The organism is Streptomyces sp. a15, from assembly GCF_059026085.1.
This window is the reverse complement of sequence record NZ_JBWLKM010000045.1, coordinates 1-57671: the sequence shown is the minus strand read 5'-3', so window position 1 is coordinate 57671 and position 57671 is coordinate 1. Positions and strand designations below refer to the sequence as shown.

Here is a 57671-nt window from a genome sequence, read left to right as displayed (position 1 = left end):
GCGGCCCCACCGATCCGCCGGACCCGACCGGCCCGAAGGTCGACAACCCGTACTCCGGCGCCAAGGTGTACGTGAACCCGGAGTGGTCCGCGAAGGCCGCCGCCGAGCCGGGCGGCAGCCGTATCTCCAACCAGCCGACCGGCGTCTGGCTCGACCGCATCGCCGCGATCAACGGCGTCAACGGCGGCATGGGTCTGCGCGACCACCTTGACACGGCGCTTACACAGAAGGGCTCCGGCGAACTCGTCGTCCAGCTCGTCATCTACAACCTGCCCGGACGCGACTGCGCCGCCCTCGCCTCCAACGGTGAACTCGGCCCGACGGAGATCGACAAGTACAAGACGCAGTACATCGACCCGATCGCCGCGATCCTCGCCGACCCCAAGTACGCCGGGCTGCGGATCGTCAACACCATCGAGATCGACTCGCTGCCCAACCTCGTCACCAACACCGGCAGCCGGCCCACGGCCACCCCGCAGTGCGACGTGATGAAGGCCAACGGCAACTACCAGAAGGGCGTCGGCTACGCCCTGAACAAGCTCGGTGACGCGCCCAACGTCTACAACTACATCGACGCCGGACACCACGGCTGGATCGGCTGGGACGACAACTTCGCCCCCAGCGCCGCCCTGTTCAAGGAGGCGGCGACCACGGAGGGCGCCACCGTCAACGACGTCCACGGCTTCATCACCAACACGGCCAACTACAGCGCCCTGAAGGAGAACAACTTCACCATCAACGACTCGGTGGCCGGCAAGTCGGTCCGTGAGTCCGCGTGGGTGGACTGGAACCGCTACGTCGACGAGCTGTCGTTCGCCCAGGCCTTCCGCAACCAGCTGGTCACCACCGGCTTCAACTCCGGTATCGGCATGCTGATCGACACCTCCCGCAACGGCTGGGGCGGCACCGCACGGCCCACCGGACCGGGCGCGATGACGGACGTCAACACGTATGTCAACGGCGGCCGCTACGACCGTCGCATCCACGTCGGCAACTGGTGCAACCAGTCCGGCGCCGGCCTCGGCGAGCGCCCGCAGGCCAACCCGGCCGCCGGGATCGACGCCTACGTGTGGATGAAGCCCCCGGGGGAGTCCGACGGTTCGAGCCAGTTCATCGAGAACCCGGAGGGCAAGGGCTTCGACCGGATGTGCGACCCCACCTACGAGGGCAACGCCCGCAACGGCTTCAACATGTCGGGCGCGCTGCCGAACTCTCCGCTGTCGGGGCACTGGTTCTCGGCACAGTTCCAGGAGCTCATGAAGAACGCCTACCCGGCGCTGTAGCACCCCGGCGCTGTAGCACCCTGAAGTGATCCGCCGGGGTCAGCCTTCGCGGGCCAGACCCCGGCGGATCGCGAACTCCACCGCCGAGTAGTTCCCGTCCGCCCGCTCCAGCTCGTAGGGCACCGCCGGACACAGCGGCGGCTGCGCCATGAAGCGGGGGCGGGTGCCGTGGTGCGGCTGGGCGGCGTGTACCAGGAAGGGATGGCACAGGTAGACGTCGCCTGGGCGGCCGGTGGCGTACGCGAGGGGGCGGTGCGCGGAGGCCGCCGCCACCTTCGGGCCCAGCTCCATGAAGGAGGCGCCCTCTTCGCCGTACGGCTCCAGCACCGGCGGTACGTCGAGATGCGAGCCAATCCTGATGCGGGTCGGGGCGTCGGCCTCGGTGACCTCGCTGAACAGGAACAGCATCAGCAGCGCGCGGTCCCTCGATCGTAGGTTCGTGTGGTAGTTCGCGGCGCCCTCGGGGAGGTAGCTTCCCTCGATGTGCCAGCCCGCGTCGTCGGGTTCCTCCGCGTGCGGGAACCTCAGCGGGAAGCTGCCCAGCGAATAGCGGGGCTCCCAACGGCCCTCGCCGACCAGCAGATCGAACGCCTCATGCAATACGGGGGTGTTGGCGGCCGCCGCGAACGGCCCCTGGACCATGCCCGCCACCCAGTGCACCGGGTCCTTCCAGGTGGCCGGGTCCTCGGCGTCGTATCCCGTCTCCCGCCACAGGAGCCGGACGCAGTCCTCGGCGACGCGCGGCGGAAAGGCGCCCTCGATCCTCACGAACCCGTCCTCGAGGAAACGCTCCACCAGTTCGTCGTCCATACGGTCATCGTGAGTGATTCGCCGCGCAGGGCGCACCCCATTTTCCGATGCCGATTCCGTCGACGTTTTTGCTGTGGTGGCAACAGTGGTGGCCCTTGCGCGGTGCGTCGGCGCACGCTGGCCGCATCCTGACGAGAGGCTGACGTCCATGGCGCACCACGACCACGACCACGATCCGCACGACCACGGCCCGGATCATCCGGTCCCACACCACCACGGTCCGGACCACGCTCACGGCCACAGCGACATCGACTGGAACGAGATGGCACCGCTGCTGGAGAGCCAGGCGGAGCTGTTCACGCCCCTGTACGAGCGGGCCCTGGCGTGGCTCGGCCACAAGCAGACCGAGCCAGGGTTGATCGTCGACGCGGGCAGCGGACCCGGCGTCGTCTCCTGTCTGCTCGCCGATGCCTTCCCCGGTGCCCGTGTCGTCGCCGTCGACGGCACAGAACCGCTGCTGGAACGGGCCCGCGCCCGGGCCGTCCGGCTCGGCGTCGCCGATCGTTTCGACACCCTCGGTGGTGAACTCCCTGGCGTTCTGGACGACTTGGACTATCCCGTAGACCTTCTGTGGGCCAGTCGGAGCCTGCACCATCTGGGCGATCAGCGCGCCGCCCTCGCCGCCTTCGCGGTCCGGCTCGCGCCCGGCGGCACGCTCGCGCTCCTGGAGGGTGGCCTGCCCACCCGGTTCCTGCCCCGCGACATCGGCATCGGGCGGCCCGGGCTGCAGGCGCGCCTGGATGCGGTGGAGGAGGAGTGGTTCGCGCAGATGCGTGCGGACCTGCCCGGAGCGGTCGCCGAGACCGAGGACTGGCCGGCGCTGATGACCGCCGCGGGCCTCAGGCCGACCGGCACGCGCAGCTTCCTGCTCGATCTGCCCGCACCGACCACGGACCGGGCTCGCGCCTATGTCGCCGCGTTGCTGACCCGCCGCCGTGACGTCATCGGCGACCACCTCGACGCCACTGACCGAGCCGCGCTCGACCGGCTCCTCGACCCCGAGGACCGGGCGAGTGTCCACCAACGGCCGGATGTGTTCCTGCTCGCGGCGCATACGGTATACACGGCTGTGCGTACCGAGTGACGTCGACCGTATGCAATCAACAGCGGCCCGGCCGGGCGTAGACCGTGATCCGTGCTCCCTGCACATGCCGAGTGCGACAGGCCACGAAGTACGTGGCGAGCACCCGCCGTTTGACCGCCTCCTGCGGCACGCGGTCCAGCGGCTCCCCGGCAGGGTCGCCCACCGCGAGAACCCGCGCCGTCGCCAGCATCCGGGCGCGGATGACGGCGGCGGGCACCTCCGTGCCGTACAGCGTGTGCGAGGCCACCGGACCGCCGTCAAGCGCGAGGTCACGCAGACCGCGCACGGAGTCCGGGTCGGGCAGCGACCACACACGACGCCGCGAGGGCATGAAGACGACACCGTCGGCGTCGCCGCCCGCCGCGCGGACGGCCTCGGCGATGGCGGCGACGTCGTCGGTACGGCTCTGCGGTGCGCGTAGCTGAAGCGTGATCGGCAGCAGCGCCAGCACGGCCGTCCCGGCGGCCAGCACGGCGACGGTCCGGATCCGGCCCGCCGCACGGACGAGCCGGTCGAGGGCGGCGCCGACCAGCAGGGCGGTGCCCGCCTGGCCGTAGAGGACATAGCGGTCGACGTACAGCGGCTTGACCAGCGAGACCAGCAGAAGCAGCAGCGCGGGCAGGACGAGGAGCGGCAGCGCCAGCGTGGTGATTCCCATCCCCTCCCGGCTTCGCCCACCGCCCCGGAGCAGTGCCGCACAGGCCAGCCCGAGCACGCTCACCCCGACGAAGCCCGCCAGAGCGCCGGCGCCGATCCCGCCTATCCACGCCACCTGGTCCGACTGACGCGTACTCAGCACGACCAGCGGGGCGAGGCCCGCACAGACCACGAGCGCCACCAGGGCCCCCGCGCGGCGATCCGCACGCGGCAGCGCCACCAGATGTGCGGCGAGGGCGAGCACTGCGAACTCGTGCAGTAGACACGCGGCCAGCACGACCGAGCCATAAGCGGCCCAGGCCCGGCCCGTGCGCCGCCGAACGGCCCGCACCAGCAGGTACGAAGCCCAGACGACCAGGGCGCAGACGAGTGCATACGATCGACCTTCTTGTGCATACCGCTGGACCGGCGGCAGCCACGCGAAGACGACACCGGCGAGCAGCCCCGCACGCGGCCCCGCGAGACAGCGCCCCAGCAGGGCCAGCGTCCCGGCTGCCGCGGCGGTCGCCAGGACCGACGGCAGACGCAGCACCAGCAGCGGATCCACCCCGTCGAACACCCGGAAGAGGCCGTGCAGGAACAGGTAGTACAGGCCGTGCACGGCGTCGACGCCGTGCAGCGTCGCCCACAGGTCGGGCAACGAACGGCGGGCCATGTCGTACGTCACCACCTCGTCCCGCCACATGCTCCCCTCCCGCCGGACACCCCACAGACCGAGGGCGAGGGAGAGCACGACCGGGAGCAGCGCGTGCCACCGAGCGCGTGCACGAGGGACGGCGTCGGGCGAGGACGGCAACCGGGCGGGCCGTAGAAGAGGTCCTGGAGTGTGTGTGGTGGCGATGGCTGACTCCGGTGCGAGGCGGAAAGCGCGAGCCCTACGAGCGGGCCGTGCGAGCGGGCCGTGCGAAGACGTGCACCGACGAGTCCAGGCGACCGCGGATTGTTGGGCAGCCCCGGTTCGGAGCGCCAATCAATATGCGAGAGCCGGTTGTTAGCGTGTGGGACGGCCGTGAGCGAGGGGGAGACACGCATGGGGCGCCGGGAAAAACCGCTGGATCCGGGGGCCGGAGCGGTACAGCGCTTCGCCTACGAACTGCGCAAACTGCGCGACGAGGCGGGCACCCCGACCTACCGGGCGATGGCGCAGGGCGCCGGCTATTCGCCGCCCACACTGTCCGCCGCCGCGTCCGGCGAACGGCTGCCCACCCTGCCGGTCCTCCTGGCCTACGTCACCGCGTGCGGCGGCGATCCGTGTGAGTGGGAGGCCCGCTGGCGGGAGGCCGTCGCCGACTCGGCCGACGCCCGCGCGTCCGACGACACCGACGGCGACGACAGCCCCTACCCGGGACTCGCCCGCTTCGAGACCGGCGACGGGGAGTACTTCCACGGCCGGGACGACCTGATCACCGAACTGCTCCGGCTCACCTCCCGCGCGAGGTTCGCGGCGATCGTCGGCGCCTCCGGGAGCGGCAAGTCGTCGCTGCTGCGGGCGGGGTTGGTGCCGGCGTTGCGACTGACGGCGGATGGCGGTCGACGGTATGCAGCCGACTGTCTCCCGGCGTCACGTCCGTCAACAGATGTGAGTCGACTGCATACAGTCGACCCCATCCCCCATATCGCCGCCATCCGCCTGTTCGCCCCGGGCCCTCACCCCACCCGCACCCACGATCCGCTGTTCACCCCGCATGCCGCACCGGGCGACACCCTCCTCGTCGTCGACCAGTTCGAAGAGGTCTTCACCCTCTGCACCGACGCCGACGAACGCGCCCGTTTCCTCTCCCGGTTGCTCGCGGCGGTGGACCCGGCGTCCCGGCTGCGCGTCGTGGTCGCCGTACGTGCCGATTTCTACGGTCGCTGCGCGGACCACGGTCCGCTCGCCGAGGCACTGCGGGACTCCGCGCTGCTCGTCGGGCCGATGTCGCCGCGGGCGTTGCGGGAGGCAGTGGTGCGGCCGGCCGCGGCGCGTCGGCTCGTGGTCGAACGCGCCCTGACCGCACGGATCGTGGCGGACGTGGCCGGCGAACCGGGCGGCCTGCCGCTGATGGCCCACGCGCTGCGCGAGGTCTGGCGTCGCCGTACCGGCAAGACGCTGACGCTCGCGGCCTACGACGCCGTCGGCGGCGTCCAGGGAGCCGTCGCGCACACCGCGGAAGCCGTACACGGCCGATGCACGCCCGCCGAAGCCGCCGCCCTGCGGGCGCTGCTGCTGCGCCTGGTGAACCCCGGCGACGGTACCGAAGACACCCGGCGCCCTGCCGACCGCGAGGAGCTCGACGCCGACGAGACGACTGCACGCGTCCTGGAACGTCTTGTGGACTGTCGGCTGTTGACCGTCGACGGTGACACGGTCGACCTCGCTCACGAGGCACTCCTCGGCGCCTGGCCTCGGCTGCGTGGCTGGCTGGACGAGGACCGCGAACGGCTGCGGATGCACCGTCGGCTCACCGAAGCGGCCCGGGGCTGGGCCGAGTTGGACCGGGACGCGGGCGCGCTCTACCGCGGCACCCGGCTCACCGAGGCGCGCGAGACCTTCGGTGACGGAGGTGAAGGGGGTGCCACGCAGGGCGAGTTGAACCGGCTCGAGCGCGATTTCCTGGCCGCGAGCGTGGCGGCGTACGAACACGGCCGGCGGGTCGCGACCCGGACCGCTCGCCGCCTGCGTGCGCTGTCGGGTGGGCTCGCCGTGCTGCTGTGCCTGGCGGTGGTCGCGGGCCTGGCCGCCTGGCGGCAGGGCGAGGTCAGCGCGCGGCAGCGCGACGAGGCCGAGGCCCGCAGTGTTGCCGCGCTGGCCGGCACGCTGCGTTCCACCGAGCCGCGCACAGCGATGCGCCTGGCCCTCGCCGCCTGGCGCACCGCCGACCTGCCCGAGACGCGGGAGTCCCTGCGGACGGCCGCGGCGCAGAGCGAACAGGACGTGTTCGTCCAGCCCGAGGTGGGGCCGCGCGCGCTCGACGCGCCCGCCTGGCTGAGCCAGGACGGCAGGATCCTGACGACTGTCGTCCATGACAAGGCCGTGCAGTGGGACGTGGTGGAGCGTCGGCGCATCCGTTCGGTGGAGCGCGAGGGCCTGTCCGAGGGCGTGCTCGATGTCAGCGAGGACGGTCGGATGGTCGCGTACCGTCCCCCCGGCGGCGAGGACATGGTGATCGGCGGGCTGGCGGACGGCAGCACGCGTCGTCTGCCGACCGGCTCGTGGAGCAACACCGATGTCGCCTTCGGCCCGAGCGGGCGCACCTTCGTCCTGCGGCGTCCGGTCCGCGGCTCGGACAGCGGCCGGGCGACGCTCGACGTGTGGGACATCCGCCGGCAGAAGCTGCTGTTCCGGTACGAGCGGGGCAGTGACGACGGCGCGCTGCCGGTGCTGAGCCGCGACGACCGCCATGTCGCCTGGTGTGCGCACGACGGCGGCCGGTTGAGGATCCTGGATGCCGTCGAGGGGCGCCTCGTCACCACGCCGGTGCCCCGGGCGACCGAGCGGACGCTGTGTCAGGGTGACCTCACGTTCACCGCCGACCAGCGGGCTCTGGCCTCCGGCACCCCCGAGTCCATCGTGACCTGGGACTTCCACGTCGGCCGTGAACGCCCCCGGCTGCCGCTCGCGGGCGGCGCGCACGCCGTGGAGTTCGCCGGCGCCTATGCCCTGGCCTGGGGCAAGGGCTCCCTCACCCTGTGGCGTACGGACCTTCCCGACCCCGGGGATGACAGCCCACGTGAGCCGCTCCTCACCTATCCGGTGGCCGCCTCCGGCATCGGCGACATCCGGCTGGACCCCGGCCAGGGCGTGCTGCGCTACCGCGAGGGCGGACGGACGAACGCCGTGAGCACCCTCTCGCTGCACGGGCTGATGGACAGGGCCTGGCGGGACGAGCCGGCATCCGAGGCGACACCGCCGGTCACCGTCGCCGGTGCGGAGATCGTGGCGGTCGACACCACCGGCCGTACCGCACTGACCCCGGAGGGAACGCTCGTCGACGCGTCAACGGGCAAGCTCCGCAAGGGAGCCGAAGGAGTCGACGGCGAGGACTACCTCACCACCGCAGTCTTCAGCCCCGACGGCAGATACCTCGCCGCGGCCGACTACCAGGGCCGCCTGACCCTGTGGGACGCGCGCGGCTGGCGCAGGGTCGCCGTCCTGAGGGCCGTCGGCTCCACCCTGCACGGGGTGGCTCTGGCGTTCTCCGCCGACGGCTCGCTCCTCGCGGGCAGCGCGCCGGACGGTTCCGTGCAGGTGTGGGAGACGGCCTCGCCCGCGCTGTCACCGGCCACACTGCAGGCCGGGGACGGGCCGGTCCGCGCGCTTCGATTCACGGAGGACGGCGACCAGTTGAACATCGCCACCCCTCATCTCGCCGAGCGTGTCCACCCGTTGGCGGCGAACCGGGCGGCGGACGAGGCGTGCGCACGAGCGCACCGCGGTCTGACCGAGGCCGAGTGGCACCGCTACTTCCCCTCGGCCGAGTACCGCGACACCTGCGGACCCTGACCCCACCCCGACCCGACCCGACCGTGCCGCGCCCCAACCCCGCCCGGCACCCCTTGACTTCGAGAGTGCTCCAACTGATGGACTCCCCGGCATCGACACCAACGCAAGGTCCATCGACGTCCCAGGGGGAACCATGACCGACTCTCCGGTCACGCTCATCACCGGCGGCGGCAGCGGCATCGGCGCCGCGGTCGCCCGGCGGCTGCTCGACGCCGGCCACCGCGTGGCCGTCACCGGCCGCGGCGCGGAACGACTGCGCGGCTTCGCCGAGGAACTCGGCCGTCCCGACGGTCTGTTGACGCTCGTCGGCAACGCGGCCGAGTACGACAGTATCCAGTCGGCTGTCGACCGTACACTCAAGGAATACGGTCGACTGGATACAGTCGTCGCCAACGCCGGCTTCGCCACCCACGACTCCGTCGCGGACGGCGACCCCGCCGGATGGACCGAGATGGTGCTGACCAACGTCCTCGGCCCCGCGCTGCTCATCCGCGCGTCGATCGACGCCCTCAAGGAGACCCGCGGCCGGATCGTGCTGGTCGGCAGTGTCGCCGGGTTCGTGCCGACGCCCGGCAATATCTACGGGGCGACGAAGTGGGCGGTGACCGGGCTTGCCGAGAACACCCGTCGGCAGGTGACGGAGTTCGGGGTCGGCGTGACCCTGATCGCACCCGGCCGGGTGGAGACCCCGTTCTGGGACAGCTACGGAAGCCTGCCTCCCGGGCAGCTGCTCACCGCCGACCAGATCGCCGACTCCATCGTGTGGGCCATGGGCCAGCCCGTCGGTGTCGACATCAACACCGTCGTCGTGCGGCCGATCGGGCAGCCCAACTGACAAGAGCCTTCCGTCAGTTGTCGCGGAGGAACCGCTTCGCCAGCCGCTCGCCCTCGGTCACCGCCGCTGTGCGGCTCTCGATGGGGGACACCTGGGAGTTCCTGAACAGGATGTAGGTCACCCCGGAGGCCGCGCCGCCCGTCGCCGGGTCCGGGTTGATGCCGAGGGCGCGTGCGGTGGCGTACGACGCCTCGCCGATGATCTTCGTGGGGCCGGTGTCGCCGACGACGGCGTACTGCACCTGCCTGCCGTGGACCACCGCGACCACGCCGCCGCCCTTGATGCCCGCGCGGGCATGGTTCCAGATGCCGCTCGCCCCGGGGACGACGACGTACGGCAGGGTGTCGGAGCGCAGGGGCCTGCCGTCGGACTGGTGGAAGGCGGTGTCGGGGTGGAACCAGGGGTCGGTCCGCTCGTTGCACTTCGCGGTGCGCCGGCCGTCGCAGTCGATGTCCATGTCGGCCTTCCAGAACACCGCCCCCTTCTTGCCGCACACCGGGACCGTGGCCCGGCTGCCCGTGTCGGTGCGGTACCTGCCGTGGGAGATCTGCGTGCAGGACTTCACCTTCGCGAGCAGGTCGGCCGCGCCGACCGAGCCCTCCCGGGCCGACGTCGGGTGCGAGGTGCCGTAGGCGCTCGCGGAGAGCGGGGGCTGCCCGGCGGCCAGCAGAGCGGCGGCGGAGAGTGTGGTGAGGGTCAGCGTCCGGAGGTGCACTGCGAGGGACCCTTCTGCAGGGAATCGGTTGGGAAGTCCGTTAATAACGTGTAATGAAGTCCGTTAATAACGTGTAATAACGTGTCCCTACCATGTGGGTCCGCGGCCGCCCGCCGACACGGCCGCGGCCTCCCCCGCCCGGGTGGCGTACATGGCCGCGCCCCGGGACCGGCACCACCGAGGTGGTGTCGGTCCCGGGGCGCGAGGCCGGGAAAGGTCAGCCGACGTCGAACGTCGCCGGGTCCGGGCCCAGACGACGGTCCTCGTTCAACGCGCTGATCGCCGCCAGGTCCTCGGCGTCCAGGCTGAAGTCGAAGACCTCGAGGTTCTCCTTGATCCGGGACGGCGTGACGGACTTCGGGATCACGACGTTGCCGAGCTGGAGGTGCCAGCGCAGCACGACCTGGGCCGGGGTACGGCCGTGCTTCTGGGCGATGGCGACGATCGCCGGAACCTCCAGGAGACCCTTGCCCTGGCCGAGCGGCGACCAGGCCTCGGTGGCGATGCCCTGTTCGGCGTGGTACTCGCGGGAGGCGTGCTGCTGCAGGTGCGGGTGCAGCTCGATCTGGTTGACCGCCGGGATGACGGACGTCTCGGCGATCAGACGCTCGAGGTGCTCCGGAAGGAAGTTGGACACACCGATGGCGCGCACACGGCCGTCGGCGAGGAGCTTCTCGAACGCCCGGTAGGTGTCGACGTACTTGTCCGCGGACGGCAGCGGCCAGTGCATCAGGTACAGGTCGAGGTAGTCCAGGCCGAGCGTGGCCAGCGACGTGTCGAAGGCGCGCAGCGTGGAGTCGTATCCCTGGTCGCTGTTCCAGAGCTTGGTGGTGACGAAGACGTCCTCGCGGGGGACTCCGGAGGCCGCGATCGCCTTGCCGGTGCCCTCTTCATTGCCGTAGATCGCCGCTGTGTCGATGCTGCGGTACCCGGCCTCCAGCGCGGTGGTGACCGCCTGCTCCGCCTCGTCGTCCGGCACCTGCCAGACTCCGAAGCCCAGCTGGGGCATCTCGACGCCGTTGTTGAGGATGATCGGGGGGACCTTGCTGCTCACGAGCTCGTGATCCTTACGGTTGTCGTCAGGTGGTACCACCATCGTCAACGATCACGAGCCGTTATGCATTCCTGACCGGAGAATCAGTAGGAATCGGTAGGAATTAGGCGGAAACAACCGGAGTGTGCCGGTATCGAGCCTCATGCCCGGTACAGCGCCTCGACCTCGCTCGCGTACGCGTTCTCGATCGCCTTGCGCTTCAGCTTGAGCGACGGGGTGAGCAGGCCGTGTTCCTCGGTGAAGGGCTGGGCGAGGATGCGGAACGTGCGGATCGACTCGGCCTGCGAGACCTGGGTGTTGGCGGCGACCACGGCCCGCCGTACCTCCGTCTCCAGGTCCGCGTCCCGCACCAGCTCGGCGGGCGACATCCGCGGTTTGCCACGCATCGTCAGCCAGTGCTCGACGGCCTCCTGGTCGAGGGTGACCAGGGCGGCGATGTACGGGCGGTCGTTGCCGACGACGATGCACTGGGCGACCAGCGGATGGTCGCGCACCCGTTCCTCCAGCTGGCCGGGGGAGACGCTCTTGCCGCCGGAGGTGACCAGGATCTCCTTCTTGCGGCCGGTGATGGTGAGGTAGCCGTCCTCGTCGAGGGAGCCGAGGTCGCCGGTGGCGAGCCAGCCGTCGTGCAGGGCCTCGTCCGTGGCCTTGGGGTTGTTGAGGTAGCCCTGGAAGACGTTCTCGCCGCGCAGCCAGATCTCGCTGTCGTCCGCGATGTGCACGGTCATGCCGGGGATGGGCTGCCCGACGGTGCCGTAGCGGGTGCGCTCGGGCGGGTTGGCGGTCGCGGCGGCGGTGGTCTCGGTGAGGCCGTAGCCCTCGTAGATGTGCACGCCCGCGCCCGCGAAGAACAGGCCGAGCCTGCGGTCCATCCCCGAGCCGCCGGTCATCGCCTGCCGGATGCGGCCGCCCATCGCCGCCCGCATCTTGGAGTAGACGAGTTTGTCGAACAGCTGGTGCTGCATGCGCAGACCCGCCGACGGGCCGGGCCCGATGCCCCAGGCCTTCGCCTCCATCGCCTCCGCGTACTTCACGGCGACCCCGACAGCCTTCTCGAACGGCCCGGCCTTGCCGTCCTTCTCCGCCTTGCGGCGGGAGGCGTTGAAGACCTTCTCGAAGATGTACGGCACCCCGAGGAAGAACGTCGGCTTGAACGCGGCCAGGTCGGGCATCAGGGCGGCCGCGCTCAGCTGTGGCTGGTGGCCGAACTTGACCCTGCCGCGGATCGCGGCGACCTGCACCATCCGCCCGAAGACGTGCGCCAGCGGCAGGAACAGCAGGGTTGCCGCCTCGTCGCCCTTCTTGGAGTGGAAGACTGGCTCCCACCGCTCGATCATCGTGTCCGCCTCGTACATGAAGTTGCCGTGCGAGATGACACAGCCCTTGGGGCGGCCGGTGGTGCCCGAGGTGTAGATGATCGTCGCGGTCGAGTCGGGGGTGACGGCCTGCCGGTGCCGGTGCACCACCTCGTCGTCGAGGTGGGCGCCGGCGTCGTACAACTCCTGTAGGGCGCCCGCGTCCAGCTGCCACAACTGGCGCAGTTGCGGCAGCCGGTCGATGACGGTGGCGATCGTCATGGCGTGGTCCTCGTGCTCCACGACGGCCGCCGTGCACTCGGCGTCGTACAGCATCCAGAAGCACTGTTCGGCCGAGGACGTGGGATAGACGGGCACCACCTGGGCACCGATCGTCCACAGGGCGAAGTCGAACAGGGTCCACTCGTAGCGGGTGGGGGACATGATCGCGACGCGGTCGCCGAAGCGGACGCCCTGGGCGAGCAGGCCCTTGGCGAGGGCGAGGACCTCGTCGCGGAACTCGGCGGCGGTCACGTCCCGCCACTGCCCGGTGTCGTCCTTGCGGCCGAGCGCGCTGTACAGCGGGTCCTCCTGCGCATGCCGGAAGACGACGTCGGCCAGACCGCCCACCGGCGGTGCCAACGCCAACGGAGGGTTGGTGAACTCGCGCAATCCCCGCTCCCCGCCTCTGGTGACGCTCCGCACAGCGCCGTGAAAGCTACCCCACCCGGGGAGCGGGCGGGAGGGGCGCGGAAATCGAGCAGTGCTCACGTATGCACTGGTCAGTGGCGGAAAATGCGCCCACATGGGGAAGGGTCGGACAGAAACCTGACGGTTGAGCAAGTTTCGGTGCCGTAATCTCCACCGAATCTGTACGACCTGATGACGGCCGTCGCGGTGGCCGGATTACGCCTCTCGCGACGACCCGATCATGACCACCCGGTCGAGACGAGGGGCCGGTCGGCCTCAGCCGTGCTGTGCGGCCCTCTCCTGTGTCAGCGTCGCGGCGGCCGGATCCGTCACAGGGGCCCGCGCCGGCCGCGGAGTCCTGACCAGCGCGAGCACCAGCACGCCGGCGACCACGGCCACCGTTGCGGCGACGAGCGCCGCCCGGTCGAGCCCGGCGGTGAAGGCCGCCCGCAGGGTCTGCTCGGAGAACGTGCCCCCGACGTGGCGGCCTCGCCGTTCCTGCGGCGGGTGAAGCAGCTCACCTACCAGCGGCCGTCGCGCTGACGCCATTGCCGCCGCTGCAGCGTCAACGGCGGTGCAGCCGGTCCCCGCCCGCCAGGATCACCGCCGCCAGCGCGTCGGCGGCGCCCTGGGCGGCCGTACGGCGGCCGCCGTGGACCAGGACGAAGTCGACGCGGCCGAGTTCCGGCAGGCCCGACCGGTCGGGGACGCGTACCAGGCCGGGCGGGAGCAGGCCCCGGGAGTGGGCCATCACGCCGAGGCCCGCGCGGGCCGCCGCGACCAGCCCGTTGAGGCTGGCGCTGGTGCACGCGACGCGCCAGGCCCGGCCCTGCCGCTCCAGCGCCTCCAGGGCGAGCGCCCGGGTGATGCCCGGCGGCGGGTACACGATCAACGGCACCGGCCGGTCCGCGTCCAGGCGCAGCCGCTCGGCGCCGATCCAGACCAGTTCGTCGTGCCAGACCAGCTGGCCGCGCGGGTCCTCGGGGCGCCGCTTCGCCAGCATCAGGTCCAGCTTCCCGGCCGCCAACTGCTCGTGCAGCGTGCCCGACAGCTCGACCGTCAGCTCCAGGTCGACCTCCGGATGGTCGTGCCTGAAGCCCTCCAGGATTTCGGGCAGCCGGGTCAGCACGAAGTCCTCCGACGCGCCGAACCGTAGCCGGCCGCGCACCCGCGTCCCCGTGAAGAACGCCGCCGCCTGCTCGTGCACCTCGAGGATCCGGCGTGCGAAACCGAGCATCGCCTCACCGTCCTCCGTCAGCTCCACGGAGTGGGTGTCCCGGGTGAACAACTGCCGCCCGGCGGCATCCTCCAGCCGCCGCACGTGCTGGCTGACCGTGGACTGGCGCAGCCCCAGCCGCCGGGCGGCCTGCGTGAAGCTCAGCGTCTGGGCCACCGCGAGGAACGTACGCAGCTGGGAGGGGTCGTACACGAGGCCCAGGCTATCGCGGAACGTGATGACAGTGAGTGCGGTATACCGGATTCCCGATCGCCGGGTGAGAGAGCAGGATGGAGAGGGGACCCGTGACCCGGCGGCCGAAGGCCCGTCCCCCGCCGTACCACCGACAGCACCGAGCAAGTGGAGCACCGTGAAACGCCTGCGTTGGCCGAGTTGGATGCCGATCGACCCGTACATCCTGCTGCTGCTCGGGACGGTGGGCCTCGCGGCTCTCCTCCCGGCGCGCGGGACGTCGGCCGACGTGGCCTCCGGCGCCTCCACGGGCGCCATCGCCTTCCTCTTCTTCCTCTACGGCGCACGCCTGTCGACCCGTGAGGCGCTGGACGGGCTCAAGCACTGGCGGCTCCACGTCACCGTCCTGGCCTGCACGTTCCTCGTGTTCCCGCTGCTGGGACTGGCCGCCCGCGGACTCGTCCCCGTCTTCCTGACCCACCCGCTCTACCAGGGCCTGCTCTTCCTCACCCTTGTGCCCTCGACCATCCAGTCGTCGATCGCCTTCACCTCAATGGCCCGCGGAAACGTTCCCGCCGCGATCTGCGCCGGCTCCTTCTCCTCCCTGGTGGGCATCGTCGTCACCCCGCTGCTTGCGGCCGCCCTGCTCGGCAACAGCGGCGGCGGGTTCTCCGCCGACTCGGTGCTGAAGATCGTGCTCCAGCTGCTGGTGCCGTTCCTCGCCGGGCAACTGCTGCGCCGCTGGATCGGCGGCTTCGTCGCCCGGCACAAGAAGGTCCTCGGCCTGGTCGACCGCGGCTCGATCCTCCTCGTCGTCTACACGGCGTTCAGCGAGGGCATGGTCCAGGGCATCTGGCACCAGGTGAGCCCCGTCAGGCTGGCCGGCCTGCTCGGCGTCGAGGCCGTGATCCTCGCCGTGATGCTGGCCCTGACCTGGTACGGCAGCAAGGCGCTCCGTTTCAGCCGGGAGGACCGGATCGCGATCCAGTTCGCCGGCTCGAAGAAGTCCCTCGCCTCCGGACTGCCCATGGCGAGCGTCCTGTTCGGCGCGCATGCCGCGCTGGCCGTGCTGCCGCTGATGCTCTTCCACCAGATGCAGCTGATGGTGTGCGCGGTGATCGCCAAACGCCGCTCGCACGACCCCGACGACTCCGGCGTGGCCCGCGAGGAGGTCACCTCGCCGGCGTCAGCCGCAGGGTCACGAACCGCGGTCGGTACAGGGACACGTTCCGGTTGAGCTGCGCCGCCGCGCCCGTCGCCTCCAGCCAGTTGACGTCGTAGCTCAGCACCAGCCTTCCGTCACCGCCGAGTTCTGGGTGCACCTGGGGGTTGTAGGCGGCGACCTGCCCCTGCGGCAGGGACGGGGTGAAGTCCTTCGCCGGGCCGTGCCAGGGCCCGGTGGGGGAGCAGGCCCAGTACGAGGTCACCGTGGTCAGCCCCCGCGCCCCCGCCGCCATCGTGAACAGCACGTACGTCCCGCCCTCCCGCACCACCGAAAACGCGCTGCCCACCCCGGTGCGCCGCCCGTCCCCGAGTACGGCACCCGGGCGGGCGCGCGCCGCCCAGCCGGAACCGTCCCAGTACTCCCAGGCGGCCGGATCCCCGAGCCCGCCCTCGGGCACCCGCGCCACGTACGCCTGCGAGGCGGGCCGGGACGCGGCCTGCCCGTCGTCGCCGCCGAACACGTAGGTCCAGCCGCCCTTCTCGACCAGCGTCGTCCCGAACAGCACCCGCCGGGACGGATCCTGGACGAGCCGCTGGTCGAGCACCTCGACGACCGACTCGACCCGCAGGTCGGGCAGGGACAGCGTGGCGACCTCGGTGGCGGTGGGCACGCCGTAGATCCACGGCGCCGCCCCGGCCGTGCGCACCCACAGCAGCACCCGCAGCACCTGCTCGGAGGAGCCGGGGGAGCGGGGCTCGACTCGGGCCGCGACCGGCCAGCGCCACTGGTTCGGGCCCGGGTCGTGGAACAGCGGCGCGGGCAGCGTCGCCTGCAGCCGCCCCTCGTCCATCAGCACGGCCGAATTGCGCACGAGCGGCGCCGTCCCGTCCCGCCAGGCGTACGACTCGCCGACCGGGTTGGGCGGGCGGTGCACCTGGCCGAGGTAGGTGTCCGAGAACAGCCACAGCAGCCGGCCGTCCGGCAGCCGCACCGAGTGCGTGCCGTCGCCGCCGGTCCAGTCGTCGGCACGGGTCGCGTCGTCGCCGTAGCGGGCGAACTCGGCGGTGAGACGGTCGTCAGTCGACCACGAGCCGACGGTATGCGGTATACAGTCTCCCGAATTCTGTTGATTGTCGTCGTCCGGCAGTGCGCTGAGCAGCACCGCCGCGAGAACCAGGGCCATCAGCAGGCCGACCCCGACTCCCGTCCGTTGTCGTGCTCGTATGTCCTCGGGCACGCTCCCGGACGTTAGCGGCTGTTGCTCACGTGGTCCATGGGCAGCCACAGGACGGCGTTCCCCACAGGGCCGCTCCCGCCTTGATCTCCTCGTCGGTTAGGGCCCGGTCCCAGACGCGGACATCGTCGATCGCGCCGGTGAAGAAGGCCCGGCTGTCCATGCGCTGCCCGATGTGTACGCCGAACGGCGCGTTGCGGCTGACCGAGCCCGGCACGTCCGCGGCGCCGATCGCCGTACCGTCGATGAACAGGGTCAGCCGGCCGCCGCCGCGGCGCAGCGCCAGATGGTGCCACCGGCCGTCGTTGTGGGCGCCGGTGGTCGTGACGGTCGCCGTGCGCACGGTCGTCGCGCCGTCCCGCGCGGTGATCAGGCCGCGCAGCCGGTTGCCCGCGGGCTCGCCGCGCAGCCAGACCTGCGGCTGGGTGTTGCCGACCCCGCCCATCCACAGCAGCGGCTGCTCCCCGGTCGTGGCGGTGTAGCGGAACCGGAGGGATGCCGTGAACTCCTTGGTGTCCAAGGCGAGTTGCTGGCGGTACGGCAGGCGTACGGCGTCGTCGGCGCCGTCGAACTCCAGCGCCCCGCCCGACGCGCCGACCGTCGCCCCGGCACCACCCAGCACGGCCGCGTTCGCGGCGCCCGGGGCGAGATCGAGGGTGGTCGGATCCGGGCCGCGGCGTGCCTGCAGCCAGTCCTCGGTGAAGCGGGCGAAGCGGACCTCGTCGCGGGCGTCGACGGTGCCGGCCTCGTACAGCAGGCCCACCGTGTCGTCGTCGATCGGCGCCAGGTCGGAGTAGCCGGACCAGTCCGTGGTGACGACCGTGCCCCGGTCGACACTGTCCCAGGTGGCGCCGCCGTCGTAGGAGGAGCGGATCATCATGGTCCGGCGGCGGTCGGGGTCGGCGGGACAGGACAGCAGGATGCGGTCGCCGAAGGGGAGTGTCGCGCACTGGACCTGGGGCGCGTAGAGGTCCGGGAGCTCGTGGAAGGGCGCGGTGAAGCTGGTGCCGCCGTCGAGACTGACGGCCTGGGTGCGGTGGCCGATGTCGGTGCCGTTCTGTTCGCGGCCGCTGACCAGGACCGCGCCGTCGGTGCGCTCGGTGAGCGTCAGCTCGGACGGTTTCTGCCGGAAGACGCGGTCCTTGGCGACGGGCCAGGAGTCGGTGGCGCCGGCCTTCCAGTGGTCGCCGCCGTCGTCGCTGACGATGAGGGCGGCGTGGTTGGCGGTGACCCGACTGCCGTGCCAGGTCTCGGCGTTGACGCCGAAGACCAGTCGGCCGGCGTGCGCGCCGCGGGTGAGCTGGATGCCGTGCACGGGACCGGTGGCGTACCAGGAGTTCCAGTGCGCGGGCCGGATCTCGGCACTCAGGTCGCGCGGCGCCGACCAGGTCAGGCCGTCGTCGTCGCTGTACTGCAGATGGGGGGTCCGGTCGCAGGGCGCGGAGCAGCCGGCGCTGTCCGTGCGACCCGTGTTGTACGTCTCGGCGAGCAGCACGCGGCCGGTGTCGCGGTCCACGATCGGGGCCGGGTTGCCGTGCGTGTCGCCGTTGCCCTCGTTGATGACCTGGAGCGGGCCCCAGGTGCGGCCGCCGTCCGTGGAGCGTTTCAGGACGATGTCGATGTCGGCGGCGTCACCGCAGTTCAGGACCCGGCCCTCGGCGAAGGCCAGCAGTGTGCCGTCGACTGTATGCACAATCGCCGGAATGCGGAAGCAGGCGTAGCCGGGGTCCTGGGACGCCTTGAAGAGGACCTGTTGCTCGAACTCCGGTGCTGAGCTGGGTGTTTGAGCGTGCCCGGGAGTGGGCGACACGGCCAGCGCCGCCGTCGCGACGACCGCCGTCAGATTGATGGAGCCCTGACGGGCGCGAAACCGTGCCGGCAGGGGACGAGTTTCCCTTTCCTGTCTGAACATCCGATCATGCTAGGTCTGGCGGTTTGTCAGATATGTCAGGCGGGGCCCGTCGCTGCTCCGGACGGGTGTGACGCACGTCAGAACCTGCGGAGTGCCGGCGGCGGGCGGTCAGGCCTCGGTCGGCGCGGCTGCCAGGGAGGGCATGAAGATGTGCCGGCACCATGCCGGCTCCCCGCGGGGCCGAACGTGACGAGTTCATGGGCCTGTTGATCCGGATTTCCGGTACGGACGGCCGGCGGCGGATAACGTTCCGTCATGAACGCACCACGCACCGTCGAATCCGGGCCCGCGCTCCCCGCTGCCCGCACCGCCCTCGTGCTCGTCGATCTGATGGACCGCATCGTCGCGCTGCCCCTGGAACCTCGCAAGGGCACCGAAGTCCTCGCCGTCGCCGAGGAGTTGGCGTCCCGGTTCCGCGCGGCCGGTGCGCTCGTCGTGCTCGTCCGCGTCGAGCGCGCCGGCGTCGCCGAGCAGCCGCCCGGCAGCGGGCTGGTGGCCGGCCTGCTCCGGGACGGTGACGTCGAGATCGTGAAGCGGACGATCGGCGCCTTCCAGGGCACCGGCCTGGACGAGTGCCTGCGCGAACGCGGTGTCACCACGCTCGTGTTCGGCGGGATCGCCACCAACCTCGGCGTGGAGTCCACCGCACGCGCGGCCGGCGACCTCGGCTACGACCTCGTCTTCGTGGAGGACGCCATGGCCGCGTTCACGACGGCCGAGCACGAGGCGTCCGTACGGCTGGACTTCCCCCGGCTGGGCACCGTGGTGACCGCGGCGCAGGTGCGCCTCGGGGCGGAGTGAGTCCTCGGAGCGTATGGCGGGCGGGCTCGGCACCACCCTCGTGCCGCGGTCGGCAGCCGGCGAGCCGCCGCTCACCCCTGATCACCGCCTTCGCCGAGTCCGCACAGGCGGCAGCTTGAGACGGCGGGCTGAGAGCGGCAGGCTGTGACGGCTGGTTTGAGACGGGGCCCCTGCGGCGCAGGGGGCGCTCCCCGCCGGTCGGGGCCCCGCCGCCGTGTCGCGGGGAGCCGGTCAGCCCTGGGCGGCCGCGGCCCGCAGGGCGATGCGGCCCTCGCCCGCGTACACGTTCATGGAGCTGCCCCGCAGGAAGCCCACCAGCGTCAGCCCCGCCTCCGCCGCCAGGTCCACGGCCAGTGACGAGGGCGCCGAGACCGCCGCGAGGACCGGGATGCCCGCCATCACGGCCTTCTGCGCCAGTTCGAAGGAGGCCCGGCCCGATACGAGCAGGATGGTGCGGGACAGCGGCAGGTCCCCGTTCTGCAGGGCGCGGCCGACCAGCTTGTCGACCGCGTTGTGCCGGCCCACGTCCTCCCGGATGTCGAGCAGTTCGCCGTCCTCGGAGAACAGGGCCGCCGCGTGCAGGCCCCCGGTCCGGTCGAAGACCCGCTGGGCCGCGCGCAGCCGGTCGGGGAGGCTCGCGAGCAACTCGGGTTCGACGCGGACCGGGGGAGTGTCGGCGATGGGCCAGCGGGCGGTCGTACGGACGGCGTCGAGGCTCGCCTTGCCGCACAGGCCGCAGGACGAGGTCGTGTAGACGTTCCGCTCGAGCGTGATGTCGGGCATGATCACGCCCGGCGCAGTCCGGACGTCCACCACGTTGTAGGTGTTCGAGCCGTCTACGGTCGCCCCCGCACAGTAGACAATATTCAGCAGATCGGATGCCGCGGCCAGCACACCCTCGCTCACCAGGAAACCGGCGGCGAGCGCGAAGTCGTCGCCCGGTGTGCGCATGGTGATGGCGAGCGGTTTGCCGTTCAGCCGGATCTCCAGTGGTTCCTCGGCGACGAGCGTGTCCGGGCGGCTGGAGACCACCCCGTCCCGGATGCGGATCACCTTGCGTCGTTCCGTGACTCGTCCCATGTCCTGATCAGCCCCGGTTCTGTACGTGCTGGTAGCCGAAACGGCCCTTGATGCAGAGGTTGCCGTGGGTCACCGGGTTGTCGTGCGGCGAGGTGACCTTCACGATCTCATTGTCCTGCACGTGCAGAGTGAGGTTGCAGCCCACTCCGCAGTACGCGCACACCGTGGTCGTCTCCGTCTGCGCCGACTCGTCCCAGGTACCCGCCGCCCGCATGTCGAACTCCGACTTGAACGACAGGGCGCCCGTGGGGCACACCTCGATGCAGTTGCCGCAGTACACGCACGCCGAGTCCGTGAGCGGCCCGTCGTGCTCCACCGCGATCCGGGCGTCGAAGCCGCGCCCCACGACCGAGATCGCGAAGGTGTTCTGCCACTGGTCGCCGCAGGCGTCCACGCACTTGTAGCAGAGGATGCACTTGTCGTAGTCGCGGACGTAGAGGTCGTTGTCGACCCTTGGCTCCTCGTTCAGCCGGGCCGCGTCCGGGCCGAAACGGTCCGGCTTCGCCTCGTACTCCTTGATCCACTCCGCCACCCTCGGGGTCGTCGACATGTCGACCGAGGAGGCGAGCAGCTCCAGGACGATCTTGCGGCTGTGGCGGGCCCGCTCGGTGTCGGTCCTCACCTCCATGCCGGGCTCGGCCTTGCGGGAGCAGGCCGGGACCAGGGTGCGGGAGCCCTCGACCTCGACGACACAGACCCGGCAGGCGTTCTTGGGGGTGAGGGTGTCGCCCTCGCAGAGCGTCGGGATGTCCTTCCCGGCCGCCCGGCAGGCGTCGAGGACGGTCGAGCCCTCGGGGACCCTGGTCTCCTCCCCGTCGATGGTGAACTCCAGCAGGCGGCGGGGGATCCCCAGCGGTGTCACGGTCATTCGTACGCCCCCAGGCGGTCGATGGCGGATTCCACGGCGTTCCACGCGGTCTGTCCCAGACCGCAGATGGAGGCGTCCCGCATGGCGCGGCCGACCTCCCTGAGCAGGGCGATGTCGTCGGCCGCCGCCGCACCCGTGCGCTCCGCGATCCGGTGCAGGGCCTCCTCCTGGCGGACGGTCCCGACCCGGCACGGCACGCACTGGCCGCACGACTCGTCACGGAAGAACTCGGCGATCCGCAGGAGCAGCCGGGGCAGCGGCACCGTGTCGTCGAAGGCCATCACGACCCCCGACCCGAGCGTGGTGCCCGCCTCCCGGGTGCCTTCGAAGGTGAGCGGGATGTCCCGTTCGTCCGGCCGTACGAAGCCGCCGGCCGCCCCGCCGAGCAGCACCGCCCGCAGCCCCTCGCGCACGCCGGCCAGCTCCAGCAGTTCGCCCAGCGTGGCGCCGAACGGCAGCTCGTAGATCCCGGGCCGGTCCACGCTGCCCGACACGCAGAACAGTTTGGGCCCGGTGGACCGCTGGGTCCCGATCGCCGCGTACGCCGGGGCGCCCATGGTCAGGATCGGCAGCACGTTGACCAGCGTCTCGACGTTGTTCTCGACCGTGGGTTTGCCGAACAGGCCCTTCTCCACGGGGAATGGCGGCTTCGAGCGCGGTTCGCCCCGGTAGCCCTCGATGGAGTTGAACAGGGCCGTCTCCTCGCCGCAGATGTACGCGCCCGCGCCCCGCCGGATCTCGATGTCGAAGGCGTAGCCCTGGCCGAGGACGTCGTCGCCGAGCAGTCCACGGGCGCGCGCCTGGTCGACGGCACATTGCATACGGTGTACTGCGCGCGGATATTCGCCGCGCAGATACAGCAAGCCTCGGTGCGCTCCGGTCGCGTACGCCGCGATCGTCATCGCCTCCACCAGCGCGTACGGGTCGCCCTCCATGATCACGCGGTCCTTGAAGGTGCCCGGCTCGGACTCGTCCGCGTTGCACACCAGGTAGTGCGGATGGTCGGGCTGGGACGCCGTGGCCTGCCACTTGCGGCCGGTGGGGAAGGCGGCGCCACCGCGCCCGACCAGGCCCGAGTCGGTGACCTCACGGATGACTCCGGCGGGACCGAGGTCGAAGGCCCGGCGTAGGGCGGTGTAGCCGCCGTGGGCCCGGTAGTCGTCCAGGCTCGTCGGGTCCACGACGCCGACGCGGCGCAGCAGGGTCAGCGACGGGTCTCCCGCCTGGGGCACCGCCATCGCCGCCGACGGCTCGACCGGCGCCGAGTCCGGTGCGCTCGCCGCGAGTACGGCCGCCTCGACCGTCGCCGGCGCCGAGACCGCCGTACGCACCGGATCCCCGGCTTTGATCGCGAGCGCGGCCGGAGCCCGTTCGCACAGGCCGAGGCACGGGCTGCGCTCGACCGAGACACCGCTGCCGAGGCCGAGCCGGGCCTCGATCCCGGCGCACAGCTCGGACGCCCCGGCGGCCGCGCACGCCAGGTCCGTGCACACGTGCAGCACGGTCGCGGGGCGGGGCTTGACCGAGAACATCGCGTAGAAGGTGGCGACCCCGTACGCCTCCGCCGGCGGCACGGTCAGCCGACGGCACAGGTAGTCCAGGGCGCCCTCGCTGATCCAGCCGACCCGGTCGTTGATCGCGTGCAGCCCCGGCAACAGCAGGTCACGGCGGTCCCGGGCCGCGCGCCCGCCACGGGCCCACCTGAGGTCGGCGGCCCTCATCTCATCGCGGTCGGCCCCCTCCCACGAGGACTCCGGAGGACCGAGCAGCGCGTCGACCGCCGCCCGCTCGTCGTCCGTCGGCTTGCTGTCACCGAAGTGCAGATCCACCAGGTCACCTCACTCTTGAGCCACTGAGCAGACTGAGCAGCTTGGGTCAGCCGACGGTCGTCGTGATCGGCAGCTTCTCGATTCGGATCGCCGACGCCTTGAACTCCGCCGTCCCCGCGATCGGGCAATTCGCCTCGATCGTCAGCTGGTTGGTGTCCACCTCGTCGGGAAAATGCATGGTCATGAAGGCCAGCCCCGGCCTGAGGGCGGGGTCGACCCACACGGGCGCGACGACCGACCCGCGCCGCGAGGCGATCTGCACCTCCTCGCCGACCACGACCCCGTACCGCTCGGCGTCCTCCGGACACAGCTCGATGAACTCGCCGCGCCGCAGCGGGGACGCGAAACTCCCGCTCTGCACGCCGGTGTTGTACGAGTCGAGCCGTCGGCCGGTGGTCAGCCGGATCGGGTACTCCTCGTCGGTGAGATCGACCGGCGGATCGTGCTGGACGAGCCCGAAGGGGGCCGGCCTGCCGCGCCGTGCGGGGTCCTTCTCCCACAACCGGCCGTGCAGGTAAGTCGGTTCGAGCCGGTCGGGGTCGGGACAGGGCCACTGGATGCCCTGGTGTTCCTCCAGGCGGTCGTACGTCATTCCGTAGTGGTCCGGCGAGACCGAGCGGAGCTCGTTCCAGACGGACTCGGAGTCGGCGTACTTCCAGTCGTGGCCGAGCCGTGCGGCCAGGTCGCAGATGATGTCGACGTCCTCGCGGGCCTCGCCGGGCGGGGTCACCGCCCGGCGCACCCGCTGAACCCGCCGCTCGCTGTTGGTGGTTGTGCCCTCGGTCTCCGCCCAGCCGGCCGTGGCGGGCAGAACGACGTCCGCGAGTTCGGCCGTCTTCGTGAGGAAGATGTCCTGCACCACGAGGAAGTCCAGCTGCCGCATCCGCCGTACGGCCTGCTCGCTGTCCGCCTCCGACTGCGCGGGGTTCTCGCCGATGCAGTAGACCGCCTTGAGCGTGCCCTCCTCCATGGCCTCGAACATCTCCGTCAGGTTCATCCCGTAGTGCGGCTGGATGACGGTGTCCCAGGCCGACTCGAACTTCAGCCGCGCCACGGGGTCGAGGATGTCCTGGAATCCGGGCAGCCGGTTGGGGATGGCGCCCATGTCGCCGCCGCCCTGCACGTTGTTCTGGCCGCGCAGGGGCTGCAGACCGGAGCCGTAGCGGCCGACGTGGCCGGTGAGCAGCGAGAGGTTGATCAACGCGCGCACGTTGTCGGTGCCGTTGTGGTGCTCGGTGATGCCGAGGGTCCAGCACAGCTGGGCGCGTTCGGCGCGGGCGTAGGCGTGCGCCAACTCCCTTATGGCTGCGGCCGGTACGCCCGTCACCTTCTGCGCGAGGGACAGCGTCCACGGTTCGACGAGCTGCTTGTACTCCTCGTAGCCGCTGGTGGCGCGCGCGATGAACGCCTCGTTGGCGAGGCCGGCGTGGATGATCTCGCGGCCGATCGCGTGCGCCATCGGGATGTCCGTGCCGACGTTGAGACCGAGCCAGCTCTCCGCCCACTCGGCGGTCGACGTCCGTCGCGGGTCGACCGCATACAGTCGACCGCCGTTGTGTATGCCCTTGAGCGCGTGCTGGAAGAAGATCGGATGCGCGAAACGGGCGTTGGAGCCCCACATCACGATGACGTCGGTGTACTCGATCTCCTCGTACGACGACGTCCCGCCGCCCGAGCCGAACGCGGCCGACAGACCGGCCACGCTCGGGGCGTGACACGTCCGGTTGCAGGAGTCGACGTTGTTGGTGCCCATGACGACGCGGGCGAACTTCTGCGCCACGTAGTTCATCTCGTTCGTCGCCCGGGCGCAGGAGAACATGCCGAACGAGCCGCGGGCCGCCGTCAGGCCCCGGGCGGCGCGGTCCAGCGCCTCGTCCCAGGTGGCCTGACGGAACGGTTCGTCGCGGGAGTCCCGGACCAGCGGATGGGTGAGCCGGGTGTAGGTCTTCGGGGTTCGATCGCGTTTCCTCATGCGGCGCTCCTCAGTGCGAGCAGGTCCGAGATGGCGTGCACGGTGCGCAGGGTGGGCACCTCGACGCCGGTGATCTCCGCCAGCTCCACGACGGCCGCGAGCAGCACGTCGAGTTCGAGCGGCTTGCCGCGCTCCAGGTCCTGGAGCGTGGAGGTGCGGTGGTCGCCGACCCGTTCGGCGCCCGCGAGCCGGCGCTCGATGGAGACGCCGACCTCGCAGCCGAGGGCCTCGGCGACGCTGAGCGTCTCGGTCATCATGATCTCGATGACCTTGCGGGTGCCGCCGTGCAGGCACATCTGCCGCATGGTGGCGCGGGCCAGCGCGCTGATCGGGTTGAAGGAGATGTTGCCGAGCAGCTTGAGCCAGATGTCGTTGCGCAGGTCGGGCTCGACCGGGCACTTCAGCCCGCCGGCCTGCATCGCCTCGCTGAACGCCGTACAGCGCGCCGAGACGCTCCGGTCGGGCTCGCCGACCGAGAACCGGGTTCCTTCCAAGTGCCGTATCACGCCCGGTCCTTCGAGCTCGGTGGCCGCGTAGACCACGCAGCCGACGGCGCGTTCGGGCGCGAGCACCGCACTGACCGCGCCGCCCGGGTCCACGCTCTCGACGCGATGGCCGTCGTAGGGGCCGCCGTGCCGGTGGAAGTACCACCAGGGGATGCCGTTCTGGGCGGCCACGACCGCCGTGGAGTCGTGCAGGAGAGGCTCGATCAGCGGCCCGCACGCCGCGTACGAGTTGGCCTTCAGGCCCAGGAAGACGAAGTCGACCGGGCCGACCTCGGCCGGGTCGTCGGTGGCGTGTGCGTGCGCGGTGAAGTCACCGCGCGGGCTCAGGACCCGCACACCGTGCTGCCTCATGGCCGCGAGATGCGGTCCACGGGCGACGAGGTGCACGTCGGCGCCGGCGCGGTGGAGCGCGGCGCCGACGTAGGCGCCGATCGCTCCGGCGCCGAGTACTGCGACTTTCATACGAGGGAGCTCCGTTCGGTCGAGGGATACCGCGGAGATGGCGCACTGCCGAAATCTGTCGACGAAATATTGTCTACAGTATGGAAGTTGTGCCAGCAAGGGTTCGCGCAGGATGGGGAGCGGCCGGGGAAACCGGCCGGTAGGACCGTTCGGCGCGCACGGGATACCGTTCATCGCATACGGTCGACGCGCCGCCTTCTCAACTTCCCGGATTCTTCCTACCGTTCGGGATCATGAGTCCCCCAGTCGCACCCGCGGGCTGGAGCCGCTGGCTGGTTCCGCCCGCCGCCCTCTCGGTCCACCTCTCCATCGGACAGGCCTACGCCTGGAGCGTGTTCAAGCCGCCCCTGGAATCAGCCCTCGGCCTCAGCGGCACACAGAGCGCGCTGCCCTTCCAACTCGGCATCGTCATGCTCGGTCTGTCGGCCGCGTTCGGCGGCACGCTCGTGGAGCGCAACGGGCCGCGCTGGGCGATGACCGTCGCCCTGATCTGCTTCTCGTCCGGCTTCCTGCTCTCCGCGCTCGGCGCGGCCACCGAGCAGTACTGGCTGATCGTCTTCGGCTACGGCTTCGTCGGCGGTATCGGCCTCGGCATCGGCTACATCTCGCCCGTCTCGACCCTGATCAAATGGTTCCCGGACAGGCCGGGCATGGCCACCGGCATCGCCATCATGGGCTTCGGCGGCGGCGCCCTCATCGCCTCGCCCTGGTCGGCGCAGATGCTGGAGTCGTTCGGCAGCGACAGCTCCGGGATCGCGCTCGCGTTTCTCGTACACGGGCTTTCGTATGCAGTCTTCATGACCCTGGGCGTGCTGCTCGTACGGGTACCGCGCAGCCCGAGGCCGGTCGAAGGCGCACCGAGTGTCCTCGCGGGCCCGCAGGTCTCCGCCCGCAGTGCGGTGCGCACACCCCAGTTCTGGTGTCTGTGGGTCGTGCTCTGCATGAACGTGACCGCCGGCATCGGCATCCTGGAGAAGGCCGCCCCGATGATCACGGACTTCTTCGCGGACACCTCGACCCCGGTGTCGGTCTCGGCCGCAGCCGGCTTCGTCGCCCTGCTGTCCGCGGCCAACATGGCGGGCCGGATCGGCTGGTCGTCGACCTCCGACCTGATCGGCCGCAAGAACATCTACCGCGTCTACCTCGGCGTGGGCGCCATGATGTACGCGCTGATCGCCCTGTTCGGCGACTCGTCGAAGCCGGTGTTCATCCTGAGCGCGCTGGTGATCCTGTCCTTCTACGGCGGCGGGTTCGCGACCATCCCCGCCTACCTCAAGGACCTCTTCGGTACCTACCAGGTCGGCGCGATCCACGGACGGCTGCTCACCGCCTGGTCCACGGCGGGCGTCCTCGGGCCGCTGATCGTGAACTGGATCGCCGACCGGCAGGAGGAGGCGGGCAAGCACGGGGCGTCACTGTACGGTCTGTCGTTCGTCATCATGATCGGGCTGCTCGTGGTCGGCTTCGTCGCCAACGAACTCGTCCGGCCCGTCCACGTCCGTCACCACGTTCCCGCCCCGAGCAAGGAGGCCGTCGATGTCCAGCGACAGCAGTCAGAGTCCGCCTAGCCGGCGGGGGCTGATCGCCTTCGCCTGGGTGTGGGTCGGGGCACCGCTCGCCTACGGGCTGTACGAACTGGTACAGAAGGCGACCCAGCTGTTCACCGGGTGACCCGTTCGGACAGTGTTCGGGCGTCCGAGGGCCTGATGGAAGCCGACAAGGCCGGAGCCGGTTTCCTGTGGCTTCACCTGCCGTCGTACCCGCGAGTCATTGATCAGACTGGTGAATCCCGCTACCTGAGCAACGAGGGGGATTCGCCCATGAACGGCTCGCGCATCGCCGCTGTCGGCCATTACCAGCCCGCCAGGGTACTCACCAACGAGGACCTGGCGGGCATGGTCGACACCAGCGACGAGTGGATCAGGTCCCGGGTGGGCATCCGCACCCGCCGTATCGCCGGGCCCGACGAGCCGGTCGACGAGCTGGCCGCGCACGCCGCCGCCAAGGCGCTCGCGGCGGCCGGTCTGACGCCCGCCGACATCGACCTGGTGCTGGTGGCCACGTCGACCGCGGTCGACCGTTCGCCGAACATGGCCGCCCGGGTCGCCGCCCGGCTCGGCATCCCCTCACCCGCCGCGATGGACCTCAACGTCGTGTGCGCCGGCTTCACCCACGCGCTGGCCACCGCCGACCACACCGTGCGGGCGGGCGCGGCGACCCGCGCCCTGGTCATCGGCGCCGACAAGATGTCCGAGGTCGCCGACTGGACCGACCGTACGACCTGCGTGCTCGTCGGCGACGGCGCGGGCGCCGCGGTGGTCGAGGCTGCTCAGACGGAGCCCGGTATCGGGCCGGTGCTGTGGGGGTCGGTGCCCGAGATGGGGCACGCGGTACGGATCGAGGGTCAGCCCGCGCGGTTCGCGCAGGAGGGGCAGAGCGTCTACCGCTGGGCGACCACGCAGCTGCCGCCCCTCGCCCGCCGGGCCTGCGAGCGCGCGGGCCTCGTCCCCGCGGACCTCGCCGCGGTCGTGCTGCACCAGGCCAACCTGCGCATCATCGACCCCCTCGCCCAGAAGCTGGGTGCCGTCAACGCCGTGATCGCACGCGACGTCACCGAATCGGGTAACACCTCCGCCGCGAGTATCCCGCTCGCGTTCTCCAAGCTGGTGGAGCAGGGCGCCATCTCCACGGGGGATCCGGTGCTGCTCTTCGGCTTCGGCGGGAACCTGTCGTACGCCGGACAGGTGGTCCGCTGTCCCTGACGTGCCCTTACAACGGGATGTGACGAGGCCAACTCGCCGTTCCCCTGGCACCTGTGCGCCGTAGACTGTAGACGAAAGACAATCGATACTGGGTCTACGGGTGACACCGGCCTTTCACGGCTGCTGTGCACGGCCCGCAGAGGAGGGGGACCGCGATGTTGTCGACAGGACTGCCGCAGGGAGCAGTGCCCAAGCTCGAACGGCCGGGTCCGCTGCGGGACCGCGTCTACGAGGCGCTGCTCGAACTCATCACCACCCGCGCCCTGCAGCCCGGCCAGCATCTCGTGGAGAGCGAACTGGCCGGGCATCTCGGAGTCTCCCGGCAGCCGGTGCGCGAGGCCCTGCAGCGGCTGAACACCGAGGGCTGGGTCGATCTGCGCCCCGCCCAGGGCGCGTTCGTGCATGAGCCGACCGAGGAAGAGGCCGACCAACTCCTCACCGTGCGCACGCTGTTGGAGGCCGAGGCCGCCCGGCTGGCCGCCGCGAACGCGGACAAGGCCGGCATCCAGGTGCTGGAAGAGATCCTGAAGCAGGGCAGGCTGGCGGTCGCCTCGGACGACGTGGACGCCGCCGTCGCCCTGAACGCCCGCTTCCACGGGAAGGTCATGGAGCTCGCGGGCAACGCGGTCCTCGCCGAACTCGCGGCACAGGTCGACCGGCGGGTGCGCTGGTACTACACACCGGTCGCCCGGCAGCGCGGCAACCAGTCCTGGATCGAACACCGGGACCTGATCGCCGCGATCGCCGACCGCGACGAGCAGCGCGCCACCGAGCTCATGCGGGAACACACCGAGCACACGCGCCGCTCATACCACGCCCGCCAACAGCCTTAGTCCTCGCGGTACTTACCGTGCGCGCCGGGACTTGCCGACCTCAACTGCCGGTCTCCCGTGCTGCTGACCTCACGGCGCCCGCCGCTCAGAACGCGTCCGCGTGCGCCCTCGCCCAGTCGGCGAAGGCGCGCGGCGCCCGGCCGGTGACCTCCTGGACCGTCGGCAGGACCACCGACTCGTCCAGAGTGCCGTCGACGAAGAAGGCGAAGAAGGCGTCGACGTACGGCGTCGGCATGCGCGCCTCCAGCTCGGCGCGCGTCTCCTCGTGCGTCAGTCCTACGGCGCGCAGGTCCCGCCCCAGCACCTCGCCGAGGACGCGGACGCGGTCGGCGGGCAACAGCGCCTCGGGGCCGGTCAGTTCGAGGGCCCGGCCCGCGAACTCGTCGGAGAGCAGGGCACTCAGGGCAGCCTGCGCGATGTCGTACGGATCGATGTCGGTGGTGTACACGTCCGGGAAGGGCACCCGCACCGTGTCGCCCTTGCGGATCTGGTCGGCCAGTTGCAGCGCGTTCGACATGAAGCTCGTCGGCCGCAGGCAGGTCCACGCGAGCCCCGACTCCCGCACCGCCGTCTCCGCGTCGATCAGATAGCCGGCGACCGCGTTGGCCGTGTCGCCGGTGCCCGCCGACTTCCCCGACAGCAGGACGACCCGCTCCACTCCCGCGTCCCGCGCATCCGCCAGGACCTGGCGCTGACCGCCGTAACCAGGCATCAGGAACAGGGCTGTTACGCCGTCCAGCGCGTCCCGCACGGTCTCCGGCCGGTTCAGGTCGCCGGCCACGGCCTCCACCCCCGACGCCCCCGACGGCAACCCGTCCGTCCGGCCGGCCCGACTCAGCGCCCGCACCGGCCGACCGGCCTCGGCCAGGGCACCGACGAGTTCGGCCCCCACATTCCCCGTGGCACCCGTCACCAGAATCACACGGTCCCCCTCTCGGCCCGGGCCGTGCCCGGCCCGGGTCTCGTGCCCATCCTGCGGTGCCGGGGCGGGGGGCACCAGGGTGCGGACCGTCTTTGTCCTGTGAGGAGAAAAAGTCTGCGGCAATCCATGCACGACTTCTTCCCACCTTCGGCAGCCGCTGCTACGTTCCCCTCGAAAGCCAGCCAACCGGTGGCCGATTGAGGCGGGGAGGGGCTCGTGAGACGCATGACGGCTCGACCCGCGAACGCGCATCAGGCCCGCCTGCTGAAGCTGCTGCGGGACGGCGGCCCCAACTCCCGTGCCCAACTGGGAGATCAGGTCGACCTGTCGCGGTCCAAGCTGGCCGTGGAGGTCGACCGGCTGCTGGAGACCGGCCTGGTCGTGGCCGACGGACTCGCCGCCTCGCGCGGCGGCCGCCGCTCCCACAACATCAGGCTCGCCCCCAGCCTGCGGTTCCTCGGCGTCGACATCGGCGCGACCTCGGTCGACGTCGCCGTCACCAACGCCGAACTGGAGATCCTCGGCCATCTCAACCAGCCCATGGACGTACGCGAGGGCCCGGTCGCGGTCTTCGAGCAAGTCCTGTCCATGGCCGCCAAGTTGCGGGCCTCGGGACTCGCGGAGGGCTACGACGGCGCCGGCTTCGGCGTCCCGGGCCCGGTCCGCTTCCCCGAGGGCGTGCCGGTGGCTCCGCCGATCATGCCGGGCTGGGACGGCTTCCCCGTGCGGGAGGCGCTCAGCCAGGAACTCGGCTGCCCGGTCATGGTCGACAACGACGTGAACCTGATGGCGCTGGGGGAGATGCACGCGGGCGTCGCACGCTCGGTGGGCGACTTCCTCTGCGTCAAGATCGGTACCGGCATCGGCTGCGGCATCGTCGCCGGCGGTGACGTCCACCGCGGGGTGACGGGCAGCGCGGGCGACATCGGGCACATCCAGGCCGTGCCCGACGGACGACCGTGCGCCTGCGGCAACCGGGGCTGTCTGGAAGCCCACTTCAGCGGGGCGGCCCTGGCCCGGGACGCCACGGACGCGGCCCAGCAGGGCCTGTCGGTGGAACTCGCGACCCGCCTGGAGACGAACGGCGGCCTCACCGCCGTCGACGTCGCCGCCGCGGCCGCCGCGGGCGACGCCACCGCCCTCGACCTGATCCGTGAGGGCGGCGACCGCGTCGGCCAGGTCATCGCCGGCCTGGTCAGCTTCTTCAACCCCGGCCTGGTGGTGATCGGCGGCGGGGTGACCGGCCTCGGCCACACCCTGCTCGCCGCCATCCGCACCCAGGTCTACCGCCAGTCACTGCCGCTGGCCACCGGCAACCTGCCCATCGTCCTGGGGGAGTTGGGTCCCACCGCCGGAGTCATCGGCGCGGCCCGCCTCATCAGCGACCACCTGTTCTCACCCGCATAAGCACCGACTTCATACGCTCCACGCCAATACGCTCCACAGCCGACTTCATACCCTCACCAGCCGACTTCCTACATTAGCCAACCGACTTCATACGGCATATCGCCGACTGTATACAGCTCACGGGCACCTCGCCCTACCCCGCCCTGCCCTGATTCCGGCCCGCACGCCTGCCAGGGGGACCCGCACATGGCACCCGAACCAACGCTGCTCAGCATGTCCGGCATCACCAAGTCGTTCCCCGGAGTCCGGGCCCTCGACGGCGTCGACCTCGACGTCCAGGCCGGAGAGGTGCACTGCCTGCTCGGCCAGAACGGCGCCGGCAAGTCCACCCTCATCAAGGTCCTGGCCGGCGCCCACCAGCCCGACACCGGCACCATCCGCTGGCGCGGCGAGGACGTCACCCTCCGCTCGCCGATCGCCGCGATGCGCCTCGGCATCGCCACCATCTACCAGGAACTCGACCTGGTGGAGCACCTGTCGGTCGCCGAGAACGTCCACCTCGGCCATGAACCCACGACGGCCGGATTCGTCGTACGGGGCAAGGCCGCACGAGCGTCAACCGCCGCTCTGCTCAAGCGGCTTGGGCATCCGGAGGTCGATCCGGCCCGCCTGGTGGGGGAGTTGTCGGCCGCCCAGCAGCAGATCGTGTCCATGGCGCGGGCGCTCTCGCACGACGTACGGCTGATCGTGATGGACGAGCCGTCCGCCGCCCTCGACCCGGACGAGGTCGACAACCTCTTCCGGATCGTCGGCGACCTCACCGCCGCCGGTGTCGCGGTCGTCTACATCTCCCACCGGCTGGAGGAGATCCGCCGCATCGGTGACCGGGTGACCGTTCTGAAGGACGGGCGGGCGGTCGCGGTCGGACTGCCCGCGAAGTCGACACCGACCCGCGAGGTCGTCGCGCTGATGACGGGACGCAACGTGGAGTACGTGTTTCCCGAGCGGCCGGCGTCGGCCCCCGGCGGCACACCGGTCCTGGAGGTGCGAGGGCTGGCCCGCGAGGGCGAGTTCGAGCCCCTCGACCTGAGCATCCGTCCCGGCGAGATCGTCGGCCTCGCCGGACTCGTCGGCTCGGGCCGCTCCGAGATCCTGGAGACGATCTACGGTGCCCGCAAACCCACCGCCGGCCAGGTCAGCGTCGACGGACGCCCGCTGCGGCCCGGCAGCGTCCGCGCCGCCGTCCGCGCCGGCCTCGGACTCGCCCCCGAGGAACGCAAGGCGCAGGCCCTGCTGATGCTGGAGTCGGTCACCCGCAATGTCTCCGTCTCCTCCATGTCCCGCTTCTCGCGAGCCGGTTGGATCGACCGGGGCGCCGAACTGGGGGCCGCGCGGGCCGCGACGCGCGAGCTGTCGCTGCGTCCCGACAACCCGAACGTCCCGATCCGCACCCTGTCCGGCGGCAACCAGCAAAAGGCCGTCCTGGCCCGCTGGCTGCTGCGCGGCTGCCGGGTGCTGCTGCTCGACGAACCGACCCGCGGGGTCGACGTCGGCGCCCGCGCCGAACTGTATGCAGTCGTCCGTCGACTGGCTGACGAAGGCCTCGCCGTACTGCTGGTCTCCAGCGAGGTCCCCGAAGCGCTGGGCCTCGCCGATCGTGTCCTGGTGCTGCGCGAGGGCCGCGTCGTCCACACGGCACCCGCCCGCGACCTCGACGAACACCGCGTACTCGACCTCGTCATGGAAGGAAGCCCCGCGTCATGACGCAGCCCGTCTCCCCGCCCCGGGACAGCGCCGACAAGGTGCCGTCGACGAACGAAGCACCGGCCTGGCGGTCCCTCGTGTTCCGCGCCGACGTGCGCACCCTCTCCCTCCTCGGAGTGCTCGCCGCGCTGATCCTCATCGGAGGCATCACCAAGCCCGACGAGTTCCTCGACACCCGCAACCTCCAACTCGTCCTCACCCAGGCCTCGGTGATCGGTGTCGTCACCGTCGGGATGACCTTCGTCATCACCTCGGGCGGCATCGACCTGTCCGTCGGCGCCATCGTCGCGCTCGCCTCGGTGTGGGCGACCACGGTCGCCACGCAGGAGTACGGCTTCGCGGGCATCCTCTTCACCGCGGTGATCGTCGGCGTCGGGTGCGGCCTGGTCAACGGGCTGCTCATCGCGTACGGCGGGATGGTCCCGTTCATCGCCACCCTCGCCATGCTGGCCTCCGCGCGCGGCCTGGCCCTGCAGATCACCGACGGCCGTACGCAGATCGTCACCGTCGACGGCATCCTCGACCTCGGCGAACGCGACTCCTACGTGCTCGGCGTCCCACCCCTGGTGATGGTGTTCGCGGTCGTGACGATCATCGGCTGGCTGGTGCTGAACCGGACCACCTTCGGACGCCGCACGGTCGCCGTCGGCGGCAACGCGGAGGCCGCCCGGCTCGCGGGCATCGACGTACGCCGCCAGCGGCTGTACCTCTACCTGCTGTCCGGACTGTGCTGCGGCATCGCCGCCTTCCTGCTGATCATCCTGTCCGGCTCCGGCCAGAACACCAACGGCAACCTCTACGAACTCGACGCCATCGCGGCCGCCATCATCGGCGGCACCCTGCTCAGCGGGGGTCGCGGCACCATCACCGGCTCCGTGCTCGGCGTCCTGATCTTCACCACGATCACCAACATCTTCGCCCTGAACAACCTGCAGAGCGACGTCCAGCAGATCGCCAAGGGCGCGATCATCGTCGCCGCCGTGCTGGTCCAGCGCCGTACCGCGAGCACGAACTGAGGAAAGGGTTCACCGCCATGCCAGAGCCGACTTACCCCAGCCGCTTCACCAGTCGCAGAGGACTGCTCTTCGGGACCGCCGCCGTCTCGGCCGGTGCCCTCCTCGCGGGTTGCACCAGCAACGACTCCAGTGACGACGAACCGGCCGCGAACGACCGGCCGGCCGCCGAGGACAAGCCCGGCAAGGAGGTCACCATCGGCTTCGCCGGCCCGCAGGCCGACCACGGCTGGCTCAACGCCATCAACGACAACGCCGAGAAGCGAGCCGAGAAGTACTCCGACGTCACCCTGGAGATCACCGAGGGCTCGAACGACACCGCCCAGCAGATCGGGCAGATCGAGACCCTCATCAACAAGAAGGTCGACGTCCTGGTCGTCCTGCCCGCCGACGGCAAGGCCCTGACCCAGGTCGGCCTCAAGGCGATGCGCGCGGGCATCCCGGTCGTCAACCTCGACCGGATCTTCAACACCCCGCAGGCATACCGCTGTTGGATCGGCGGCGACAACTACGGCATGGGCCTCAGCGCCGGTCACTACATCGGCGAGAAGCTCAAGGGGAAGTCCGGTGCGCGGGTCATCGAACTGGCCGGCCTCGACAACCTGGAGCTGACCAAGCAGCGCACCCAGGGCTTCGACGACGCGCTGAAGAACTACCCCAACATCCGCAAGGTGGCCCGCCAGGCGGCCGACTTCACGGTCGAGTCGGGGCAGGCCAAGATGGCCCAACTCCTCCAGGCCCAGTCGAAGTTCGACGCGTTGTGGAACCACGACGACGACCAGGGCGTGGGCGCGCTGCGCGCCATCGAACAGGCCGGGCGCGACGACTTCCTGATGGTCGGCGGCGCGGGCGCCCTGTCCGCCTTCCAGGCCATCAAGCAGGACAACGGCGTCCTGAAGGCGACCGTCCTCTACCCGCCGACCATGGCCGCGTCCGCGATCGACCTCGCCCGCGCCCTCGGCCAGGCCAAGGGCGTGAGCGGCCTCGCCGAGTACGAGATCCCGGCGTCGATCACGCTCTACTCCGCCGTCGTGGACAAGGACAACGTCGACCAGTACATGTCCACCGGCTTCAAGTGAGGCGTTCCGCCGAAGGCGCCCGGTTCCTCGACGGTCCGGGCTGCACCCCCCACCGCGCCACCACGACGAGGAGGACATCGCCCATGGCACAGCCGCAGCAGTCAGCAGGAGCGGAGGCGAAGGGGCCGGACATGGCCGGGGCCGACAGTCCGGAGCGGGCCGAGGCGGGCAGCCCGCAGCCGGCCGCCGCCGAGAAACCGCCGCTGCGCGTCGGCATGATCGGTTACGCCTTCATGGGCGCCGCCCACTCGCAGGGCTGGCGGACCGCGGGCCGCGTCTTCGACCTGCCCCGCACCCCGGTCCTGGCCGCGCTCTGCGGGCGGGACGCGGTGGCCGTCCGCGCGGCGGCCGACCGGCACGGCTGGGCGTCCGCCGAGACCGACTGGCGTGCCCTGATCGCGCGGGACGACATCGACCTCGTCGACATCTGCACCCCGGGCGACAGCCACGCCGAGATCGCCCTCGCCGCGCTGGCCGCGGGCAAGCACGTGCTGTGCGAGAAGCCCCTCGCGAACACGGTCGAGGAGGCCGAGGCGATGACGCGGGCGGCCGAAACGGCGTACGAGCAGGGCAGGGTGGCGATGGTCGGCTTCAACTACCGCCGGGTGCCCGCCACCGCCCTGGCCCGTTCGATGGTCGCCGAGGGCCGCCTCGGCAGCCTGCGCCACGTGCGGGTGACATACCTTCAGGACTGGCTGGTGGACCGGGAGTTCCCGCTGACCTGGCGGCTGCGCAGGGAGATGGCGGGCTCGGGCTCGCTCGGCGACCTGGGGGCGCACATCGTCGACCTCGCCCAGTACCTGGCGGGGGAACCCCTGGCCGGAGTCTCCGCGCTCACCGAGACGTTCGTACGGGAGCGCCCGCTGCCCAGCGGCCCCAGCAGCGGCCTGACCGCGGTCTCCGCCAACGGCACCGGTCAGGTCACCGTGGACGACGCGGCCCTGTTCACCGGCCGCTTCACCTCCGGCGCCCTCGCCTCCTTCGAGGCCACCCGGTACGCCACCGGCCGCAAGAACGCCCTGCGCATCGAACTCAACGGCGAACTCGGCTCGCTCGCCTTCGACCTGGAGCGCCTCAACGAACTCGCGTACCACGACGGTACGGAGCCCGGAGCGCACGCCGGCTTCCGCCGCATCCTCGTCACCGAACCCGACCACCCCTACCTGGACGCCTGGTGGCCGCCGGGCCACGGCCTCGGCTACGAGCACACCTTCGTCCACCAGGCCCGTGACCTGGTCCACGCGATCGCCGAGGGCCGCCGGCCCGAACCCTCCTTCGCCGACGGGCTCCAGGTGCAGCGCGTCCTGGCCGCGGTGGAGGAGAGCGCCGAGAAGAACTCCGTCTACACGCCCATAGCGGCCTGAGGAGGCCCCGCGACATGCCGCGCACCTTCACGCTCTTCACCGGCCAGTGGGCCGACCTGCCGCTCGAAGAGGTCTGCCGCCTCGCCCGCGACTTCGGCTACGACGGCCTCGAACTCGCCTGCTGGGGCGACCACTTCGAGGTCGACAAGGCACTCGCCGACCCGTCGTACATCGACTCGCGCCACCAACTCCTCGACAAGTACGGCCTCAAGTGCTGGGCCATCTCCAACCACCTGGTGGGCCAGGCGGTCTGCGACGCCATCATCGACGAACGGCACCAGGCGATCCTGCCGGCCCGTATCTGGGGCGATGGTGACGCGGAGGGCGTACGGCAGCGGGCGGCGGCCGAGATCGCCGACACCGCCCGCGCCGCGGCCGCCTTCGGCGTCGACACCGTCATCGGCTTCACCGGCTCCTCGATCTGGCATCTGGTCGCCATGTTCCCGCCCGCGCCGGAGTCGATGATCAAGCGTGGCTACCAGGACTTCGCCGAACGGTGGAATCCGATCCTCGACGTCTTCGACGCGGAGGGCGTGCGGTTCGCGCACGAGGTCCACCCCAGCGAGATTGCATACGATTACTGGACGACTGTATGCGCGCTGGATGCAGTCGACCGTCGACCGGCTTTCGGCCTCAACTTCGACCCGAGCCACTTCGTGTGGCAGGACCTCGACCCGGTCGGCTTCCTGTGGGACTTCCGTGACCGCATCTACCACGTCGACTGCAAAGAGGCCCGCAAGCGCCTCGACGGCCGCAACGGCCGCCTCGGCTCCCACCTGCCCTGGGGCGACCCGCGCCGCGGCTGGGACTTCGTCTCCGCCGGCCACGGCGACGTCCCCTGGGAGGACGTCTTCCGGATGCTGCGTTCCATCGACTACCGGGGGCCCATCTCCGTGGAGTGGGAGGACGCCGGCATGGACCGGCTGCAGGGCGCCCCGGAGGCCCTGGCCCGCCTCAAGGCGTACGACTTCGAGCCGCCGTCGGCTTCCTTCGACGCGGCGTTCGGCGGCAACGAGTAGAGCAACCTCGTTGCCTCTCCAGTGAGTTCCGGGATGACGGCGCATCCCGGCGAACCGCACCCGCATGTACAACCGGCCCCATTCTGGAGGCACCCGTGCACGGGAACGACCGCACCACCAGCACCGACAGAAACGAGACCCACAGACGACGCCTGCCCTTCCGCAAGGCAGCCGCTCTCTTCACCGGGGCACTGCTCGCGGGCGCGTCCCTCACCCTCACCACACCACAGGCCGGCGCAGCCGTCGCCGACCCGGGAGCCGCACCCGCCGCCCCGGCCGCCTCCGCCGCCGAGGACTTCCAGCAGGTCACCCTCGCCAAGGGCGAGCCGGAGGTCGGCGAGCCCATGTCGCTCGCCGTCCTCCCCGACCGTTCGGTCCTGCACACCTCGCGCGACGGTGAACTCCGCCTGACCGACGCGGCGGGCAACACCAAACTCGCCGGCAAGCTCGACGTCTACTCGCACGACGAAGAGGGCCTCCAAGGCATCGGCGTGGACCCGGACTTCACGACGAACCGCTTCATCTACCTCTACTACGCACCCCCGTTGAACACCCCGGCGGGCGACGCCCCCGAGACCGGCACCGCGGCCGACTTCGCGCCCTTCGACGGGGTCAACCGCCTCTCCCGGTTCGTCCTGAACACCGACGGCACCCTCGACGCCGCCAGCGAGAAGAAGATCCTCGACGTCCCGGCCTCGCGCGGTCTGTGCTGCCACGTCGGCGGCGACATCGACTTCGACGCGGCGGGCAACCTGTACCTGTCGACGGGCGACGACACCAACCCGTTCCAGTCGGACGGCTTCACCCCCATCGACGACCGGGACGGCCGCAACCCCGCCTTCGACGCCCGGCGCTCGTCCGGCAACACCAACGACCTGCGCGGCAAGATCCTGCGCATCAAGGTGAACGCCGACGGCTCGTACACGGTCCCCGACGGCAACCTCTTCGCACCCGGCACGGACAAGACCCGGCCCGAGATCTACGCGATGGGCTTCCGCAACCCGTTCCGCTTCAGCGTCGACAAGGAGACCGGCATCCTCTATGTCGGCGACTACGGCCCCGACGCCGGTGCCGCCGACCCGGCCCGCGGTCCGGCCGGCCAGGTGGAGTTCGCGCGGGTCACTGGTCCCGGGAACTTCGGATGGCCGTTCTGTACGGGCGACAATGACCCGTATATCGCATACGATTTCGCGACCGGTGTATCCGGTGCACCGTTCGACTGCAGCGCCCCGAAGAACACCTCGCCGCACAACACCGGCCTCACCGACCTGCCGCCCGCCCAGCCGGCCTGGATCCCCTATGACGGCGGATCCGTGCCCGAGTTCGGCACCGGCTCCGAGTCCCCGATGGGCGGCCCGGTCTACCACTACGACGCCTCCCTCGACTCGCCGGTGAAGTTCCCCGAGGCCTACGACGGCGACTTCTTCGCCGGGGAGTTCGGCCGGCGCTGGATCAAGCGGATCGTCAGCGACGACAGCGGCACCGTGCAGTCCATCAACGACGTGCCGTGGTCCGGCACCCAGATCATGGACATGGCCTTCGGCCCCGACGGCGCGCTGTACGTCCTCGACTACGGCCTGGCCTGGTTCGGCGGCGACGAGAACTCGGCCCTGTACCGCATCGAGAACGCCACCGACGGCCACTCACCGGTCGCGCAGGCCGCGGCGAACCGCACCTCCGGGCAGGCCCCGCTGAGGGTCGGCTTCTCCTCCGCGGGCACCACCGACCAGGACGGCGACGCCCTCACCTACAGCTGGGACTTCGGCGACGGCGGCACGTCGACCGCGGCCAACCCGACACACACGTACCGGAAGAACGGCACCTACACCGCCACCCTGACCGCCAAGGACCCGAGCGGACGCACCGGCAGCGCGAGCGTGCAGATCGTCGTGGGCAACACCGCGCCCAAGGTGACGCTTGAACTCCCGCGCGACGGCCAGCTGTTCAGCTTCGGCGACGCGATCCCGTTCAAGGTCCGGGTCACCGACCCCGAGGACGGCAGGAACATCGACTGCTCGAAGGTCAAGGTCACCTTCATCCTGGGCCACGACACCCACGGCCACCCGCTGACCTCCGCCAACGGCTGCACCGGCACCATCCAGACCAGCGCCGACGGCGGCCACGACGACGACGCCAACATCTTCGGCGTGTTCGACGCCGAGTACACCGACGGCGGAGGCGGCGGCCAGACCCCGCTCACCACCCACGACCAGAACGTCGTCCAGCCCAAGCACCGCCAGGCCGAGCACTTCGGCACCTCCTCCGGCGTCTCGGTCATCGACAAAGACACCGCGCACGGCGGGAAGACGGTCGGGGACGTGCACAACGGCAACTGGATCGCCTTCACGCCGTACGCCCTCGGCAACGCCAAGAAGATCACCGCGCGGGTCTCGTCAGCCGGCACGGGTGGCACGCTCGAGATCCGCGCCGGGTCCGCGAAGGGCACGCTGCTCGGGAAGGCGACCGTGCCGGTGACCGGCGGCTGGGACACCTTCCAGGACGTCGCCGCCGACCTGTCCCGCGCCCCGCGCGGCACGACCACGCTGTACCTGGTCTTCAAGGGCAGTGGCTCCGGAGCCCTGTACGACGTGGACGACTTCACCTTCACGACCGGCTGACAGGAGGTGACCACGATGCACTCAACCGGACGACTGACCACGGCAGTTGTGGGCACGGCGCTGCTCCTGGGCTGCGTCTCGGAACCGGCCGCCTCACAGCCGGCCGACGACAAACGGGTCCTCGTCTTCTCCAAGACGGCCGGCTTCCGCCACGACTCGATCCCCGACGGTGTCGCTGCCGTCCAGCAACTCGGCGAGAATGCCGGGTTCAAGGTCGACGCCACGGAGGACGCGGGCGCGTTCACCGGACGCAACCTGCGGCGGTACGACGCGGTCGTGTTCCTGTCGACGACCGGAGACGTCCTCGGACCCACCCAACAGGCGGCCTTCGAGGGCTACATCCGGCACGGCGGTGGCTACGTCGGCGTCCACGCGGCCGCCGACACCGAGTACGACTGGGAGTTCTACGGCGGCCTCGCCGGCGCCTACTTCGCGTCGCACCCGGCGATCCAGCCCGCGACCGTCAACGTGGAGGACCGCGCCCACCCGGCGACCTCGGATCTGCCGAAGGCCTGGGAACGCACCGACGAGTGGTACAACTACCGCTCAAATCCCCGGGAACGGGCCCATGTCCTCGCCTCGCTCGACGAGTCGTCGTACACCGGCGGCACCATGCACGGCGACCACCCGATCGCCTGGTGCCAGACCTACCAGGGCGGCCGCGCCTTCTACACGGGCGGCGGTCACACGAAGGAGTCGTACGCGGATCCTGCATTCCGTAGACACCTGACCGGCGGAATCTTGTATGCAATAGGCGATGTCCAGGCGGACTGTCGACCGGAGACCGGATATCGTCCGCTCTTCGACGGCAGCTCGCTGGATGGCTGGCAGCAGGCCGGGCCGGGCTCCTTCACTCTGGACGACGACGGCACGATCACCTCGTCGGGCGGCATGGGCATGCTCTGGTACGCCGACCGGGGCTTCGGGTCGTACTCGCTGAAGCTCGACTGGAAGATGGCGAGCGAGTCCGGCGACGACAACTCCGGTGTGTTCGTGGGCTTCCCGCCCTCGGCCGACCCGTGGTCGGCGGTGAACAACGGGTACGAGATCCAGATCGACGCCACCGACGTGCCGGAGAAGACCACCGGTTCCGTCTACGGCTTCCGGTCCGCCGACCTGGCCAAGCGCGACCGCGCGCTGAACCCGCCCGGGGAGTGGAACACGTACGAGATCCGCGTGGAGGGCGAACGCCTTCGCCTCTGGCTCAACGGCGTGAAGATCAACGATTTCACCAACACCGATCCGGCCCGGAGTCTCAGGGACGGCCATGTCGGCATCCAGAACCACGGAGCCGACGACCGGGTGTCCTTCCGTGACATCCGGATCAAGGAACTGCCCGCGAAGTCCTCGGCGCGAACGGCGTCGCAGGGCGACTGAGCGGCGGCGGGCGGGGGACGCCGGACTCCCGCCCGCCGTCTTTTCCCACCTCGGAGTGTGTACGACCGCCAGGTGTTCGTACGGCTCAGGCGGCCGCGACTGCCCCAGCGGCCGCGACTGCCCCAGCGGTCGCACGGACCCAGCGGTCGTATGCCCCGGTGTTCCTACGACCCGGTGTTCCTACGACGTGTTCGACAAGGAGGCCGCCCATGTCCGCGTCCGTTTCCGCATCGCGCGTCGGTGTGTGGCTGATCGGGGCGCGTGGCTCCGTCGCCACCACCGTTGTGGCGGGCTGCGCCGCCGTGAGCGCCGGCCTGCACCCACCGACCGGCTTGGTCACCGAGACGCCCGAGTTCGCCGACAGCGGCCTGCCTGCCCTGGCGAACCTCGTCTTCGGCGGCCACGACACCCTGGACTGCCCGCTGCCCAAACGCGCGGAAGCGCTGGCCGCCGGCGGAGTCCTGCCGTACGGCCTCCCCGCGGCGATCGGCGCCGAACTGACCGCCGCCGACCGCGAGATCCGACCCGGCGGCCCGGCCCCGGGGGACACCCGGAGCGAGGACGAGCTGATCGCCGCCTTCGCCGCGGACATACGGGATTTCGTGCGACGACGGGACCTGGACCGGGCGGTCGTGGTGAACGTCGCCTCCACGGAGCCGGCGGCAACCGGCACCGACCTGCCCGCCAGCTCCCTCTACGCGGCGGCGGCCCTGCGCGCGGGCTGCCCGTACGTGAACTTCACCCCGTCGACCGGCCTGCACCACCCGGCGCTCGCGCCGCTCGCCGCGTCCTCGGGGCTGCCGTACGCAGGCCGGGACGGCAAGACCGGCCAGACCTTGCTCCGCTCGGTGCTGGGCCCGATGTTCAGGCAGCGGGCGCTCGCCGTGCGGGCCTGGTCCGGCACCAATCTGCTGGGCGGCGGTGACGGAGCCGCCCTCGCCGACCCGGCGGCCGCGGCGGCGAAGAACGCGGGCAAGGAACGGGTCCTCGCCGACACCCTCGGCTCGGTCCCCGAGGGCGAGGTCCACATCGACGACGTCCCCGTCCTCGGCGACTGGAAGACCGCCTGGGACCACGTCGCTTTCGACGGCTTCCTCGGCGCCCGGATGATCCTCCAGACCACCTGGCAGGGCTGCGACTCCGCCCTGGCCGCCCCTCTGGTCCTCGACCTGGCCCGCCTGGTCGCCCGCGCCCACGAGCGGGGTCTGACCGGCCCGCTGACCGAGCTGGGCTTCTACTTCAAGGACCCGGTGGGGGAGGGGCCGTCGGCGCTGGGGGAGCAGTACGCGGCCCTGGTGGGGTTCGGGGAGCGGTTGCGGGGTGGAGTGCGATGAGCGGCCCGAACGGTGCCGCCGGCAGCGCGGCCGGAGCCCAGTCCGGAAGAGCGGCCTGGGCCGAACTGCTGCGCCTGCCCGCCCTGTTCACCGTCCCGGGCGACGCCCTCGCCGGGGCGGCCGCGGCCGCCGCGCGCCCGAACTCCCGCACCTTGCTCGCCATCTGCTCCTCCCTCTGTCTGTACGAGGCCGGCATGGCCCTCAACGACTGGGCCGATCGGCACGAGGACGCCGCGGAACGCCCGCACCGTCCCCTTCCCTCCGGCCGGATCCGCCCCGCCGCGGCCCTCACGGCGGCCTGCGCCTTCACCGGAGCCGGCCTCTCCCTGGCCGCCTCCGCCGGCTGCCCCACCCTCGCCGTCGCGACGACTTTGGCGGCCACCGTCTGGGCGTACGACCTCGGCCTCAAGCGCACCCCGGCAGGGCCCGTCGCCATGGCGGCGGCCCGCGGCCTGGACCTGCTGCTCGGTGCCACGGCCTCGACGAGCTCACACGCGTTCAGGAATGCGGGGACGATCCCGGCCACCCGCACCGCGAGCGGCCTCCGCCGAGCCCTTCCGTCCGCCGCCCTCCTGGGCGCGCACACCCTCACGGTCACGACCGTCTCGCGGCGGGAGACCCAGGGCGGCGCATCCCTGGTCCCCCTGACGGCCCTGGCCACGACCACCGCACTGGCCCGGTTTCTGACACGTCCCTCCATGAGGCCGGGGCCAGGCGTTTCCGCGTCCCCGTCCGACCTCGCCCTGTGCACCGCACTCGCCGCTGCCTATGCCACGACCGCGGCCCGCCCCTACTTCCACGCCGCCCTCAACCCGTCACCCCCGCTCACCCAACGAGCCGTGGGTGGTGGCATCCGCGCCACCATCCCCCTTCAGGCCGCCCTCTCCGCCCGCTCCGGCGCCCCGGTCACCGCGCTGCTCACGGCGGCCCTGGCCCCGCTCGCCGGGAGGTTCGCGAGGAAGGTGAGCGTCACATGAACCCTGAGGCCCTCCACCGCGAGGCCGGACCGCACGCCGCGGCGGACCTCCCGTCGCCCGGTCCCGCGACGACCCCGCGCTTCTCCGAAGCCCACCCCCTCCGCTTCGGCTACGGCACCAACGGCCTCGCCGACCTCCGCCTCGGCGACGCCCTCGGCCTCCTCGCCGACCTCGGCTACGACGGCGTCGGGCTGACCCTCGACCACATGCACCTGGACCCGCTCGCGCCGGACCTGACCACCCGCACCCGCCGCCTCGCGCACCGGCTGGACGAGCTCGGGCTGTCGGTCACCGTGGAGACGGGCGCCCGCTATGTGCTCGACCCCCGGCGCAAACACGGTCCCTCCTTGCTGGACCCCGACCCGGACGACCGTGCCCGACGCGTCGACCTGCTGATCCGCGCGGTCCGGGTGGCCGCCGACCTCGGTGCGCACGCCGTCCACTGCTTCAGCGGGATCACGCCGACGGGGACGGACCCGGACACGGCATGGAAGCGTCTGGCCGAGACGCTCGCCCCCGTCCTGGACGCCGCCACCCGTGCCGGCATTCCCCTGGCCGTCGAACCCGAGCCCGGCCACCTCCTCGCCACCCTCGCGGACTTCCACCGACTCCGCCGCACCCTCGGGGACCCGGAGAACCTGGGCCTGACCCTGGACATCGGCCACTGCCAGTGCCTGGAGCCCCTGTCGCCCGTCGAGTGCGTACGCGCCGCCGGCCCCTGGCTGCGCCACGTCCAGATCGAGGACATGCGCCGCGGCGTCCATGAACACCTCCCTCTCGGCGCCGGGGAGATCGACTTCCCGCCGGTGCTCGCCGCTCTGTCGGCCGTCGGCTACCAGGGCCTGACCGTCGTCGAACTGCCCCGCCACTCCCACGCCGGCCCCCACTTCGCCGAACTGTCCCTTCCGTTCCTCCGTCACGCGGCGGCGCCCTCACAAGGGAGCACCTCATGACCCACATCCACGCCGACCCGGCAGCAGGCATCCAGGGCACCACCCTCGCCCACACCCCGCCGGCCGATCTGCACAGCCGTATCGCCACCCACCTCGGCGGAGCCGCCCGCGCCTGGCTCGACCAGGCCCTCGACGAGGCCGCCGCACATCCCGGCACGCACGGCCCCATCTCTGTGTGGGAGCTGCGGCTCGCCGAGGCCGGACGCCGCTGCGGCTCCGCGCACGCCGACGCCGTACGCGTCCTCATCCTGCACGCGGCCCACGCCGACACCGACGCCCTCACCCGGGTCTACCTCCAGGGCACCGCCGCCGAACGCCGGGCCGTCCTGCACGCCCTGCCCCACCTGGTACCCGGCCCGGACGCCCTGCCGCTCGTCGAGGACGCCCTGCGCACCAGCGACACCAGCCTTCTCGCCGCCGCGGTCGGCCCGTATGCCGCCCGGCACCTGTCTGTCCACCAGTGGCGTCATGCCGTCCTGAAGTGCCTCTTCACCGGTGTGCCCGTCGACGTAGTGGCCGACCTGGCCCGTCGTGCCCACGGCGACGCGGAACTCGCCCGCATGCTCGGCGACTACGCCGCCGAACGCACCGCAGCGGGCCGCCCGGTTCCCGAAGACCTGTACCGCGTCCTGACCCTGACCGACCCCACGGCCGCCCCGCCGGCCACGCAGGGCAACCACGACGGCGAGGAACTCTGATGCGCATCTTCGACCCCCACATCCACATGACCTCCCGCACCACCGACGACTACGAGGCCATGCGCGCCGCCGGCGTCCGGGCCGTCGTCGAGCCGTCCTTCTGGCTCGGGCAGCCCCGCACCTCTCCCGCCTCCTTCCTCGACTACTTCGACTCGCTGCTGGGCTGGGAGCCCTTCCGCGCCGCCCAGTACGGCATCGCTCACCACTGCACCCTCGCCCTCAATCCCAAGGAGGCGAACGACCCGCGCTGCGTCCCCGTCCTCGACGAACTGCCCCGGTATCTCGTCAAGGACCAGGTGGTGGCCGTCGGCGAGATCGGCTACGACTCGATGACCCCCGCCGAGGACACCGCTCTCGCCGCCCAGCTCCAGCTCGCCGCCGACCACGAGCTGCCCGCGCTCGTCCACACCCCGCACCGCGACAAACTCGCCGGCCTGCGCCGCACCCTCGACGTCGTCGGGGAGTCCGCGCTGTCCCCGGAGCGGGTCCTGGTCGACCACCTCAACGAGACCACCGTCAAAGAGGCCAAGGACAGCGGCTGTTGGCTGGGCTTCTCCGTCTATCCGGACACCAAGATGGACGAGGAGCGGATGGTCGCGATCCTTCGCGCGTACGGTCCCGACCGGGTGCTGGTGAACTCTGCCGCCGACTGGGGCCGCAGCGACCCCCTCAAGACACGCAGGGTCGGCGACCTGATGCTGGCCGAGGGCTTCACCGAGGACGACGTCGACCGGGTGCTGTGGCGCAACCCCGTCGCGTTCTACGGCCTCAGCGGCCGGCTGAACCTGGACGTCGCCCCGCCCGACGGCACCCACGAGGGCAACTCCGTGCTGCGCGGCGGGGAGTGAGCGATGCGCTTCCGCCATCCCGACGGCTCCACCGTCCACCTCGCCTACTGCACCAATGTGCATCCCGCCGAAACCCTCGACGGCGTCCTGGCCCAGCTCCGCGACCACTGCGAGCCCGTCCGCCGGCGCCTCGGCCGCGACCGCCTCGGCATCGGCCTGTGGCTCGCCCGGGACGCCGCCCACGCCCTCGTCACCGACCCGTCCGCCCTCCGCGCGCTGCGCACCGAACTCGACCGGCGCGGCCTCGAGGTCGTCACCCTCAACGGCTTCCCCTACGAGGGTTTCGGCGCCGAGGAGGTCAAGTACCGCGTGTACCGGCCGGACTGGGCCGACCCCGAACGTCTCGACCACACCACCGCCCTGGCCCGAGTCCTGGCCGGCCTCCTCCCCGACGACGTCACCGAGGGCAGCATCTCCACCCTGCCCCTGGCCTGGCGCACCGCTCTGCCGCGCACCTCCGGCACCGCGAGAGCGGACGGTACGGCCACGGCAGCCCGCGCCGAGACGGGCCGCACCGCCCTGATCGCCCTCGCCCAACGACTGGACGCCCTCGCGGAGTTGACCGGACGCTCCATCCGCGTCGGTCTCGAACCCGAACCGGGCTGCGTCGTCGAGACCACCGCCGACGCCATCGCCCCGCTCACCGCGATCGGCCACGACCGCATCGGCATCTGCGTCGACACCTGCCACCTCGCCACCTCCTTCGAAGACCCGCACACCGCCCTGGACGCGCTCACCCACGCCGGCATCCCCGTCGTCAAATCCCAGCTCTCGGCCGCCCTGCACGCCGAACACCCCCATCTCCCCGAGGTCCGCGAGGCCCTGGCAGCCTTCGACGAACCCCGCTTCCTGCACCAGACCCGCACCGCCACCGCCGCCGGCCTCCGCGGCACCGACGACCTCGGCGAAGCCCTCAAGGGCGACACGCTTCCCGACGGGGCCCCCTGGCGCGCCCACTTCCACGTCCCGCTGCACGCGGCACCCACCGCGCCCCTCACCTCCACGCTCCCCGTCCTGAAGGCCGCCCTGACCCGGCTCGTCGGCGGCCCGCGCCCGCTCACCCACCACCTCGAGGTCGAGACCTACACCTGGCAGGCGCTCCCGCCCGAGCTGCGGCCCCGCGCCCGCGCCCAGCTCGCCGACGGCATCGCCGCCGAACTCACCCTCGCCCGCGACCTGTTGACGGACCTCGGCCTGAAGGAGCTCCCATGAGCACCCACCGGACCACTCCGGGCCCAACCCCCCTCCTCGTCCTCGACGTCGTCGGTCTCACCCCCCGCCTCCTCGACCACATGCCCCACCTCAAGGCGCTCGCCCGGTCCGGCTCCCGCGCGCCGCTCGGCACCGTCCTGCCCGCCGTCACCTGTGCCGCCCAGTCCACCTTCCTGACCGGCACCCACCCCTGCGAGCACGGCATCGTCGGCAACGGCTGGTACTTCCGCGAACTCGGCGACGTACTCCTGTGGCGTCAGCACAACGGTCTGGTCGCCGGAGACAAACTCTGGGACGCCGCCCGCCGCGCACACCCCGGCTACACCGTCGCCAACATCTGCTGGTGGTACGCCATGGGCGCCGACACCGACATCACCCTCACCCCCCGTCCCATCTACTACGCCGACGGCCGCAAGGAACCCGACTGCTACACACGGCCCGCCGACCTCCACGACGAACTCACCGAGAAACTCGGCACCTTCCCCCTCTTCCACTTCTGGGGACCCGGCGCGGACCTGGTCTCCAGCCGCTGGATCATCGACGCGACCCGGCATGTCATCAGCACCCGCCGACCCGACCTGACGCTCTGCTACCTCCCCCATCTCGACTACGACCTGCAGCGGTACGGTCCCGACGACCCGCGCTCCCTCAAGGCGGCCGCCGACCTCGACGCGGCGCTGGCTCCGCTCCTGGGCGACGCCCACGCCGAGGGCCGGACCGTCGTCGCCCTGTCCGAGTACGGCATCACCCGCGTGGACCGGCCCGTCGACATCAACCGCGCCCTGCGCCGCGCCGGTCTGCTGGAGGTGCACACGCAGGACGGCATGGAGTACCTCGACCCGATGGCCTCCCGCGCCTTCGCGGTCGCCGACCACCAGATCGCGCACATCTACGTCCGCCGGCCGGAAGACCTCGACGCGACCCGGGCCGCCCTCGACGGCCTGCCCGGCATCGAGCAACTCCTGGACGACGAAGGCAAGAAGGCCCATCACCTCGACCATCCGCGCTCCGGCGAACTCGTCGCCGTGGCGGAGCCGGACGCCTGGTTCACGTACTACTACTGGCTCGACGACGCCCGCGCGCCCGACTTCGCGCGACTGGTCGAGATCCACCGCAAACCCGGCTACGACCCGGTCGAACTCTTCATGGACCCGCTCGACCCCTATGTGAAGGTGAAGGCGGCCACGGCACTGGCCCGCAAGAAGCTCGGCATGCGCTACCGCATGGCGGTCGTGCCCCTGGACCCCTCACCTATTCGCGGCAGCCACGGCCGCCTCCCCGAGAGCGACGACGACGGTCCGCTCCTCATCTGCTCCACCCCCCGCGCTGTCGGCGACCGCGTAGCGGCCACCGATGTGAAAGCACTGCTGATCCAACTGGCCGGTCTTGGCTGACCGGCCCCGTCCGACCCGTCTCTTGCGACTGGTCACAAGTGAAGCACTCACCACTGACAACGCCCTGCGATCTTGAGGAGTTCCAGGCATGAGCCGCATGTCCCAGACCGACCCCGAACTCACCCACCGCCTCACCAGACGAGGCATGCTCGGCGTCGCCGCCGGAAGCACCGTCGCCGCGCTGCTCGGCGCCGCCGCGACCCCCGCCACCGCCGCCACCGAGACCGCGACCGCCGCCAGCGGGACCGCGACCGCCGCCGGCGGCCGGGGCCGTCCCGTTCTGCCGCCCGGCCGGCTCGGCATCCAGCTGTACAGCCTGCGGGACAAGGTCTCCACGCTGGGCTTCGCCCCCGTCTTCGCCGAGCTGGAGAAGTACGGCTACGACGAGGTCGAGTTCGCCGGATACACCCAGGGCTCGGCCGGTCCGATCACGCTTGCGCAGCTCAAGCGGCTGGCCCGGAACCACGGCCTGAACCCGATCGGCAGCCACGTCGGCTACTACTCCAGCGACCCGAACGGCTACACCTTCGCCCAGAACCTCACCAAGGTCCTCGACGACGCCCAGGCCCTCGGCCTCAAGCACATCGGCACCGCCGCAGGACCGTTCCGCTACGGCTCGACCGTCGACGCGTGGAAGCGCGCGGCCGAGGACTTCAACACCTACGGTGCGGCCGCGAGGGCGCGCGGCATGAAGTTCTACCAGCACAACCACTCCGAGGAGTTCTCCTTCGCCACCGACAACCCCAAGGTCCGCCTCTACGACGTGCTGCTCGCCGAGACCGACCCCGACCTCGTGTTCCTGGAGATGGACATCTTCTGGGCGTACTCGGGCCAGTTCCGCTTCTCGAAGCGGCCCGACGGCACGCCCGCGCCCTTCGAACCCCTCGACTACGTCCTCAAGCAGCCCCACCGCTACCCGCTCTTCCACGTCAAGGACGGGGAGAGCGACCCGGCGAACCAGTACGGCTACCGCATGACCGACGTCGGTGACGGCGACATCGACTACCAGCGGTTCATCTCCGCCGTGACCCGGCTGCGCGGCGAACGACTCGCCCACCACTGGCAGGCCGAGCACGACAACCCGACCGAGTCCTTCACCTTCGCACGGCGTTCGAGTGCCCACCTGCACTCGTTGCGCGAGAAGTGCTGACAGGGCACGGACACGGCTGAGGCAGGACCCCGACGGCGCAGGGGGCGCTCCCCGCCGTCGGGGCCCCGCCGTCGTGTCGCGGGGAGCCGGTCAGCCCTGGGTGGCCGCGGCCCGCAGGGTGACACGGTGCTCGCCCGCGTACACGTTCATGGAGGTGCCGCGCAGGAAGCCGACCAGTGTCAGGCCGGTTTCCGTGGCCAGGTCGACGGCCAGGGAGGAGAGTGCCGAGACTGCCGCCAGGATGGGGATGCCGGCCATCACGGCCTTCTGCGCCAGCTCGAAGGAGGCTCGGCCGGACACGAGGAGGAGCGTGCGGGACAGTGGCAGGTCGCCGTTCTGCAGGGCGCGGCCGACCAGTTTGTCGACTGCGTTGTGGCGGCCGACGTCCTCTCGTATGTCGAGCAGGTCGCCCTGCTCGGTGAACAGGGCGGCGGCGTGCAGGCCCCCGGTCCGGTCGAAGACCCGTTGAGCCGCGCGCAGCCGGTCGGGGAGGCGCGCGAGGAGGTCGGGTTCGACCCGGACCGGGGGTGTGTCGGAGATGGGCCGGCGGGTGGTGGTGCGGACGGCGTCGAGGCTCGCCTTGCCGCACAGGCCGCACGATGAGGTGGTGTAGACGTTGCGTTCGAGGGTGATGTCGGGGATGACCACGCCGGGTGTCGTGCGCACGTCCACCACGTTGTACGTGTTCGCCCCGTCGGCCGTCGCCCCCGCGAGTAGACGATGTTCTGCAGGTCGGACGCGTGGGCCAGGACGCCCTCGCTGACCGGAAACCCGGCGGCGAGTGCGAAGTCGTCGCCCGGAGTGCGCATGGTGATCGCGAGCGGCTTGCCGTTGAGCTTGATCTCCAGCGGTTCCTCGGCGACGAGCGTGTCCGGGCGGCTGGAGACCACCCCGTCCCGGATCCGGATCACCTTGCGTCGTTCCGTGACTCGTCCCATGACCGGCCTCAGCTCCGTACCGCTGCAACCGGCAGCTTCTCGATGCGGACCGCGGCGGCCTCGAACTCCGTTGTCCCCGGGATCGGACAACTCGCCTTGACCGGCGGCGGGTTGATGTCCGCCGCATCGGGGAGGCGCATGGTCATGAACGCCAGACCGGCTCGTAGCGTCGGGTCCACCCACACCGGGGCCGTCACCGAACCGCGCCGAGTGGAGACCCGCACATCCTCACCGACCACCACGCCGTAGCGCTCGGCGTCCTCCGGGCTCAGCTCGACGCACGTGCCGCGCCGCAGCGGTGACGCGGAACCACTCTTCTGTACAACGGTGTTGTACGAGTTGAGCCGACGCCCCGTGGTGAGGCGGATCGGGTACCGCTCGTCCGTCAGGTCCACGGGTGGGTCGTACGAGACGAGTCGGAAAGCCGCCCGCAGATCGCGCTCGGTCGTCGTTCCGGTGAGCATGGCCAGGTTGGACTGGGCGCGTCCGCTGTCGGTGCCGTGATGGTGCTCCACGACGAACGGTGTCCGCGGCCGGCCCTGATCGCCGAGTGCGTAGCCGTGCGCCAACTCCCTGATGACAACGGCCGATACGCCCGTCACCTTCTCGGCGAGAGACAAGGTCCAGGGCTCGACGAGCCGTTGGTACCCCTGGAAACCGGTCGTCGCGCGCTCGATGAAGGCGTGGTCGGCGAGGCCCGCCCGGATGATCTCCCGGCCGATCGCATGGGCCAGCGGAACGTCGGTACCGGCCTTCGGCCGGATCCGGCGGTCGCCGGATCCGACACTGTCGGGTCCTCGTACGCTCATGCGGCGGCCTGGTGGGCGAGGAGGTCGGAGAGGGCGTGGACGGTGCGCAGGGTGGGCACCTGTACGCCGGTGATCTCGGCGAGTTCGATGACGGCGGCGAGGAGGACGTCGAGTTCCAGCGGCTTGCCGCGTTCCAGGTCCTGGAGGGTGGAGGTGCGGTGGTCGCCGACGCGTTCGGCGCCGGCGAGGCGGCGTTCGATGGAGACGCCGACCTGACAGCCCAGGGCCTCGGCGACCGCGAGGGTTTCGGTCATCATGGTTTCGATGACCTTGCGGGTGCCGCCGTGCAGGCACATTTGGCGCATGGTGGCGCGGGAGAGGGCGCTGATCGGATTGAAGGAGATGTTGCCCAGGAGCTTGAGCCAGATGTCGTTGCGCAGGTCGGGTTCGACCGGGCATTTGAGGCCGCCCGCCTGCATTGCCTCGCTGAAGGCGAGACAGCGCGCCGAAATGCTTCGATCGGGCTCGCCGATGGAGAACCGGGTGCCTTCCAGGTGCCGGACCACGCCCGGCCCTTCGAGTTCCGTCGCCGCATAGACCACACACCCGATGGCACGGTGGGGCGCGAGTACCGCGCTGACCGCGCCTGCGGGGTCCACGCTTTCGATGGGGTGGCCGTCGTGGGGGCCGCCGTGTTGGTGGAAGTACCACCACGGGATGCCGTTCTGGGCGGCGATGACCGCGGTGGTGTCGTGCAGCAGGGGCTCGATGAGCGGCCCGCACGCCGCGTACGAGTTGGCTTTGAGGCCCAGGAAGACGTAGTCGACCGGGCCGATGTCGGTGGGGTCGTCGGTGGCGTGGGCGTGGGCGGTGAAGTCGCCGCGCGGGCTGAGCACCTGGACGCCGTGGTGGCGCATGGCCGTGAGGTGGGGTCCGCGGGCGATGAGGTGGACGTCGGCGCCGGCGCGGTGGAGCGCGGCGCCGACGTAGGCGCCGATGGCTCCGGCGCCGAGGACTGCGACTTTCATGGGGAGCTCCGTTCGGCTGAGGGTGACCGAGGAACTGCGACTTTGTCGACTGGATATTGTCTACAGGATGGAACCGACGGTCAGCAAGAGTCGCGACCGCACTCGTCGTCGTCCGCATGCCATGAGCTGCTGGTATGCCCATGTAAGGCGAGCCTGCGCCCGGGTCCGGGGGCGCCTGTGTCCCGTAGACTGTAGGCGAAAGCCAATCCATAATCGGCCTGCAAGCTGCAGCGACGACGCTGCCCAGGAGGGAGCGCGATGTTGCCGACGACCGGACTGCCGCAGGGCGCGGTGCCCAAGCTAGAACGGCCCGGCCCCTTGCGCGACCGTGTCTACGAGGCGCTGCTCGAACTCATCACCACCCGCGCCCTCCAGCCCGGCCAGCACCTCGTCGAGAGTGAGCTCGCCGGGCATCTCGGTGTCTCGCGGCAGCCTGTGCGCGAGACCTTGCAGCGCCTGAGCACCGAAGGGTGGGTCGATCTACGGCCCGCCCAGGGTGCCTTCGTGCACGAGCCGACGGACGAGGAGGCGGACCAACTCCTCACCGTACGGACGCTGTTGGAGGCCGAGGCCGCCCGCCTCGCCGCCGCCAACGCGAGTGCCGACGCCGTCGCCGCGCTCGAGAAGCTGTGCGACGAGGGCGAGAAGGCCGTCGACGCCGACGACGTGGACGGCGCGGTCGCGGTGAACGCCCGGCTCCACGCGAAGGTGATGGAACTCGCGGGCAACACGGTCCTCGCCGGGCTGGCCGCGCAGGTTGACCGCAGAGTGCGCTGGTACTACACACCGGTGGCCCGGCAGCGCGGCCACCGGTCCTGGATCGAGCATCGCGAGCTGATCGCGGCGATCGCGGACCGGGATGAGGAGCGCGCCACGGCGGTCATGCGTGCCCACACGGAACACACGCGAAAGATGTACCACGAGCGCGAGAAGTAGCCGCGCGGCGAGAGCAACCGGTACGCCGTCACCCGGCCGAACGACTCCCAGCCACCAGGCAACGGCTCAGGCGGCCTTCCCCACGGCGAGTGCCGTGGGGAAGGCCGCCTGTGCGCCGAACCGAGCTGCTCAGGCCACCGGCTGCGGCGTTGACGCGCCGCCGCGCGTCCGTCCCGGCTGCCGCAGCAGCAGGGCGATCGCCGCCGCGATCATCGAGGTGACGCCGGCCAGCGCGTACGCCCCGTCGTAACCCCAGGCCGCGACGACCAGGGAGCCGAGGCCGCCGCCGAACAGGCCGCTGATCAGCTTGCCGCTGTACACCAGCCCGTAGTTGGAGGCGTTGTAGTTCTCCCCGAAGTAGTCCGGGGTGAGTGCTGCGAACAGCGGATAGAACGCGCCGCCGCCGAAGCCGGAGAGGAACGCGAAGAACAGGAACAGTGCCTCGCTCCTGACGTCGCCCGCCCAGATCACCCCGAACTGGGCCAGGCCCAGGACGACGATGACGAACACCAGGGTGGGCTTGCGGCCCCACTTGTCGGACAGCCAGCCCACGACACCGCGGCCGATGCCGTTGACGACCGCCATGACACCCATCGACGAGGCGGCCACCAGCGGGCCGAAGCCCACCTCCTTGGCGAAGTCGACCTGGAAGGAGATGCCGAAGATCGACACGCCCGCGGTCAGCACGATGGAGAGCCACATCAGGGGGAGCATGCCGGTCCTGATGGCCTCCTTGGGCGTGTACTGCTTCACCGCGGGAGGGTTCTTGGCGAGGCTCGTCGCGTTCTTCTCGTCGCCGGAGTACGTCAGCGGATCGATGTCCGCGGGCCACCAGTTCTTCGGCGGATCCTTGAAGAACGAGGCGGACGCGAGGACCACGATCATGATGTAGCAGCCGATCAGGTCCAGGACCCGATGGTAGTTCGCCGTGTCGAAGCCGTAGTTGAAGATGAAGATGAACGGCAGTGATCCGTACGCGAATCCTCCGTTGACGAACCCGGTACGTGCGCCGCGGCGTTCGGGGAACCACTTGCCGACCATGTTGATGCAGGTCGCGTAGACCAGGCCGGCCCCGATGCCGCCGACGACGCCGAAACCGAGGATCGCCAGCAGGACGTTGCTCAGGTGCGACAGGGCGAGGAATCCCACCAGACACAGGCCCGAGCCGACGTACATGGCGGTACGGGCTGTCAGCAGGCCCTTCTCCCGCAGCCAGCCCGCGGGGAAGGCGATGCCGGCCTGGAAGAAGACCCAGACGCTGAGGATCCAGAAGGTGTTGCTCTGCGTCCAGCCGTGGGCGTGGGACAGGGTGTCCTCGGCCGATCCGTACGCGTATTCGAAGACGCTGATGGCCATCATGGCGATCCACGGCAGATACACCATGAGCTTGCGGGAGTGACCGAGGATGTCCCGGTCACTCTCGCCCACGCGGTAGACGCGGCCGCGGGGGTCGGTCACTTCTCGGTAGGGACGGTGTGCGGCGCCGGTGTGTGCGGAGGAATCTTCTGCTGCGTACGGATCTGCCGTCATGTCAGGCCGTTTCTTCGCCGAGCGGTCGCTGGTTGGGGGTGATGTGCTTGGACTTGGGCCGACCTGGTGGGGTCAGGAAGAGTGCGATGCATGCGGCGAACAGCGAGATCGAGCCGGCCAGAGTGAACGCCCCACCGTGGCCCCAGTTGTCCACCACGACCTTTCCCATGCCGGCTCCGAGCAGGCCGGACACCAACTTGGAGCTGTAGACCAGACCGTAGTTGGACGCGTTGTTGTTCTCGCCGAAGTAGTCCGCCGTCATCGCCGCGAACATCGGGAAGATGGCGCCGCCGCCGAACCCGGAGATGCTGGAGAAGAGCAGGAACAACGGCAGGCTCTCCATGTTCGCGGCCCACAGAATGCCGTACTGCGACAGGCCGAGGACGATACAGACGAAGATCAGGCACCGCTTGCGCCCGTAACGGTCCGAAAGCCAGCCGATCACACCGCGCCCGGTGCCGTTGACGATGGCCTTCATCGACATGGCCGCCGCCACGATGCCGCCCGCGAACCCGGCCTCCTTGCCGATGTCGACCTGGAAGGCGATGCCGAAGATGTTCACACCCGAGGTGCACAGCAGGCAGAACCACATCAGTGCGACCCGCCCGGTCTGCCAGGCCTCCCTCGGGGTGTACTGCTTCACGGCGGGCGGGTTCATCGCCATCGCACGCCGGGCACGTGGGTCGTCCGGCGGCCGCAGCGGGTCCACCTCGGCGGGCCACCAGTTCTTCGGCGGGTCCCGGAAGAAGTAGCCGGCGACGGCCACCACCGCGGCCAGGAAGACACCGACCGAGACGAGTACCCAGCGGAAGTTCGTCAGGTCCATGTAGTTGGTGAAGAGGAAGACGAACGGTACGGAACCATAGGCGAAACCGCCGTTGACGAAGCCGGTCTTGCCTCCCTTGCGTTCCGGATACCACTTGCCGACCATGTTCACGCAGGTCGCGTAGACCATTCCGGCACCCATACCGCTGAACATGCCGAACCCGACGTACGCGACGATCACATGCGGCGCGAACGCGAGGGACAGATATCCGAGCAGTGTGCCGAGTGCGCCGAGCATCATCGCCCAACGGGCGGGCAGTTTTCCGCTTTCCCTGAGCTTTCCGGCGGGGAAGGCCACAGCCGCCTGGAAGAACACCCAGACACCCAGCATCCAGAAGATGTGCCCGTCGTTCCAGCTGTGTGCGATGTGCAGGGTGTCCTCGGCGGACGCGAACGCGTACTCCGCCGAGCTGATGCCCATCATGCCGACCCACGGCAGGATGACCATCCACTTGCGTTTACGGCCCATGATGTCGATGTCGCTCTCACCGACGCGGTACATGCGGCCGTTCTGATCCGTCACCTCCCGGTATGGGACGGACTGCGAGTAGTCGATGGTTGTCATCTGATCAAGCACTCCTTGCGTCGAAAGATCTGGCCAGCGCCCCCTGCCCAATGCCTTTCGTGCGCGCGCGAGTCCCTGGGGCCGGCCGACGCGCACCGTCGGACGACCCCGCGCTCATTCACCTCATGGACCACCGCCCCGGAGTCCTGCCGCGTGGGTCCGGATCACCACGTCAGATCACCCCGCTCGACTTGAGCAGGTGCAACTCTTCGTAGGCGAGGCCGAGTTCGCCGACGAGGATTTCTTCGGTGTGCTGGCCGAGGAGGGGTGGGGTGGTGATGTCGGCGGGGGAG

At 70.8% G+C, this 57671-nt stretch carries 44 protein-coding genes and 3 pseudogenes (1 of these 47 running past the window's edge); 27 read left to right on the top strand and 20 right to left on the bottom strand.

All coding sequences use genetic code 11. The features are described from left to right. Positions 1-1283, top strand: partial view of a glycoside hydrolase family 6 protein gene (locus AC5P09_RS33590; protein ID WP_493877490.1) — the 3' portion only. The gene continues 427 nt to the left of window position 1, outside the view; only the last 1283 of its 1710 coding nucleotides appear in the window; the start codon falls outside the window, past its left edge; it ends in the stop codon at positions 1281-1283. Positions 1284-1322: 39 nt separating this feature from the next. On the opposite strand, the gene AC5P09_RS33585 is transcribed toward AC5P09_RS33590, so the two are convergent. Continuing rightward, on the bottom strand, positions 1323-2093 hold the full coding sequence (locus tag AC5P09_RS33585; RefSeq protein WP_493877489.1) for a phytanoyl-CoA dioxygenase family protein: 771 nt from the start codon (positions 2091-2093) through the stop codon (positions 1323-1325). 148 nt (positions 2094-2241) lie between these two features. Here AC5P09_RS33585 and AC5P09_RS33580 point away from each other — a divergent pair, with 148 nt between their 5' ends. Beyond that, a complete protein-coding gene (locus AC5P09_RS33580) occupies positions 2242-3177 on the top strand; it encodes a class I SAM-dependent methyltransferase (RefSeq protein ID WP_493877488.1) in 936 nt (311 codons plus the stop codon). A 16-nt stretch (positions 3178-3193) separates the two neighbouring features. Here the strand turns inward: AC5P09_RS33580 and AC5P09_RS33575 are convergent, their stop codons facing one another. Further along, on the bottom strand, positions 3194-4519 hold the full coding sequence (locus AC5P09_RS33575; protein ID WP_493877487.1) for a glycosyltransferase family 39 protein: 1326 nt from the start codon (positions 4517-4519) through the stop codon (positions 3194-3196). A 345-nt stretch (positions 4520-4864) separates the two neighbouring features. Between AC5P09_RS33575 and AC5P09_RS33570 the strand changes: the two genes are divergently transcribed. Beyond that, positions 4865-8317, top strand: a complete 3453-nt coding sequence (locus AC5P09_RS33570; protein WP_493877486.1) for an nSTAND1 domain-containing NTPase — start codon at positions 4865-4867, stop codon at positions 8315-8317. 133 nt (positions 8318-8450) lie between these two features. Further along, a complete protein-coding gene (locus tag AC5P09_RS33565) occupies positions 8451-9152 on the top strand; it encodes an SDR family oxidoreductase (protein ID WP_493877485.1) in 702 nt (233 codons plus the stop codon). A gap of 13 nt (positions 9153-9165) precedes the next feature. Here AC5P09_RS33565 and AC5P09_RS33560 read toward each other — a convergent pair whose 3' ends face one another. The 5 genes from AC5P09_RS33560 to AC5P09_RS33540 form a co-directional block, all read right to left on the bottom strand. After that, on the bottom strand, positions 9166-9867 hold the full coding sequence (locus tag AC5P09_RS33560) for a glycoside hydrolase family 75 protein (protein WP_493877484.1): 702 nt from the start codon (positions 9865-9867) through the stop codon (positions 9166-9168). Positions 9868-10084: 217 nt separating this feature from the next. Next, entirely contained in the window at positions 10085-10921 is an 837-nt protein-coding gene (locus AC5P09_RS33555) for an aldo/keto reductase (RefSeq protein WP_493877483.1), read from the bottom strand. A gap of 140 nt (positions 10922-11061) precedes the next feature. Beyond that, a complete protein-coding gene (locus AC5P09_RS33550) occupies positions 11062-12888 on the bottom strand; it encodes an AMP-dependent synthetase/ligase (RefSeq protein WP_493877482.1) in 1827 nt (608 codons plus the stop codon). 294 nt (positions 12889-13182) lie between these two features. Beyond that, on the bottom strand, positions 13183-13455 hold the full coding sequence (locus AC5P09_RS33545; protein ID WP_493877481.1) for a hypothetical protein: 273 nt from the start codon (positions 13453-13455) through the stop codon (positions 13183-13185). A 16-nt stretch (positions 13456-13471) separates the two neighbouring features. Then, on the bottom strand, positions 13472-14335 hold the full coding sequence (locus AC5P09_RS33540) for a LysR substrate-binding domain-containing protein (protein WP_493877480.1): 864 nt from the start codon (positions 14333-14335) through the stop codon (positions 13472-13474). Positions 14336-14519: 184 nt separating this feature from the next. Here AC5P09_RS33540 and AC5P09_RS33535 point away from each other — a divergent pair, with 184 nt between their 5' ends. Further along, on the top strand, positions 14520-15551 hold the full coding sequence (locus tag AC5P09_RS33535) for a bile acid:sodium symporter family protein (RefSeq protein WP_493877504.1): 1032 nt from the start codon (positions 14520-14522) through the stop codon (positions 15549-15551). Here AC5P09_RS33535 and AC5P09_RS33530 read toward each other — a convergent pair. Together AC5P09_RS33530 and AC5P09_RS33525 are read right to left on the bottom strand one after the other, a co-directional pair. Continuing rightward, positions 15487-16716 carry a DUF5005 domain-containing protein gene (locus AC5P09_RS33530; RefSeq protein ID WP_493877479.1) on the bottom strand — a complete coding sequence of 410 codons (1230 nt, stop codon included), beginning with the start codon at positions 16714-16716 and terminating at the stop codon, positions 15487-15489. The genes AC5P09_RS33535 and AC5P09_RS33530 overlap by 65 nt on opposite strands. An 11-nt stretch (positions 16717-16727) precedes the next feature. Continuing rightward, positions 16728-18595: pseudogene (locus AC5P09_RS33525) on the bottom strand (exo-alpha-sialidase). Between the two features lie 285 nt (positions 18596-18880). Here AC5P09_RS33525 and AC5P09_RS33520 point away from each other — a divergent pair. Continuing rightward, a complete protein-coding gene (locus tag AC5P09_RS33520; protein WP_493877478.1) occupies positions 18881-19426 on the top strand; it encodes an isochorismatase family protein in 546 nt (181 codons plus the stop codon). A 231-nt stretch (positions 19427-19657) separates the two neighbouring features. Here AC5P09_RS33520 and fdhD (AC5P09_RS33515) read toward each other — a convergent pair whose 3' ends face one another. From fdhD (AC5P09_RS33515) to AC5P09_RS33495, 5 genes are read right to left on the bottom strand one after another with little or no spacing between them, the layout of a single operon-like run. Beyond that, positions 19658-20506 carry a formate dehydrogenase accessory sulfurtransferase FdhD gene (gene fdhD / locus AC5P09_RS33515; RefSeq protein WP_493877477.1) on the bottom strand — a complete coding sequence of 283 codons (849 nt, stop codon included), beginning with the start codon at positions 20504-20506 and terminating at the stop codon, positions 19658-19660. A 7-nt stretch (positions 20507-20513) separates the two neighbouring features. Further along, positions 20514-21374 (bottom strand): 2Fe-2S iron-sulfur cluster-binding protein, encoded by an 861-nt coding sequence (locus AC5P09_RS33510; RefSeq protein ID WP_493877476.1) that lies wholly within the window; start codon positions 21372-21374, stop codon positions 20514-20516. Then, complete coding sequence (locus AC5P09_RS33505; RefSeq protein WP_493877475.1) at positions 21371-23203, bottom strand: NAD(P)H-dependent oxidoreductase subunit E; 1833 nt, start codon at positions 23201-23203, stop codon at positions 21371-21373. The genes AC5P09_RS33510 and AC5P09_RS33505 overlap by 4 nt, the downstream gene beginning before the upstream one ends. A gap of 46 nt (positions 23204-23249) precedes the next feature. Further along, the gene (locus tag AC5P09_RS33500; protein ID WP_493877474.1) at positions 23250-25175 is read right to left on the bottom strand and encodes a molybdopterin oxidoreductase family protein; all 1926 of its coding nucleotides are present in this window, start codon (positions 25173-25175) and stop codon (positions 23250-23252) included. Further along, entirely contained in the window at positions 25172-26143 is a 972-nt protein-coding gene (locus AC5P09_RS33495; protein ID WP_493877473.1) for a 2-dehydropantoate 2-reductase, read from the bottom strand. Before AC5P09_RS33495 ends, AC5P09_RS33500 begins: the two co-directional genes overlap by 4 nt. Positions 26144-26376: 233 nt before the next feature. Between AC5P09_RS33495 and AC5P09_RS33490 the strand changes: the two genes are divergently transcribed. From AC5P09_RS33490 to AC5P09_RS33475, 4 genes are all read left to right on the top strand, one after another. Next, positions 26377-27711: an OFA family MFS transporter gene (locus AC5P09_RS33490; protein ID WP_493877472.1), complete on the top strand. Its 1335-nt coding sequence runs from the start codon at positions 26377-26379 to the stop codon at positions 27709-27711. Beyond that, positions 27680-27814 carry an MFS transporter small subunit gene (locus AC5P09_RS33485; RefSeq protein ID WP_266450115.1) on the top strand — a complete coding sequence of 45 codons (135 nt, stop codon included), beginning with the start codon at positions 27680-27682 and terminating at the stop codon, positions 27812-27814. The genes AC5P09_RS33490 and AC5P09_RS33485 overlap by 32 nt, the downstream gene beginning before the upstream one ends. 149 nt (positions 27815-27963) lie before the next feature. Next, positions 27964-28905 (top strand): beta-ketoacyl-ACP synthase III, encoded by a 942-nt coding sequence (locus AC5P09_RS33480; protein ID WP_493877471.1) that lies wholly within the window; start codon positions 27964-27966, stop codon positions 28903-28905. A 155-nt stretch (positions 28906-29060) separates the two neighbouring features. Next, positions 29061-29738 (top strand): GntR family transcriptional regulator, encoded by a 678-nt coding sequence (locus AC5P09_RS33475; protein WP_266450118.1) that lies wholly within the window; start codon positions 29061-29063, stop codon positions 29736-29738. 85 nt (positions 29739-29823) lie between these two features. Here the strand turns inward: AC5P09_RS33475 and AC5P09_RS33470 are convergent, their stop codons facing one another. Then, on the bottom strand, positions 29824-30660 hold the full coding sequence (locus AC5P09_RS33470; protein WP_493877470.1) for an NAD(P)H-binding protein: 837 nt from the start codon (positions 30658-30660) through the stop codon (positions 29824-29826). Between the two features lie 225 nt (positions 30661-30885). On the opposite strand from AC5P09_RS33470, the gene AC5P09_RS33465 reads away from it, so the two are divergent. The 16 genes from AC5P09_RS33465 to AC5P09_RS33390 all read left to right on the top strand — a co-directional run bounded on the left by AC5P09_RS33465 (position 30886) and on the right by AC5P09_RS33390 (position 50807). Continuing rightward, positions 30886-32067: an ROK family transcriptional regulator gene (locus AC5P09_RS33465; protein WP_493877469.1), complete on the top strand. Its 1182-nt coding sequence runs from the start codon at positions 30886-30888 to the stop codon at positions 32065-32067. A gap of 186 nt (positions 32068-32253) precedes the next feature. Then, positions 32254-33771: a sugar ABC transporter ATP-binding protein gene (locus tag AC5P09_RS33460; RefSeq protein WP_493877468.1), complete on the top strand. Its 1518-nt coding sequence runs from the start codon at positions 32254-32256 to the stop codon at positions 33769-33771. Further along, positions 33768-34787, top strand: a complete 1020-nt coding sequence (locus AC5P09_RS33455; RefSeq protein WP_493877467.1) for an ABC transporter permease — start codon at positions 33768-33770, stop codon at positions 34785-34787. Before AC5P09_RS33460 ends, AC5P09_RS33455 begins: the two co-directional genes overlap by 4 nt. Before the next feature lie 17 nt (positions 34788-34804). Next, entirely contained in the window at positions 34805-35863 is a 1059-nt protein-coding gene (locus AC5P09_RS33450; protein ID WP_493877466.1) for a substrate-binding domain-containing protein, read from the top strand. Positions 35864-35946: 83 nt separating this feature from the next. After that, a complete protein-coding gene (locus tag AC5P09_RS33445; RefSeq protein WP_493877465.1) occupies positions 35947-37227 on the top strand; it encodes a Gfo/Idh/MocA family protein in 1281 nt (426 codons plus the stop codon). A 14-nt stretch (positions 37228-37241) separates the two neighbouring features. Next, on the top strand, positions 37242-38246 hold the full coding sequence (locus AC5P09_RS33440) for a sugar phosphate isomerase/epimerase family protein (protein ID WP_493877464.1): 1005 nt from the start codon (positions 37242-37244) through the stop codon (positions 38244-38246). 95 nt (positions 38247-38341) lie between these two features. After that, positions 38342-40864: a PQQ-dependent sugar dehydrogenase gene (locus AC5P09_RS33435; RefSeq protein WP_493877463.1), complete on the top strand. Its 2523-nt coding sequence runs from the start codon at positions 38342-38344 to the stop codon at positions 40862-40864. A gap of 15 nt (positions 40865-40879) precedes the next feature. Then, the gene (locus AC5P09_RS33430; RefSeq protein WP_493877462.1) at positions 40880-42241 is read left to right on the top strand and encodes a ThuA domain-containing protein; all 1362 of its coding nucleotides are present in this window, start codon (positions 40880-40882) and stop codon (positions 42239-42241) included. 209 nt (positions 42242-42450) lie between these two features. Further along, the gene (locus AC5P09_RS33425) at positions 42451-43575 is read left to right on the top strand and encodes an inositol-3-phosphate synthase (protein WP_493877461.1); all 1125 of its coding nucleotides are present in this window, start codon (positions 42451-42453) and stop codon (positions 43573-43575) included. Next, positions 43572-44552, top strand: a complete 981-nt coding sequence (locus AC5P09_RS33420) for an SCO3242 family prenyltransferase (protein ID WP_493877460.1) — start codon at positions 43572-43574, stop codon at positions 44550-44552. The genes AC5P09_RS33425 and AC5P09_RS33420 overlap by 4 nt, the downstream gene beginning before the upstream one ends. Then, positions 44549-45505, top strand: coding sequence for a sugar phosphate isomerase/epimerase family protein (locus AC5P09_RS33415; protein WP_493877459.1), 957 nt, complete (start codon positions 44549-44551; stop codon positions 45503-45505). Before AC5P09_RS33420 ends, AC5P09_RS33415 begins: the two co-directional genes overlap by 4 nt. Beyond that, positions 45502-46203 carry an EboA domain-containing protein gene (locus AC5P09_RS33410; RefSeq protein WP_493877458.1) on the top strand — a complete coding sequence of 234 codons (702 nt, stop codon included), beginning with the start codon at positions 45502-45504 and terminating at the stop codon, positions 46201-46203. Before AC5P09_RS33415 ends, AC5P09_RS33410 begins: the two co-directional genes overlap by 4 nt. Beyond that, the gene (locus AC5P09_RS33405) at positions 46203-47051 is read left to right on the top strand and encodes a TatD family hydrolase (RefSeq protein WP_493877457.1); all 849 of its coding nucleotides are present in this window, start codon (positions 46203-46205) and stop codon (positions 47049-47051) included. The genes AC5P09_RS33410 and AC5P09_RS33405 overlap by 1 nt, the downstream gene beginning before the upstream one ends. Before the next feature lie 3 nt (positions 47052-47054). Next, positions 47055-48263 carry a metabolite traffic protein EboE gene (eboE, locus tag AC5P09_RS33400; RefSeq protein WP_493877456.1) on the top strand — a complete coding sequence of 403 codons (1209 nt, stop codon included), beginning with the start codon at positions 47055-47057 and terminating at the stop codon, positions 48261-48263. After that, the gene (locus tag AC5P09_RS33395) at positions 48260-49657 is read left to right on the top strand and encodes an alkaline phosphatase family protein (protein WP_493877455.1); all 1398 of its coding nucleotides are present in this window, start codon (positions 48260-48262) and stop codon (positions 49655-49657) included. The genes eboE and AC5P09_RS33395 overlap by 4 nt, the downstream gene beginning before the upstream one ends. An 88-nt stretch (positions 49658-49745) precedes the next feature. Continuing rightward, positions 49746-50807, top strand: a complete 1062-nt coding sequence (locus tag AC5P09_RS33390; RefSeq protein WP_493877454.1) for a sugar phosphate isomerase/epimerase family protein — start codon at positions 49746-49748, stop codon at positions 50805-50807. Positions 50808-50897: 90 nt separating this feature from the next. Here AC5P09_RS33390 and fdhD (AC5P09_RS33385) read toward each other — a convergent pair. From fdhD (AC5P09_RS33385) to AC5P09_RS33375, 3 genes and pseudogenes are all read right to left on the bottom strand, one after another. Then, positions 50898-51745 (bottom strand): annotated as a pseudogene (gene fdhD / locus AC5P09_RS33385) (formate dehydrogenase accessory sulfurtransferase FdhD). Between the two features lie 8 nt (positions 51746-51753). After that, positions 51754-52173, bottom strand: a pseudogene (locus AC5P09_RS33380) (molybdopterin dinucleotide binding domain-containing protein); the annotation flags it as partial. A 377-nt stretch (positions 52174-52550) separates the two neighbouring features. Beyond that, the gene (locus AC5P09_RS33375; protein ID WP_493877453.1) at positions 52551-53522 is read right to left on the bottom strand and encodes a 2-dehydropantoate 2-reductase; all 972 of its coding nucleotides are present in this window, start codon (positions 53520-53522) and stop codon (positions 52551-52553) included. 258 nt (positions 53523-53780) lie between these two features. On the opposite strand from AC5P09_RS33375, the gene AC5P09_RS33370 reads away from it, so the two are divergent. After that, entirely contained in the window at positions 53781-54458 is a 678-nt protein-coding gene (locus tag AC5P09_RS33370) for a GntR family transcriptional regulator (protein WP_493877452.1), read from the top strand. Positions 54459-54587: 129 nt separating this feature from the next. Here the strand turns inward: AC5P09_RS33370 and AC5P09_RS33365 are convergent, their stop codons facing one another. Continuing rightward, positions 54588-55988 (bottom strand): OFA family MFS transporter, encoded by a 1401-nt coding sequence (locus AC5P09_RS33365; RefSeq protein WP_493877451.1) that lies wholly within the window; start codon positions 55986-55988, stop codon positions 54588-54590. Position 55989: 1 nt separating this feature from the next. Further along, entirely contained in the window at positions 55990-57378 is a 1389-nt protein-coding gene (locus AC5P09_RS33360) for an OFA family MFS transporter (RefSeq protein WP_493877450.1), read from the bottom strand. Positions 57379-57671: the final 293 nt, after the last annotated feature.

Coding starts and splice junctions, on each gene's coding strand:
- AC5P09_RS33440 (WP_493877464.1), top strand. CDS start 37,242: ATGCCGCGCACCTTCACGCTCTTCACCGGCCAGTGGGCCGACCTGCCG.
- AC5P09_RS33450 (WP_493877466.1), top strand. CDS start 34,805: ATGCCAGAGCCGACTTACCCCAGCCGCTTCACCAGTCGCAGAGGACTG.
- AC5P09_RS33375 (WP_493877453.1), bottom strand. CDS start 53,522: ATGAAAGTCGCAGTCCTCGGCGCCGGAGCCATCGGCGCCTACGTCGGC.
- AC5P09_RS33585 (WP_493877489.1), bottom strand. CDS start 2,093: ATGGACGACGAACTGGTGGAGCGTTTCCTCGAGGACGGGTTCGTGAGG.
- AC5P09_RS33420 (WP_493877460.1), top strand. CDS start 43,572: ATGAGCGGCCCGAACGGTGCCGCCGGCAGCGCGGCCGGAGCCCAGTCC.
- AC5P09_RS33570 (WP_493877486.1), top strand. CDS start 4,865: ATGGGGCGCCGGGAAAAACCGCTGGATCCGGGGGCCGGAGCGGTACAG.
- AC5P09_RS33410 (WP_493877458.1), top strand. CDS start 45,502: ATGACCCACATCCACGCCGACCCGGCAGCAGGCATCCAGGGCACCACC.
- AC5P09_RS33460 (WP_493877468.1), top strand. CDS start 32,254: ATGGCACCCGAACCAACGCTGCTCAGCATGTCCGGCATCACCAAGTCG.
- AC5P09_RS33580 (WP_493877488.1), top strand. CDS start 2,242: ATGGCGCACCACGACCACGACCACGATCCGCACGACCACGGCCCGGAT.
- AC5P09_RS33545 (WP_493877481.1), bottom strand. CDS start 13,455: ATGGCGTCAGCGCGACGGCCGCTGGTAGGTGAGCTGCTTCACCCGCCG.
- AC5P09_RS33465 (WP_493877469.1), top strand. CDS start 30,886: ATGACGGCTCGACCCGCGAACGCGCATCAGGCCCGCCTGCTGAAGCTG.
- AC5P09_RS33485 (WP_266450115.1), top strand. CDS start 27,680: ATGTCCAGCGACAGCAGTCAGAGTCCGCCTAGCCGGCGGGGGCTGATC.
- AC5P09_RS33365 (WP_493877451.1), bottom strand. CDS start 55,988: ATGACGGCAGATCCGTACGCAGCAGAAGATTCCTCCGCACACACCGGC.
- AC5P09_RS33565 (WP_493877485.1), top strand. CDS start 8,451: ATGACCGACTCTCCGGTCACGCTCATCACCGGCGGCGGCAGCGGCATC.
- AC5P09_RS33500 (WP_493877474.1), bottom strand. CDS start 25,175: ATGAGGAAACGCGATCGAACCCCGAAGACCTACACCCGGCTCACCCAT.
- AC5P09_RS33405 (WP_493877457.1), top strand. CDS start 46,203: ATGCGCATCTTCGACCCCCACATCCACATGACCTCCCGCACCACCGAC.
- AC5P09_RS33425 (WP_493877461.1), top strand. CDS start 42,451: ATGTCCGCGTCCGTTTCCGCATCGCGCGTCGGTGTGTGGCTGATCGGG.
- fdhD (WP_493877477.1), bottom strand. CDS start 20,506: ATGGGACGAGTCACGGAACGACGCAAGGTGATCCGCATCCGGGACGGG.
- AC5P09_RS33480 (WP_493877471.1), top strand. CDS start 27,964: ATGAACGGCTCGCGCATCGCCGCTGTCGGCCATTACCAGCCCGCCAGG.
- AC5P09_RS33370 (WP_493877452.1), top strand. CDS start 53,781: ATGTTGCCGACGACCGGACTGCCGCAGGGCGCGGTGCCCAAGCTAGAA.
- AC5P09_RS33415 (WP_493877459.1), top strand. CDS start 44,549: ATGAACCCTGAGGCCCTCCACCGCGAGGCCGGACCGCACGCCGCGGCG.
- AC5P09_RS33520 (WP_493877478.1), top strand. CDS start 18,881: ATGAACGCACCACGCACCGTCGAATCCGGGCCCGCGCTCCCCGCTGCC.
- AC5P09_RS33395 (WP_493877455.1), top strand. CDS start 48,260: ATGAGCACCCACCGGACCACTCCGGGCCCAACCCCCCTCCTCGTCCTC.
- AC5P09_RS33535 (WP_493877504.1), top strand. CDS start 14,520: ATGCCGATCGACCCGTACATCCTGCTGCTGCTCGGGACGGTGGGCCTC.
- AC5P09_RS33575 (WP_493877487.1), bottom strand. CDS start 4,519: ATGTGGCGGGACGAGGTGGTGACGTACGACATGGCCCGCCGTTCGTTG.
- AC5P09_RS33455 (WP_493877467.1), top strand. CDS start 33,768: ATGACGCAGCCCGTCTCCCCGCCCCGGGACAGCGCCGACAAGGTGCCG.
- eboE (WP_493877456.1), top strand. CDS start 47,055: ATGCGCTTCCGCCATCCCGACGGCTCCACCGTCCACCTCGCCTACTGC.
- AC5P09_RS33475 (WP_266450118.1), top strand. CDS start 29,061: ATGTTGTCGACAGGACTGCCGCAGGGAGCAGTGCCCAAGCTCGAACGG.
- AC5P09_RS33495 (WP_493877473.1), bottom strand. CDS start 26,143: ATGAAAGTCGCAGTACTCGGCGCCGGAGCGATCGGCGCCTACGTCGGC.
- AC5P09_RS33490 (WP_493877472.1), top strand. CDS start 26,377: ATGAGTCCCCCAGTCGCACCCGCGGGCTGGAGCCGCTGGCTGGTTCCG.
- AC5P09_RS33430 (WP_493877462.1), top strand. CDS start 40,880: ATGCACTCAACCGGACGACTGACCACGGCAGTTGTGGGCACGGCGCTG.
- AC5P09_RS33445 (WP_493877465.1), top strand. CDS start 35,947: ATGGCACAGCCGCAGCAGTCAGCAGGAGCGGAGGCGAAGGGGCCGGAC.
- AC5P09_RS33510 (WP_493877476.1), bottom strand. CDS start 21,374: ATGACCGTGACACCGCTGGGGATCCCCCGCCGCCTGCTGGAGTTCACC.
- AC5P09_RS33360 (WP_493877450.1), bottom strand. CDS start 57,378: ATGACAACCATCGACTACTCGCAGTCCGTCCCATACCGGGAGGTGACG.
- AC5P09_RS33390 (WP_493877454.1), top strand. CDS start 49,746: ATGAGCCGCATGTCCCAGACCGACCCCGAACTCACCCACCGCCTCACC.